Below are 57671 nucleotides of genomic sequence, written 5' to 3'. Positions count from 1 at the left end.
GTCTTTGCAGTCCCAACCCCTTCAGCAGATGTCCGGAGCCTGACATGAACGAGCCACTCGATATGCTATTCCCCCCATCCAACGCGCCCTCGCAAAGCCGCCGCAACATGCTCAAAGTCGGAGCAGCGCTGGCCACACTGCCTGTGATCACCTCGACACTGTCCTTTGCCCAGGCTGCGGAGCAACAAAAGATGACCGTCACCACAGAAGACCCATCCGACGCGTTCATTAACGGTCTCGCCGATTTGATGGCGCACTCGACACGTACGCCGATTCTGCGCTGGCCGAACGAATACGGCATGGAGTACGAGGAAATTTTCTTCCCGGCAATGGATGGGGTGACCATTGAAGGCTGGTTCATTCCTGGTAAGTCCAATCGTTTGGTGATCTGCAATCATCCGATGCCGTGCAACCGTTATGGTTACCCTGGGCACCTGGCGCCCTGGACCGACTTCGGTGGCTTCGAGGTGAACTTCCTCCCGGAGTACAAGGCTTTGCATGATGCGGGCTACAACATCATTGCCTACGACCTGCGCAATCATGGTCGGAGCGGCATGGGCAGTGGCGGCGTCAATGGTCACGGGGTGCTGGAGTACCGCGATGTGGTGGGTTCGCTGCGCTACGCCAAGTCCCGACCGGATACAAAAAACATGAAGACGGTGCTGTACAGCCGCTGTCTGGGAGCCAACGCCACCATCGTCGGGATCAAGAAGCACCCGAAAGAATTCAAACATGTCAAAGCGCTGGTGGCGCTGCAGCCGGTAACGCCAAGGGTGTTTGTGGAAACAGCGGTGGAGCGGCAAAAAATCACTAATGGCGTCGAACGCTTCGACGCCGCGCTGCATCGGCGCACCGGCTATCACCTGGCGGATGTCTGGCCCATGGAGTATGCCAAAGCCGTGACCTTGCCGACCTTTGTCGCTCAAGTGCGCGATGACTTCCTGACCAAGCCTTCCAATGTTCAGGAGATCTTCGACACCCTGTCTTCCAAAGACAAAGAGCTATTCTGGATCGAAGGAACAGACCTTAGATTTCAGGGTTACAACTACTTCGGGCAGCACCCTCAACTGATCCTGGACTGGTTCGACAAGCACATTGCCTGACGTTGTCTCATGGGGCTGTGCTCAACACTTCCAGTGTCTGGCGCCTTTGCCGGGCACTGGTCGCTCAGCAATCTCCTTGAACCAGGCAAGCAAGTACCCGGATCCGGTAACCCGATCCACACGGCGCTTCACATACTCCGTGTGAGCCATCGGGGCCTGGCACGCAGCTAGCGGCGTGCCAGGCACTCCATGGGCATTCGAAAACGGCTGTGAGTGCTTGATATGGAAAACAACGCTATCCGGTTTGCCTGTAATGGCTGCGGGATTTGCTGCAAAGGGCGTCTGATCCCTCTGACGTTGAACGAGACAAGGCAGTGGCTTCAGCGCGGGCATGAGGTGGCCGTGATCCTGGAGGCATTCGATGAATCGACCTGGCAGTCGGACCCTCGGCAGTATGCCCACAGTGCGCAACGGGCGGTGGAGGTCGCGAGCGGTGATGCCCGGATTCGGGTAGTTGCGGTGTTCGCAGGTAATGCGCTGCAGCAATGCCCGAGCCTGGGCGAAGACGATCGCTGCGGTATCTATGAGGAGCGGCCGCTGGTTTGCCGTATCTATCCAATGGAAATTAATCCGTTTATTGCCCTGAACCCGGAAAACAAGGCTTGCCCGCCCGAGGTCTGGGAGCAGGGCGAGGTCTTGTTCACCGACCGGATCGTCGACCCGGTACTGGCCGATCATGTCGAACGCTCCCGTCAGGCCGACAGGGACGATGCACAGGCCAAGATTGCCGTATGCGAAACCATGGGGCTGGGCGTTGCCGCCTGGAAGGGCAATGCGCTGGCGGTGTATTTGCCTGATCGAGCGTCTCTACTTAAGGCTATTGATCATTACGACGTCGGGATGTGGGCACTGGCAAGCCACGACTGGAAGATACGAATCGATGACCCCGGGTTAAAGCAGCAACTGCAGGCGGCGGGTGTTGCTCTGGATGATCGGCCGCACGTCGACTACATCTTTCATCGACTGTAGAGTGGCCTCATTGGATTAGGCATTAAGGCGGTCTGAAATACTTTGTAATATCTGGCTGTGGCAAGCTGGCGTTACAAAACTCCGTTGAATCGTGCAAACAACAGCGTCAATCAGGCAACCGGCTGATGCCGGAGCCGCCTCATACTGTGGTCATTCTGATCAGCGAAGCAGGACCGCACGATGGCCTCTCTTTTCACGTCCTATACCCTGAAAGACGTCACTCTGCGCAATCGCATCGTGGCTTCGCCGATGTGTCAGTACCAGGCACGTGACGGATTGCTGAATGAATGGCACCAGACCCACTATGAAACCCTGGCCAAGGGGGGAGTTGGTCTGGTGGTGGTCGAGGCCACAGCCGTCTCACCGAGGGGGCGGATAACCTTGGGTGATGCCGGGCTCTGGAGTGACACACAAATATCTGGTTTTGCATCTGTGGCAAATGCCATCAAGGCGGCTGGGGCAGTGGCAGGTATTCAGCTTGGACATGCTGGCCGTAAAGCCGGTTGCACAGCACCTTGGCAAGGCGGGGCACCACTACCGGAGTCCTATCCTCATGCCTGGCAGCCGATCGCACCTAGCGCATTGCCCTTTATGCCCGGTACCCCTCATATCCCCGGGGAGATGACATGCGAAGACATTCAGCGCACACAACACGATTTCGCCAGAGCTGCAGTCCGGGCGTTGGAGGCGGGGTTTGAATGGCTGGAGCTGCATTTCGCGCACGGCTTTCTCGGCCAGAGCTTTTTGTCTCGGCACGCTAACTTTCGTAGCGACCGCTACGGGGGAGACCTAGAGAACCGTGCACGGTTCCTGATTGAGACTGTGGCTGCGGTCAAGCGAGTCTGGCCGGCCCATTTACCTCTGGCCGTGCGCCTGGGCGTGGTGGAGTTTGGTCAGGAGGCGGAGCGGTCTTTGTCCGAGTCGATTCAGGTGCTGGATTGGCTTAAAGGGGCAGGGGTCGATTTTGTCGACGTCTCCTTGGCGCTCTCTACCGCAGGTGAACCCGTGCCTTGGGCACCGAACTTCATGGTGCCTTATGCCGAGAAGGTTCGCGCGGAAACTGGCCTGCCGGTGGGCACCAGTTGGATGGTCACCGATGCCAGGCAAGCGGATGATTTCGTGCGTAATGGGCAGCTCGACCTGGTGTGTTTCGCTCGCGGTTTACTGGCGAACCCGCACTGGCCGTTTCAGGCGGCACGAGCCCTGAACATTCAGAACCCTTCGGCGGTGCTGCCAACCCCTTATGCGTATTGGCTGCAGAATTGGGCGAGTTGAATCTGCCCCCGCTGGTAGGCGCCAGAGCCAACGGCGAGCACGCACTCGAATTTGGCGGTCATGGCAGACATTGTTCGTGTGAGCAACGGCATCGTTCGTGACCAGCTATAGATTTCATGTTTTCAAGGAGAGCACTGTGCAGCCTGCTGCCAAAAGTCACCAAACTGCCAGCGACACAAGTCGTCTCGCCGGCGTCGTCAGCCAGATTGTGCGCAGTGATTGCGACCTGATCACCGCCGTTCCCGGCCTGAGCCTGCATCGACGCAAGTCTTCCACTGCGCCTGTGCACTGTATTTATGGACTGGGCATTGGTGTGACCTTGCAAGGCTGCAAGCAGGTCATGGTGGGGGAGGAAGTGCTTAGTTACGCGCCCGGTCAGTCCATGGTTACCAGCGTTGATCTGCCGGTCATTTCACATGTGACTCAGGCCAGTGTCACACAACCTTTTCTGGGCATGATGCTGACGTTCGACAGCGCCACGGTGATACAGCTCGCCGAGCGCATGCGGTTGTCACAGCGCATGAAGGATGAAGGGTTCCGGCCCATCACCGTACAGGCGCTGGACGCCGCGGTGCTTGATGCAATGGAGCGTTTGGTCGGACTGCTCAGTGAGCCTGAACTGCTTGAAACACTCGCGCCGCTGATCAAGGAAGAGATCATTGCTCGACTGTTAAGCGGTGCTCATGGTTCGCAGTTGCTACATGTCGTCGCCGCGGGCTCACCGAGCCAACACATCGTCAAGACGCTTGCCTGGCTGAAACTTAACTTTCGCCATGCGCTACGCATGGACGACTTGGCGGCGAATGCACACATGAGTCCGTCTACCTTTCGCCAGCATTTCCGCACCGTAACAGGCATGAGTCCGCTGCAGTATCAGAAACAATTGCGGCTGCAAGCGGCTCGACAGTTGATGCTAAGTCAGAATGTCGACGCGAGCAGTGCGGGCGGGTTGGTGGGCTATGAAAGCTCGTCGCAGTTCAGTCGCGAATACAGCCGTCTGTTCGGAGAGCCGCCGCAGAGGGACATAAAACGAATGCGCTTGCAGTAAATAAGTTACAGCTGCCAATGGCGATCTTTCGCTGACCGTGAGATCGCCAAGCGGCCGGCTGCGCGGTCAGTTGCCCATACCAAACCGAAGCCTTCGCCTTGTAATGTCTCAAGGTGGGAAAGGTAGAGTAGAGCTGGTCTCAATCGGCAGTAGCGGGCGTTTGGATGGTAAAAATCCATCTAATGCGCCCTTGACGAGAGAAGTGCCGGCCTCTTTCAAAGGCTATCCGGATCCCCGAAGAACATCTGAATCCGCGAGCGCAACCAGCGTTCCCCCGGATCATTATCCTGCGACCCTCGCCAGGCCATGTGCAGTTCAAAGCTGCGCACCGGCAACGGCGGATCTTCTGCCCGCACACCGCCGGCGGCAGTCAGTGCATCAGCCGTGTAGTCCGGCACGGTTGCGACGATGTCAGTGCCGGCCAGCAAGGTACTCAAGCCATTGAACTGCGGCACCGCGAGTACCACATGACGTTTGCGCCCGAGTTTTTCCAGTTCTTCATCTATAAAGCCGCTGAGGTCACCGGCGAACGACACCAGTGCATGGGGGCGGGCGCAATAGTCATCCAGGCTCAACGGCCCCGGCACGGTGTCGGCGCGCAACAGCTTCGGCTGGCTGCGGCGCAGTACCTTGCGCTTGGCGTTGGCTGGCAGGTCGGTGGTGTAGCTGACGCCGATGGATATCTCGCCGGATGCCAACAACCCCGGCATCAGGATGTAGTTGACCCGGCGTATCACCAGCACAATCCCCGGTGATTCGGCACGCAGACGCTTGAGCAGCATTGGCAGCAAGGCGAATTCGACGTCGTCCGAAAGGCCGATGCGGAACACGGCGGTACTTGTGGCAGGATCGAACTCGGCCGCACGGCTGACCGCCGTGGAAATCGAATCCAGTGCCGGCGAGAGCAGGGCGAAAATCTCGATCGCCCGGGCGGACGGCTCCATGCTGCGGCCGGTGCGCACAAACAAAGGATCATCGAACAGCCCGCGCAGGCGCGAGAGCGCCGCACTGATGGCTGGCTGGCCGAGGAACAGTTTTTCTGCAGCACGGGTCACGCTGCGTTCATGCATCAATGTTTCGAAAACGATCAACAGGTTCAGGTCGACACGACGCAGGTCATTACGATTCATCTGGAGTCCTGGCAGAGTCAGCAAACTTGACGTGAGCGGCCATATGAGAACAATGGCCAGCAGGAATATTACGGGGAAAGACTGGTACTCTGCACCGAGTAATTCAGATTTCCTACAAAAGCGGCTTCGATTTCTTACGGCAATTGACAATGTTGCCGCCGCTGCGGAATCAATGACAGGCATGTCGACTATTAATAGCCACTGATAGTGTTGGGTTGAAAGCCCAGCTAGAGTTCATGGCATTAGAGGTTTATTTGGCGAGGTTTGCGATGTCCCGCACGATCCGTTTTCACAAGTTTGGTCCAGCCGAGGTGCTCAAATGCGAAGAGCATGCGGCCGCTCTGCCTGCACCGGGTGAAGTGCAGGTGCGCGTCGAAGCCATTGGCATCAGCTGGTACGACACTCTCTGGCGCCAGAACCTGGCGTCGTCCCGCGCCCATCTGCCTTCGGGCCTTGGCCAGGAAATGGCCGGTATCGTCACGGCTGTCGGTGAGGGTGTCGATGACCTGGCGATAGGTGACAAGGTCGCGAGTTTCCCGGCCCAAAGCCCGAACGACTATCCGGTCTATGGCGAACTGATTGTACTGCCGCGCTCGTCGCTGACCCGTTACCCGGACGTACTCAGCCCGATCGAAGCCAGCGTGCATTACACGCCGCTGTTGGTCGCCTATTTCGCTTATGCCGACCTGGCACGGGTCAAGCCCGGGCAATTCGCCCTGGTGACTGACGCGAGTCATTGCGCCGGACCTTCGTTCGTACAACTGGGCAAGGCTTTGGGTGTTCGAGTGATTGCCGCAACCAAGTCAGCAGAAGAGCGTGAGTATCTGCTGTCACTGGGCGCCGAAAAAGTCATCGTTACCGAGGAAGAAGATCTGCTCATGCGGATCAACAAAATCACAGACAACCGCGGCGTGGACGTGGTGTTCGATGGTTTGGGTGGCCCGCAGATGTCGCTGTTAGGTGATGTACTGGCGCCTCGCGGCAGCCTGGTGCTGTACGGCCTGCAAGGCGGCAACCAGACGCCATTCCCGGCTTGCGCAGCGTTCCAGAAGAACATTCAGTTCTTCGTGCACTGCATCGGCAACTTCACCGGCAAGCCGGAACTGGGCATCATCCAGGACCAGGTCGCACTGCAACGTGCCTTGCGCGACATCAACCAGTTGACCGCTGACCGCGTGCTGTTGCCGCTCAAGACTCGGGTCTTCCCGTTTGCCGAGGTTGTCGAGGCGCACCGCTACATGGACGAATGCCCGTGTCGTGAACGGGTCGCGCTGCAGGTCGAACCGGCGTAACACTTACCCAAGAGCGCTCCCAAGAGTCCGTGCCCACACGGACTCTTTCGTTTCAGCCCGCGAAACCCGTCGATCCGCAGGCCGGTCCAGCAACTGAACTGGTTTTTGCTCGTAATCTGTAGCTTCTAATCAGCCACTAAGCCCTGATAATTGAATGATTACTTTCATCTCAAGGAATGAGTCATGGCTGGGTGTCTGGTTGGAACTTTTCAATGTGCGCCACCGGTGCACCTCTCAAAATTAGTTCGTTGTTGTGTAGTTGCCAAAAACTCAGCGACAACTTTCTTCTTTATTTCTTGTATTAAACGTCTGTGGGACTTTGTCGGACGTTTCCTAAGACCCCGATTTCAATCGATCAAACCCTTGCCAGCCGGGCGTTACGGCCTCGCTTTCGTCGTTCGCACGAGGGGGCGCTGCGATCGTTTCAAATGATTGCCGAAAAATTCAAGTGTTAGCATTTGGCAATAAAGTCCATGACTCCATTCGTGCAGACAGTCCAACGGGATTTGCTGTCTGCGCGATATTGAACTTACGAGTATCAGGTAAATAAAGATGACCAGCATCCATGACCAAGCGATGAACTATGTCTATCAACAAGTGCTGCAGCGATTGCTCGGTTTTTTCTCGCGTGCCGAACGCACCGCACTGCAATTGTTGATTCAGCGTCTGGCGGTAGCGGCGGGGGGCATGGAGCACATTGGCGATTACAAGGTGTTGGCGATCCAGTCTGGCGGCCGTGACAACTGCTACGCCCTGGCACTGTTGCGTGCTGCGCAGTTGACCATCGCCACTCGGGCGCCGGCGACATTCCATTTGCGCATAGCCTCCTTGCGGCTGAACGGGGCAAGCTGCACGGCCGTGGAAAACATGCACCGGACCAACAGCGCCTTGTTTGTCTATGACGATCCCCGGGTCGAGGTGTTGATGGTCGATGATCGGGAAGTCTTGCCGTTCAATCACCTGACGCCGATCTCCGACGCCGGTCGCGAGTCCAGCCGCCTGAACCTGCTGATGATCGGCCATCGCCGGGAGTGGCGCGACGGGTTCGACCTGTGGGATGACGGTTATCTGGCGACGGGGGAGTTCTACGGACAAATTGCCCGCTGGGACGGTGGTGTCGACGCTTTGCTCATCAGCGATACGCCGCGTCAGCAGAAGCAGTTCATCGACGGTTTGAAACGTGCCGTCACCAAGGCAGGACTCAAACCTTCGCATGCGGGCGAAGCCGGTTTTTCGGGGTTGTTTGCGTTGCTTGATGAACTGGGCAGCGATTGTTATCACGCGTTCTACACGGATTACGGCCAGGCCCGATGGCGTCCGCAAGAACGCTTTGAGGCCTGTCGCCGCGCGACCTGCATCGACATTCACGACCTGCTGGTCAGCAACCTGGAAGAACGCTGGCCATTGCTGACTGAATTTCTCGGGTTCCAGCCTGACGAACTGTCCGCGCAGATCAGTGACAGCGAATTTGTCAGTCCATCGATCTCGGCGCACGTCAGGGGGCTGCATGCGTGCTTTGTGCAGGGCCGCAGCTACGAGGCCGGCGTTGCGCAATACCTGCAACGTGCCTTGGTGATGATGCGCCGCAAACGCTTGCCTGAGCGCCTGTGCGAGCAGGCCATCGAGGTATTCGGCAACCCGGCGACACTGACCGAACAGCGCGTCCGCGCGGCGGCCGAGGCGCAAAAGAACCTGGGCCTGAGCGAGGCACAACTGGTGTGCCTGCTTTTTGCGCCTTTTATCGAAAAAGGCGCGGGGCTTGAGCGTTTCCTGCGTCAGTGCCATCCGGGCATGCTGGTGGCCATGCCTGAGCTGCACCGGGCCATGCAGGGGCATCCGGTCGCCGAACAGATCATGCAATGGATGACGGATGTCAGCGGATTGCCCGCGAGTCTGGTTGGCCAGCTCTATCGCATGGAGTGGGTGCCCGGAAGCGATAGCGGGGCGCCTGAAGCAGTGATCCAAAGGACCGCGTTGCAAAACGGTGTGGGCGATCCCGACACCGGCATCGCGTGGGTGGATGAATGGTCAGCGGGTCACTGAACGTGGGCGGATTTGCAGCCAGTGTGGTCGGTCTTCACCCATGAAAGGTCCACGAGAAACGGACTTCGCGTACCAGGCGGTTTACCGATACCTGGCCAGCCTGATCAACGAGTCTGAAGGTGATTCGCGCATCCGCCTGCCGTCGTTGCGGCATCTGGCGGAGCGACTCAATGTGTCGATCTCGACCATTCAGTACGCCTATTCGCTGCTGGAGAAAGAAGGGCGGGTCTATTCGGTGGCCAAGTCCGGTTACTACGCGTTGCCCGTGTCCTCAATCAACCTGCTGGACAGCGGCAGCGACCTGCTGGAAGCAGTCTACGTCAATGCCAGGCGTCCGGGGATGCTGGTCTTGAGCGCCGATGAACCAGCCTTGTTGCAGCCGCTCGACAGTCCTTTGTTGCTGCTGGAGCGGGAGTTGCTGCGCCAGTATCCCCGTCAGCCGCAGTCGCCTTCGCAACCCTGCGGCGAACTCGAACTGCGCACCGCCCTGGCAGCACGCTATACCACTTCTCCGATGCGGTACTGGCACGCCGATGATGTCTACATCGGCGCCGACCTTCGCGGTGTACTGGAAATCCTGATTGCCGTGCTGGACCTGAAAGACGCCACCGTAGTGGTCGAATCACCGTGCGACTGGACGATCCTGCGTTTGTTTCAAACCTGCGGCGTGCAGGTGATCGAATGGCCCGTGCAAGCCGATGGCTGCCTGGATCCGGAACGGCTCAAAGTGCTGCTGGATACCGAACCGGTGCGGCTGGTGATGCTTTCATCGGCCCTGAACATGCCCCGTGGCAGCCTGGCGCCCGACGAAAACCGGCATGCGATTGCCCGGCTGTTGGCTACGCACGAAAGTTGGGTGCTGGAAAACGACTGTTATGGTGAACTCGGATTCGACCTGGGCAGCGTGCGGTTTCGAGACTTGCTGGACCCGGCACGGCTGATAGTGTTTTCCACATTCGAGAAAGCCATCGGTCCGGAAGCGCCCTACGGTTATCTGCTTTCACGGCATTTGAGCGCTGAGCTGCAACGGCACTTTCTGCTGCGCTCGTTCCGTCTCTCGCCGATTCGCCAGAAAGCCATTGCCCGTTTGTACAGCAGCGGTCGCATCGATCAACACCTGCTGGTGCTGCGACGGTTACTCAAGGAGCGCAAGAGTCAAATGACCCTGTTGTTGCAGGAGCGATTGGGCGATGCCTTGCATTTCGTCGAGCCTGAAGGCGGTGCAACGATCTGGGTGCGCTCCTTGCGTCGGGTCAATGTACGTCGTGTATTCCAGCGCCTGCTGGAGCATCAAGTGGTCATCGCGCCGGGAGAACTGTTCAGCCTCCACGGCCTGCACGGGCAGCATTTGCGCCTGAGCCATACGTTCGGCGGCGATCACAACCTGGCCGCCGCACTGGGCTTGTTGGGGGATGCGCTGCGCCTGGAATCCATTGAGTGAATGAGGCAAAAAATAACATCCTGCACTCTGTTGGATCGATCCCATCGCCTTGCGGTCAAACTGCCAGTAAACTGCGACCCAATTCCTGAACCACTCTATTCCAGAGGTTTTGCATGACACTCAGTCCTTTTGCGGGTAAACCGGCACCGGCAGAATTGTTGGTCGATATCCCGCGACTGGTAACGGCCTATTACACCGGCCAGCCTGATGCCGCGATTTCAACCCAGCGCGTTGCCTTTGGCACGTCCGGGCACCGGGGCAGCTCGTTCGACTTGAGTTTCAACGAATGGCACGTGCTGGCGATCAGCCAGGCCATCTGCCTGTATCGCGAAGCTCAAGGCATCGATGGCCCGCTGTTTGTCGGCATCGATACCCACGCGTTGTCCACGCCGGCTGGCGCCAGTGCCCTCGAAGTACTGGCGGCCAATGGCGTGACCGTGATGATCGCCGAAGGTGACGAATACACGCCGACGCCGGCCATTTCCCATGCGATTCTCTGCTACAACCGCGGGCGCACCACGGGCCTGGCGGATGGCATCGTCATCACGCCGTCCCACAACCCGCCGCAAAGCGGTGGCTACAAGTACAACCCAACCAACGGTGGTCCGGCCGACACCCACATCACCAAGTGGATCGAAGCCAAGGCCAACGAACTGCTGGCCAACAAGCTCGCTGGCGTCAAACGCATCAGCCATGAGCAGGCACTCAAGGCCAGCACCACCCATCGTCACGATTACCTCAATACTTATGTCGCCGACCTGATCAACGTGATCGACTTCGACGCCATCCGCGAAGCCAAGTTGCGCCTGGGTGTTGACCCACTGGGTGGAGCAGGGGTGCGCTACTGGTCGGCGATTGCCGAGCATTACCGTCTGGACCTGGATGTGGTGAACAAAGAGGTCGACCCGACCTTCCGCTTCATGACCGTCGACTGGGACGGCCAGATCCGCATGGACCCATCGTCCAGCCACGCCATGCAAGGCCTGATCGGCCTGAAAGAGCGTTTTGACGTGGCGTTCGCCTGCGACCCCGACCACGACCGCCATGGCATCGTCACACCGTCCGGCGGTTTGCTGGCGCCGAACAACTACCTCGCCGTTGCCATCGACTACCTGTTCCAGAATCGTCCGCAATGGCGCGCCGATGCCGCCGTGGGTAAAACCGTGGTCAGCAGCGGCTTGATCGATCGCGTGGCCAAGCGCCTGGGTCGTCGCCTGTACGAAGTGCCGGTTGGCTTCAAATGGTTTGCCGATGGTCTGTTCGATGGTTCGCTGGGTTTCGGCGGTGAAGAAAGCGCTGGTGCGTCGTTCCTGCGCAAGGACGGTGGTGTCTGGTGCACCGACAAGGACGGCTTGATTCCGGCCCTGCTGGCCGCTGAAATGACTGCCCGTACCGGTCGCGACCCGAGCCAGGCGTATCGTGCTTTGACCGATGAACTGGGTGAACCGTTCTCGGTACGGGTCGACGCCAAGGCCAACCCGGAACAGAAAGCGCTGTTGAGCAAGCTGTCGCCGCAACAGGTCACTTCGACCGAACTGGCCGGCGAGCCGATCCAGAGCATCCTCAGCCACGCACCGGGCAATGACCAGGCCATTGGCGGTCTTAAAGTCATGACTGAAAACGGCTGGTTCGCGGCGCGTCCGTCGGGCACGGAAGACATCTACAAGATCTACGCCGAAAGCTTTGTCAGCGACGACCACCTCAAACAACTGGTGGCCGAGGCGCAAACGCTGGTGGATGGCGCCATTTCCGCGAAGTAAACACACAACCCTGTGGGAGCGGGCTTGCTCGCGAAGGCGATGTTTCAGTCAACATTGATGTTGAAGCTGATACCGCTTTCGCGAGCAAGCCCTCTCCCACAATGGGTTCGGTGCAGCAATAAAGAAGGGGCGACCAAAACGGTCGCCCCTTTTTTTCGATTTCGCTCAGCGGATCACGCCAGGTCCACCAGAACGATCTCGCTGTCCTCGATGGCCGTTACGCGTAGCACCTGCTCATCGACAACCGCGACGCCGTCTCGAGCTTGTGCACGCAAACCATTGACTTCAATGGCCCCGGTGGCCGGAACCAGGTACGCGCGACGACCGTTGTCCAAATGGTATTCGGCAGACTCGCCGGCCTTCAGATTGGCCGCTACCAGCCGGGCATCGGCGCGGATGCGCAGGCTCTGATCGTCGCCTGCCTTGCCGCTGGCCAGGGTGACAAAACCTTCGCGCTCGCCTTTCGGGAACGGCTTGGCGCCCCAGGACGGGGCCAGACCGGATTCATTCGGGATGATCCAGATCTGGAAAATCTTGGTCGGTGCCGCTTCCAGGTTGTACTCGCTGTGGGCGATCCCGGTACCGGCGCTCATGACCTGGACGTCACCCGCTTCGGTCCGGCCCTTGTTGCCAAGGTTGTCCTGGTGGGTAATGGCGCCTTCGCGGACATAGGTGATGATTTCCATGTCCCGGTGTGGGTGTTGCGGGAAACCGGTGCCGGGAGCGATCACGTCGTCATTCCAGACCCGCAGGTTGCCCCAGTTCATACGCTTGGGATCGTAGTATTCGGCGAACGAAAAATGGTGATGGGCATCCAACCAGCCGTGGTGAGCGCCACCGAGCGAGTTGAAAGGTCTGAGTTCAAGCATGATCGTCTCCAGAAAAGGTTCGTCATGGGGCGAGGCGCCTGGGCCACGAAGCGAGACCGGTGAGTGATGACGGCCATCTTCCAACAGGTAACAATCGATAAAAAGCGTAAAAAATGCGCCATTCCAATCGAATGGATTGATATATAACAAGTTCGAAACTTTCTCATCCAACCTTCACTTCATCGCATAAGCCAATGAGTCATAAGCAATTCACTAGAACTCGGCGGCAAATGCAGACACCATAGCGTTCAACAGCCTCACACCCTGGAGTCAGTCCGCGTGCCGCAACACACCCCCGATCTTCCTCCTGAACTTCGCCCTCTGACCGAGATGCCGCTGATCAAGCGACTGCTCGCCCGATTCTTCGGTTACAGCCTGACCCGCCTGCATGCCCAGCATCGTGCGTCGTGGTTGCATGGCCAGGCCGACGGTTTTCGCAGCGGCCACAGCGCCGGGGTCGATTACGGCTACAAGGAAGGCAAGCTCGAAGGGCTGGAGGAAGGTCGACAGGTCCTGCTGATCCGTGACACGCGTGCCACTGAACACCGGCCACCCAATGTCGATGACCTGTTGTTCGACAATTGGCGCCTGCCGTTGAACGCCGAGTTGAAGAAGCGCATGAAGGCTGATGTCGCCCGGTTGCTGCCGGCCCATGCCCAACCCAGCGCCGCACAGTGGAAAATGATCTTCAGCGATACGCCGTCCACCTCGGTGATCGCGGGTGCCGGTGCAGGCAAATCGACCACGCTGGTGCTGCGTATCTTGCTGCTGACCCATTACCTGGGCTTCGAGCTGAGTTCGATGACGGTGGTGACCTTCACCCGTGAGTCGCGCAAGGACTTCATCAACAAGCTGATCGAACTGTTTGCGCTCTGGGGGCGCGCGATCAGCTTCAAGGAAGCGCGGGATCTGGTGCGCACCTTTCACTCGCGGATCCTGCCGATGGTGCGCAGCCTTCCGGGTTTCGAGCGTTTGCAGGCTTTCGAAAACCTCAGCCTACGGGCTGCACAGGGTGATGAGGAGGTCGACAGCAATCCGTTCGATCTGCGTATCAACGACGCTCAACGCCAACAGCTCAACGCCTGCTATCACCGTCTGCACCGTGACGATGAGCGTTTTCGCGAGCTGATCAAGCCATTGTCCCGCCATGCCTTGCAACTCAAGGAGCTGGAGCGGGATCACCCGGATGTGCAGAAACGCATCGGCGTTACCGAACTGGCCGCCAAGCGCGATGAAGAATTGTGCGACGCCATTGAAGATCTGTGGATTCGCGCCGGTGCCTGGCCCATCAAGGGTATCGAACCGAATCGCCAATCGTTTGATATCAACGGTTCGAAATTCCATTGTCACGGCTATATTCCGTCCCTGGATGCCTGGGTGGTGCTAGGGTTCGATCCTAGGGAAAACCCGCAGGTGGCCCGTCCAAACGCCAAACTGACAGTGCGCGCAGAGTGGGCAGTAAAGCGCACCCTGTTTCAAGCTTTCTGTCATAAACCATTGATATGGTTGGATAGTTACGAATCATCCAGGCGTGTTTTGGCCTCGCTCGCCGGCGATGCCAGCGCCGGGCCGGGCTTCGATTACAAGGTCAAGGGCGAGCTTGCTTCCGCGCCGTTGCTCGATTGTTTTGTCGCCGCTGCCGGGTTCATCGAAAACCTCGGGCTGGATGTGCCGAGCGCCGTGGGGCAGATGAGTTTCGCCAAGGACGACCCCGACCGGTTCTTCTTCGAGGCCTTGAGCCTTTACTGGCGGGCACTGGAAGACCATTTGCTCGATCAGAAGCCGCCGATCATGACTTACAACCGGATGTTTGCCCTGTTCAGCGAGCATTCGCCAGAGAACCTCAAGCTGCTCGGCGATGACCTGTTGCGACCGCTGTCGCACTTGATGATCGACGAATTCCAGGACGTCTCGCCGCAAATCGTCTCGTGGATCAGGGCCAGCCTGGCCGAGATCCGCAGTCGCGGACCGGCGATGCATGTCGGGCGCGGGGCCCAGCGTTCCTCGCTACTTTGCGTGGGGGATGACTGGCAGTCCATCTATGGTTGGCGCGGCAGTTCACCGACCTACTTCATGGAGTTCAACAAGGAGTTCCCGTCGCCGAGCACCACCAGGGTCATGCTCAGTGACAACTACCGCAGCCACCAGCACATCATTGATGCTGCCGAACACATCGTGCGGGCAGCACCGGCGATTGCCGGGAAGAAAGCCAAGGCCAGCGGTGAACCCAAGGCATTGCTGCCAGTGAACGTCCTCGATCGTGATGACCAAGGCATGGCCCAGCGCCTGATGGAGCATTACCGAAAGGGCGATTCGATCTTGATGCTGTATCGAAAAAGTAGCGATAAGTTATTGATAGAAGAGCATATTCAGTCTGTAGTTAATGTTGATTCTAGCTTGCCGTATGAAGCTCGCAGACTCAAGCAACTGACGTATCACAGTGCCAAGGGCCTGCAGGCCGATGCAGTGTTTCTGCTGGGCGACTGCCAGCACCTGACCAGTTCGCCTTACAAGAATCAGGTTTACCGGATGGCGGGCCTGGGCAAGGCCGGAGACAGCGAACCCTACGACAATGCCCAGAAGGACGAGATCCTGCGGCTGGCGTACGTGGGTATTACCCGTGCCGTCAGCCATTGCTACTGGTACGTCGACGCGCAAGACACCCAGGCCGCGAACATGCCCAAGGCCTCCGACCGGATCGGCAAGGGCAAGGCGTTTTTTGTCGATCATCGTAAAAGCCAAACCACGACCTGATTTTGTAGGAGCGAGCTTGCTCGCGATGGACTCAAGAGCGCCGCGTTTAGCCAGTAAATACGCGTTATCGTTAACGACCATCGCGAGCAAGCTCGCTCCTACAGGGGGGACAGCCTTCAGGCATAACTCTTGATGGCCTCCGGTGGAATGAAGGCTTCAAGTTCATCTTCCACCGCTTCGATTATTCGTTCTACATCCGCGGCATTCATGACGGTGGCGCACGGAATACCGGCAATGGCGATCATGGTCTCGCCAGTGGCACGATCAAACAGACGGGCAATCATACTGCCCGGTGCGTCCATGCTCGCCTCGAACCCCATGGGATGAAAATGCCAGCGCATCAGCTGGCAGGCGTTTGGAAACGTGACCTTACTGAACCCTATATTCATGTGTTGCCCGCCTTCATCTTCGAGCGCTTCCTTTAGCTCATGGTAGGAGGGAAGAACCTTCATTGGTTCAACCAGTGACAGTGTTTAAAAGTAGCAGCCGGATGTGAAAAGAATGTGGATTTTTCAGGCCGTTTGGCGATTGCCGGCATTGTTTTGATTCAGCTCACTCTTATCCGCAATTTGCGGGCAAAAGCCATCATCTGTTTAGTCGTTGAAGACAAAGCGGAAGTTGGGCAAGCTCGGTTTTTTCCCGTCGAGATTTTCAATGCACGCCGATGATGATGGCCCGCTGCAAACCCAGGCCACGGGCGAGACAGTCATGCGCTATCACTTGCGCTGGAAGCACAGGGATCTGGATGGCGTCATGGCGCTCTATCACCCTGAAGTACAGTACAACGACTTTTTCCAGAACCGGGTCATGGGCCTGGCCGAATTGCGCGAATACGTGCGCAGCAGCATGCCCCGGGATCCGGATGAAGCGCTGGAGCACTCCGACCGTATTCGACTGGACGGCGACACGGCGTTCATTCAATACCGCATCACACTGCGCGGCGGTGAAGGGTTGGTATCGTTCCGCGCCAGCGAAGCGATTACCGTCAAGGACGGGCTGATCTGGCGGGTCAACGAATACGCTTCATTGGTGCATGAGCAGCCCGCAAGCAAAGCGTCCGGCAACCAGCGCCCGGCGGTCAGCCGGCTCGGGTTGTCGCCACGCCAATTGAGCTTCATGGCCGATGACCTGCAACAGTATTTCCAGCGTCAGCAGCCTTATCTTGACCCTGAGCTCGACCTGCAACGGGTGGCGAAGGAGTGCGGCTACAGCCGTAATCAGATTTCCTATCTGTTGAACCAGGTGTTGGGGCAGAGCTTCTACCGCTACGTCAATCAGGCGCGCTTGCAGCATTTGCTCGCCGCGCTGGATGCCGCCACACCGCCACTGCGTATCGATGAACTGGCCTTCGCTGCCGGATTCAATTCGCTGTCGGCGTTCTACAGCTGTTTTCGCCAGCACACCGGCCAGTCACCCAAGGCCTACGTCAAACAAATTTCTTTGCGTGCACGCGCGCAAGACAGCCCCTGAGCCCACGCACTAGGATCGACGCCATCGAAGTTTGAGTGGCGGAGTCTTGCATGCCGGAGTGGCGCACTATCAGTTTGTGGATGGACCAGCTCGACGAGCCTTTGTTGGCGCGTCCGGCGCTGGAGCGGGATCTGGATGTCGACGTGGCGATCATCGGCGCGGGCTACACCGGTCTCTGGACCGCGTACTACCTCAAGCAGCAGAAACCTGACCTCAACATCGCGATTGTCGAAGCACAAACCGCCGGTTTCGGCGCGTCGGGTCGCAATGGCGGCTGGCTGATGGGCAACTTGCTGGGTGAAGATCGCCTGCTGGCCAATTTGCCGGTGGAAGAGCGCCGCGCCTCCTACGATTTGTTGCACAGCATTCCGGAAGAAGTGGAAGTTGTCCTCGAACGTGAGGGTATCGACTGCGATTACCGCAAAGGCGGGGTACTGTATTGCGCCGCACGCTACCCGGAGCAGGAGGCCAGCCTGCGTCACTATCTGGACGATCTCCATCGCCAGGGCCTCAACGACAGCCACTATCGCTGGCTGAGCCCGGAGCAACTGGCGCAACAGATCCGGGTCGCCAAACCCTATGGCGGTATCTACGCGCCGCACGTGGCGACCATCCACCCGGCCAAGCTGGTACGCGGGCTGGCCCGGGCGGTGGAGCGCCTTGGGGTGAAAATATACGAAAATAGCCCGGTCACCCATTGGCAGTCCGGCAGTCTGCGCACGGCGAAAGCTTCTGTGCGCAGTCGCTGGGTGGTGCCGGCGGTCGAAGGCTACTCCGTCACTTTGCCGCCATTGGGGCGGTATCAGATGCCGGTGCAGAGCCTGATCGTCGCGACCGAGCCATTGTCTGCCGCCACCTGGGACGAAATTGGCCTGAGTCGCGGCCAGGCGTTCAGCGAGGCCAGTCGCCAGGTCACCTACGGTCAGCGCACCGCTGACAACCGATTGATCTTTGGCGCCCGAGGCGGGTACCGGTTCGCGGGCAAGTTACGCCACAACTTCGACCTGACCTCTGACGAAAAACAGCTGCGTCGCTATCTGTTTGGCGAGTTGTTCCCGCAATTGAAAAACGTGCAGATCACTCATTCCTGGGGCGGCAACCTGGGTATGTCCCGGCATTTCAAGCCGCACATGCTCTGTGATCGGGCCAACGGTATTGCCTTGTCTGGCGGTTATGGCGGGGAGGGCGTTGGCGCCAGCAACCTGGGGGGGCGGACGCTGGCCGACCTGATTCTGGGCCGCGACACCGATCTGGTACGCCAGCCGTGGGTCATCCCCCAGCGTGGTCTCGACGCACTCAGGGCCTGGGAGCCGGAACCCATCCGCTGGCTCGGCTACAACGCGATCATCCGCAGCTTTGTCCATGAAGACCAGACCCTGGCCAACCCGACAACCGCGCCCTGGCGCCGCAAGCTTGCCAGCGGGGTCGCCGGTTTCATGGAAGGTTTCATGCACTGAACGGCGCGCTCTTCATCTACAGGCTACATCGACAGGTATTCCCATGAGCATCACGCAATTCAAGAACACCGCAACCCTGAAACTGGAAGAGTCCAATCCGGTCGCCGTGCCGTTGGGTACCCCCGTGGCCGTGGCTTCGACCACCAGCGTCGAACGCGACGACGGCGTCGAGACCGGCGTCTGGGAATGCACACCCGGGCGCTGGCGGCGACAGATCGTCGCCCAGGAATTCTGTCACTTCATCCAGGGCCGCTGCACCTTCACCCCGGACGGCGGTGAGCCCCTGCTCATAGAAGCCGGCGACGCACTGATGTTGCCGGCCAACAGCCTCGGCATCTGGGACATCCAGGAAACCGTGCGCAAGACCTACGTTTTGATTTTTTGAGTTTTGAGTTTTGATTTTTGATCCTTTGATTGCCTGCCAACAAAAACAACCTTTACAGGAATCGACTCATGATCCGAAAGACACTGACTCTGGCCCCGCTGATGCTGGTCGCATCAATCAGTCAGGCGGCCGACACCGTCAAAATCTACAACTGGTCGGACTACATTGCGCCGGACACCACGAAAAACTTCCAGAAAGAAACCGGCATCGCCTTCACCTATGACGTCTATGACAGCAACGAGACCCTCGATGGCAAGTTGATGACCGGCAAATCCGGGTACGACGTCGTGTTCCCGTCCAACCACTTCATGGCCCGGCAAATCGAAGGCGGCGCGCTGAAGAAACTCGACAAGAGTCAGTTGCCAAACTGGAAGAACCTCAACCCGGTACTGCTCAAGGCATTGCAGACCAACGACCCGGGCAACGAGCACGGCTTCCCGTACCTGTGGGGCAGCACCGGTATCGGCTACAACATTGCCAAGGTCAAAGCGGTACTGGGCGACAACGCCCCGGTGGATTCCTGGGATCTGATCTTCAAGCCCGAGAACATGCAGAAGTTGCAGAAGTGCGGCGTGGCCATCCTCGACAACGGCCCGGAATTGCTCCCCGCCGCGTTGAACTACCTCGGTTTGCCGCCTCACAGCAAGAACCCGGAAGACTACAAAAAGGCCGAAGCCCTGCTGTTGAAAGTGCGGCCGTATGTCAGCTATTTCCACTCGTCCAAGTACACCAGTGACCTGGCCAACGGCGATATCTGCGTCGCGGTAGGCTTCTCCGGTGACATCCTGCAAGCGGAAAACCGCGCCAGGGAGGCCAACAACGGCATCGACATCGGCTACTCGATTCCCAAGGAAGGTGCCGCGATCTGGTTCGATATGGTCGCGATGCCAGCCGATGCTCCGGATGAAAAGGCCGGTTACGCCTTCATGGACTACCTGCTGCGCCCGGACGTCATGGCCAGCGTCAGCAACTACGTGCATTACGCCAATGGCAACGAGAAGGCCGACAATCTGATCGACCCGGCGATCAAGAACGACACCAAGGTTTACCCAAGTCCGGAAATGATGGGCAAGCTGTTTGCCCTTGAAGCCATGCCATTGAACATCGACCGGGTGCGTACCCGGGTCTGGAACAAGATTCGTACCGGCAGCTGAAGCGTTGAGTGGCCATCGGGACAGGACGTCCCGATGTCATGGTCATCAACCGACCGGCTCGGTTGCGCAATTCATCTTTCCTGAGCCGGGTATCTGCAAAAACACGTCATCGCCGATTTGCCAGAAGCTGTAGTTGCCTTTGTAATCCTTGCCGGTGTACTGGGTTCCGTAATTATTCGGTACCTGGTTCAGGGTGATGGAGGTGTTCGCCCATTTCAGGAACACAACGCCCGGTTCGACCGTAAAGAAGGTGGCGGCAACCAGCGGGTTGAGTCCTGCGCAATGGAAGGCAACGGGGCCTTCGGTGCGTCTGCTTGGATCCTTGGTTCTGGCAATGGCCGAGCCCTGGCGCAATTGATGCGCGCGCTCGGCATAACTGCGAATGACGCAAGGCTTGGCTTGCGGGCCGCTGTCACACTGATTGCGGGCGTCGATCCAGAACTGTTGATCAACCTCGACTTTATCCGGGCGCGGCACCGAATGTTCATCCGTGAGCGCCAGCAGATAAAGGCGATTGAGTTCGAGGTCCATCTGCGCCAGTTGGGCGTCATGACAGATGAGCTTTTCGGCGGATGCCTGGGGCGAGGTGCAATCGAAACTGGTTTTGTAAGTTGGCAAGGGCTTTGGTTTTGCCTTTGCCTTTGTGGCGGCGTCACAAACGTTCGCAGTCATGCACGCGCTGACGGCGAGCAGAGAGACGAGAAGTGGCGTGACCATTTTCATTTCGGCGTCACCTGAATCTTTACGTGATGCCCGTATTGCAGCGCATCGTGTCGAAGCGTTGCACTGTCATTCGTCCGCACGGGGTCTATCGAGTGTAAAGCAGTGCTCGAAACCTGCCACATCGCGCCAGGAGAAACGTTAGTCTTCCTCACGAATCGTCGCCACGTCATCGGCCCTGACTTTGACCTTCGCACCCGAAATGTCCTCAAACTCAAAGAACCCGTCCCTGGTTTTGGTTTTCGGCATGTCTTTGGTCAGGTATTGAGTGCCGTTCTGCAGCGTCACCACCGTTGGTGTCGAGCAACCGGCCAGCGTCAGCAGGGCCGCTACCGCCATGGGCAAGCCCAAAGTCTTGATGTCCATAATCACCTCCCGTACGTTCTCAAGCAGCGCCATCAGTTCGATGGCTATCGCTGCACCACCATGGCGGTTGGTGCCGCCGGGGGGCAAAAAGTTCTACTGCCCGGGAAAAATTCCGTACAGCGCCATTTATCCTTTTCCCATTGCACCGGGCAGGGCGGAACTGGTATCTGTACGCATAACCAGTATTCGCTCGCCATGGCCCATTTCCCTGTGACTGCAAATCCCCTCGACGATCCGTTCTATTACCTGAACAACTTCATGCAAGTGCTTGATTGGCTTGAGCAGCGCTCTAACGATGTGTTGAGCGTCGAAGAGCAGCACTTCATTCAAGCGTTCAAGCGGCTACCCCGTGAATCGAAGGCACTGCTGGTCAGAATGGTCATGCGCAAAGGCCTTCATTTCAGGGCGAGCAAGCTGCATTACGAGGAAATCGGCGATATCGGCAGCGCCGCTGGCCCGCTGCTAAAGCTCGGCTGGGTCGATGAGCGAATGCCATTGGCGGTCGAAGCGCTGTTCGAGCTGCTGCTCAAGGACGAAGTTCTCCAGACCTTCGGCCCTGTCATCGATCACCCCAGAGGCAAGAAAGCCGATTGGCTACCGACGCTGAGCGAGCAATTTACTCAGGCGCGAAGCTTCAACGACTGGTGCCCGGCGCTGGACGAGCGCCTGTTCAGCCTGACCATCATGGAACTTTGCGATCGCCTGCGCCTGATGTTTTTCGGCAACCTGTACCAGGACTGGTCGGAGTTTGTGTTGGCCGACCTCGGCATTTATACCTACGAAAAAGTCGAGTTCTGCGCCGAATCCCGTGGCTTGCGCAGCCGCGAAGACGTGGATGCCTATGTCCTCTTGCATGCGTACCAGCAACAATTCGAGACCGGCGAAGCGCTGGAAGAAGTGGCCGAGCGAATCAAGGGGCTGGCGCTGGACAATCCGTGGTTGCAACGGCGGCGCGGCAAGCTGCTGTTCCAGATGGGCCAGTATTGCGAACGCATCGCGGATTTCTCCATGGCCCTGAACCTCTACCGCGAATGCGCCTATCCCGGCGCGCGTTCGCGGCTGATTCGTGTGCTGGAACGTAGTGGTGAGTTTGAGTTGGCGCTGGAACTGGCCGCATACGCCGAGCAGGCACCGGAAAGTGCCGCCGAACAACAGCAGTTGCTCCGTGTGCTGCCACGCCTGCGACGCAAGCTCGGCGGGCCGCCGATCAAGCGGGCAGCGCCTCGGGAAATGCAGCGTCTGGACCTGCAACTACCAAGAGTCGATCCGGCAGTGTCGGTCGAGTGTTACGTTCAGGCGCATCTGGCCGAGGATTCGGCACCGGTCCACTACGTCGAAAACAGCCTGATCAACTCGCTGTTCGGCCTGTTGTGCTGGCCGGCGATTTTCGCGCCTTTGCCGGGGGCATTCTTCCACCCGTTCCAGCGCGGACCGGTGGATTTGCTCAGCGAAGACTTCCATGAACGCCGGGCCGAACTGTTCCAGGCATGCCTGGCCGAACTCGACGACGGGCGCTACCGGCAGACCATCCGCGAACGTTATGCCGCCAAGTGGGGCGTGCAGTCACCGTTCGTGTTCTGGAGCGTGCTCAGCGAAGAACTGCTGGAGCAAGCCCTGGACTGCCTCCCGGCCGAACACCTCAAACACTGGTTCAACCGTCTATTGCTCGACATCAAGGCCAATCGCGCCGGCATGCCGGACCTGATCCAGTTCTGGCCGCAGCAAAAGACCTACCGCATGATCGAAGTCAAAGGCCCGGGGGATCGCCTGCAGGACAACCAGTTGCGCTGGCTGGAATTCTGCCATGAGCACCAGATGCCGATCGCCGTGTGCTACGTGCAATGGGCGGAGCAGGAGGTTTGAGCTACAGCATTGCGGTTCGGGCGCTGTGTGAGTTCACGGCCAAGGTCGGCGACCTCGATCTGCGTTTCACGCCGTCGCCGACTGCGCTGGAGGGCATTGTCGGGCACCGTACGGTGGCGTCGCGGCGCAGCGAAGGCTACCAAAGCGAAGTTGCCCTGGAAGGCCAGTATCAAACATTGACGGTCAAGGGCAGGGCGGATGGCTATGACCCCGGGCAAAACTGCCTGGAAGAGGTCAAGACCTACCGCGGCGACTTGAGCAAACAACCGGCCAATCACCGCCAGTTGCATTGGGCCCAGGCCAAAATCTACGGCTGGTTGATGTGTCGGAAGCTGGATCTGGCACAGATCAATCTGGCGCTGGTGTATTTCGACATCGTCAGCGAAAAGGAAACCTGCCTGGTCGAGCCTTTCGACGCTATCGAGCTGCAACAATTCTTCGAACGGCATTGCGCGCGGTTCCTGCAATGGGCCGAACAGGAAGTCGCCCATCGTGAAGGGCGCAATCTGGCGGCGCAACGCCTGGTCTTCCCCCACGCCGAATTTCGTCCGGGGCAGCGCCATCTGGCCGAGTCGGTGTTCAAGGCCGTGAGCACGGGGCGTTGCCTGATGGCCCAGGCGCCAACGGGAATCGGCAAGACCCTGGGCACCTTGTTCCCCATGCTCAAGGCCCTGGTGCCGCAGCAACTGGACAAAGTGTTCTTCCTGACGGCGAAAACCCCGGGACGCAAACTGGCACTGGACGCCGCGCAAGTGATTCTTGCCAGCGCCGATGCGCCGCCGTTGCGAGTGCTGGAGATGATCGCCCGGGACAAGGCCTGCGAACATCCGGATAAAGCCTGCCACGGCGAGTCCTGTCCGCTGGCCCGGGGGTTCTACGATCGCCTGCCCGCCGCACGACAGGCGGCCAGTCAACTGAGCCTGCTGAACCAGAGCGCCTTGCGCGAGGTTGCCCTGGCGCACGATGTCTGTCCTTATTACCTGAGCCAGGAAATGGCGCGTTGGGCCGACGTGGTGGTTGCCGACTACAACTATTACTTCGATTTCAGCGCGTTGCTGTTCGGCCTGGCCCAGGCCAACCACTGGAAAGTCGCGGTGCTGGTCGACGAAGCCCATAACCTGGTGGAACGGGGTCGGCAGATGTACAGCGCCAGCCTCGATCAAGCGACCTTCAACAGCGTGCGCAAAACCGCACCTGAGGCGCTGAAAAAGCCAATGCAGCGTGTGAATCGAGAGTGGAACGCCTTACACAGTCCGCAAACCGGCGCCTATCAGGCCTATGACAAGGCGCCGGAAAAGTTGCTTCAGGCGCTGTCATCGTGCAGCGCCAGCATCGGTGACTACCTGAACGATCACCCTCAAGGACTCGACAGTTCACTGCAGGGTTTTTACTTCGACATGCTGCATTTTTGCCGGGTGGCCGAGCTGTTCGATGAGCAATTCCTGTTCGACATCAGCAAGCGCGACCTTGAGCGCAAGCGCAACCTCTCGCAGCTGTGCCTGCGCAATGTGGTACCCGCCGGGTTCATTCGTCCACGCCTGACCGCTGCGCGCAGCACGGTGCTGTTTTCCGCGACCCTCAGCCCCCGGCACTATTACGCCGATTTGCTGGGAACACCGGCGGATACGGTGTGCATCGACGTCGAGTCACCGTTTCACGCCGATCAACTGCAAGTGCACATCGTCAACCAGATCTCCACCCGGTTCGTGCATCGCCAGTCCTCTCTCGAACCGATCGTGGACTTGATCGCCAGACAGTTCTGCGAACGTCCCGGCAATTACCTGGCATTTTTCAGCAGCTTCGATTATTTGCAGCAAGTGGCGCAGTTACTGGCCGAGAAACATCCGCACATCAAACGATGGTCACAGTCCCGGGGTATGGACGAAGCGCAACGCCAGCAGTTTCTCGATCAGTTCCACACCGACGGCCAGGGTGTCGGATTTGCGGTGCTGGGCGGGGCCTTCGGTGAAGGGATCGATTTGCCCGGTGCCCGGTTGATCGGCGCGTTTATCGCCACGTTGGGGCTGGCGCAGCTCAATCCGGTGAACGAACAACTGAAGCGGCGCATGGCCGCCATTTTCGGTGCCGGTTATGACTACACCTACCTGTTTCCCGGTGTGCAGAAAGTAGTGCAGGCCGCTGGACGGGTCATCCGTACGCAACAGGATCAGGGGGTGGTGATGTTGATCGACGACCGTTTTGGCGAGAGCAAGGTCAAGCAGTTGTTGCCGCGTTGGTGGGCTATTGCTCCGAGGTTTTTTCTTCCTCGCGAGTAGGCGTTTATATTTTAAAAAACATAGACTCTCCTGGCGTTCGAGTCGGCAGCGAAAACCGTCGCAGGCTCGCAAATCAGCTTGTATGAACGCGGATTCGGTTATCTGAAAGAGCGTACCTTGCGCGCAAAAAGTACCTTCAGCCAGGCGTTCGACGGGGCATTGGTGGCAACCAGTTCAACAACCCCGTACACATTCAGCGCCTATGGCGCCATCGTCAACAGGCTCATCTACACCCTGGCGGAGCGCGATGAGATGATCAAGGAGTGTCATCGGGCACTGGCCAGAACCGGCCCGTACACCGACCAGATCCCTGACTTTGTCTTCAATGAGTTGTACAGCCACATCATCAAGTATGTGTACCGATAACACCGGTCGACGAACAGGTTGGCCTGAGCCTGGGCACGCTGCTTTCCGGCTTTCCAAATTCCCGGCATGACGCATACTCCTGAGAAACAATAGGGTGGTGGGATCAATGAGCGAAGATCGAACCAAGGGCAGGGCCATCGAAGATGGTCGTTTTCGGCTATTGATCGATGCGGTGATTGACTACGCGATCTACATGATTGATCCCGACGGCATCATTACCAGTTGGAATGCCGGCGCCAGGCGCTTCAAGGGGTATGAGGAGGCCGAAATCCTCGGCCAGCATTTCTCGCGTTTCTACACCGATGAAGATCGCCGTGCCGGCTTGCCCCAGCGGGCACTGGACACGGCGATTCGTGATGGGCGTTTCGAGGGTGAAGGCTGGCGGGTGCGCAAGGACGGCACGCATTTCTGGTCCCATGTGGTCATCGATCCGATTCTCGACCTGTCGGGCACATTGCTTGGTTTCGCCAAGATCACCCGGGACCTGACCGATCGCAAAATGGCCGAGGAAGTCCTCAAGCAAAGCGAACAGCAGTTCCGGCTGCTGGTGCAGAGCGTTACCGACTACGCGATCTATATGCTCACCCCGGATGGACGCGTGAGCAACTGGAACCCTGGTGCCCAGCGCATCAAGGGTTACTTGCCGGAAGAGGTCATTGGCCAGCATTTTTCGATCTTCTATACCCCGGAGGATCGCGATGCCTGCGAGCCACAACGGACGCTGGACATCGCCGTTCGTGAAGGTCGCTTTGAAAACAAAGGCTGGAGAATGCGCAAGGACGGTACGCGGTTCCTCGCCCATGTCATTGTCGATCCGATCTGGGGCGAAACCGGCGCCTTGCTCGGTTTTGCCAAGATTACCCGCGATATCACTGAAGTCACGCAAGCGCAGCAGGTGCTGGAGCAAACCCGGGAGGCTTTGTTCCAGGCGCAGAAAATGCAGGCCATCGGCCAGCTCAGCGGCGGGATCGCTCACGACTTCAACAACCTGCTGACGGTCATCCTCGGCAATCTGGAAATCGTGCGCAAACGAGTGACGGACGATCCAAAGATAACCCGCTTGATCGACAACGCCACCCAGGGTGCCTTGCGCGGTGTTTCCCTGACCCAGCGCATGTTGGCATTTGCCCGACGCCAGGAGCTCAAGTCCGAACCGGTGCGGATACCGGCATTGGTGGAAGGCATTTCCGGGCTATTGCGTAGCTCCCTGGGGCCTTCGGTGAAAATCGAAACGCGCTTTCCCGAGGATCTTGAGCCGGTGATGGCGGACATCAATCAGCTGGAGCTGGCCATACTCAACCTGGCAACCAACGCCCGTGACGCCATGCCCCATGGCGGGACAATCATCTTCAGTGCCAGAGTCGATGAAGTCACCGACAGCAGCGCCTCATCCCTGGCCGCGGGGCGTTATGTTTGCCTGAACATTGTCGATACCGGCGAGGGCATGGATGGGACCACGCTGGCCTCGGCGATGGACCCGTTCTTTACCACCAAGGGCGTCGGCAAAGGCACGGGTCTGGGGTTGTCGATGGTTCACGGTTTTATTGAACAACTGGGCGGACGGTTCATTCTCAAAAGCCAGAAGGAGCAGGGCACGACCGCCGAACTCTGGTTGCCGGTCGCCTCCAGTGGTGCGCCCGTCCAGCTGGTCGCCGAAGCGCTGGCCGTGACGGTGCCTCGCCTGTGCGTACTGGTGGTGGACGACGACAGCCTGGTGTTGACCAGCACCAGCCTGCTGCTTGAGGACCTCGGACACCGGGTCATCAGTGCGACTTCCGGTGCCAGGGCGCTGGAATTGTTCAGCAATGAACCGGAGATCGATCTGGTCATCACCGACATGGCCATGCCACAGATGAGTGGCGCGCAACTGGCCAATGCCATCAGGACCATTCGACCTGGCGTGCCGATCATCCTCGCCACCGGTTATGCCGAACGGCTGGAGGGCTTTGCCACCCATCTGCCACGCTTGCCGAAACCTTTTACCCAGCTCAACCTGGTGGAAATCATTGCCTTGGCGATGAAGTGACACGACGACCGTACCGCTGCTGGCGGACCAGCATCGGCCGGGTGCCATCCCTGCGGAACCGGACTGAGTGAATACCCACCGGATGCAGGTTGAGGGTTTCCCCTCAACCATAGAGTCTCCCGCAAGGGGATTGCCTTTGGCTTGAGGAGGGTGTCAGGCCTTGAGATGACGCAAACTGCGCTCCATCCGCGCAATGCCTTCTTCCAGCAGCGACCGTGGGCAGCCGAAGTTCAGGCGTACGAACTGATTGCAGTCATCACCGAAGTCCAGGCCAGCGCTCAAACCGACCCTGGCCTGTTCAAGGAAGAACTGCTGCGGGTTGTCCAGCCCCAGCGCCGTGCAGTCGAGCCACGCCAGGTAGGTGCTTTGCGGCAGGTTCATGGTGATACCCGGCAGGCGGGTGCGCACGGCCTCGACCAGGAAATCACGGTTGCCTTGCAGGTAGACCTTCAGCTCGGCCAGCCAGGGCGCGGCTTCGCTGTAGGCAACGCGGGTAGCTTCCATGCCCAGCGGATTGACGCTGTCGACCATCCCGCAACGGGCGTGGTTGACCTTCTCGCGCAGATGCCGGTCCTGAATGATCATGAACGAGGTTTTCAGGCCGGCGATGTTGTAGGCCTTGCTCGCCGACATCAACGTGATGGTGCGCTGGGCGACTTGTGGGCTCAGGGTCGCCATCGGAATGTGCTGGCGGCCGTCGTAGCACAGTTCGGCGTGGATCTCGTCGGAAATGATCCAGGCATCCTGTTCCAGGCAAATATCGGCAATCGCTTGCAGTTCTGCGCGGGGGAAGGCCTTGCCCAGCGGGTTATGCGGGTTGCTCAGCAGCAAGGCGCCGCCACCTTGCAACGACTGGCTCAGGGTATCCAGCGGCGTGGTGTAGGTGCCGTCTGCCTGGAGGTCGAAATTCAGCTCGACCTTGTTCAGCCCCCAATGGCCCGGCGCATGGCGCAACGGCGGGTAGTTCGGGACCTGGACAACGACGTTCTGTTGCGGCTGTACCAGGGCCTTCAATGCCATATTGAAGCCCGACTCGACACCCGGCAGGAAGATCAGCTCCTGGGGTTCGACGCGCCAGGCGTATTTGTTCCAGAGGTCGGCGACGATCGCCTCGCGCAGGTCATCCTGGGCCACGCTGTAACCGACCATCGGGTGTTCCAGTCGTTTTTGCAGGGCCTGGATGATGACCGGCGGCGCGGCGAAATCCATGTCGGCGACCCACATCGGCAGCACGTCCGCCGGGTAGCGGCTCCACTTGGTACTGCCGGTGTTGTGGCGGTCGAACACCTGATCAAAATCGAAAGTCATGCGCTGTCTCGTAAAGGCCGGATTGGAATGGCAACCATGATAATCGCCAAGCCCTGTAGGAGCGAGCTTGCTCGCGATGACTGACACCACAATCCCTGTAGGAGCTGGCTTGCCAGCGATGGCGTCGTGTCAGTCAACCATTGTGGCGACTGGTCGGTCCCCATCGCTGGCAAGCCAGCTCCTACAGGGGTTGTGTCTATCTGCAAATTGCCCGACGGTCGGCTCTCATGGCGAATTCGACAGCCCTGTCTAAAATTCAACTGTCGGCAGCCAGACTGCCCCGACCGTGGTTGTTAAAAAAGCCCGGCCATGTACCGGGTTCCACCTGATCAGGAGTGCACGATGGATCTCAGCCGTCGTCAGTTCTTCAAGGTCGCCGGTATCGGCCTTGCAGGCTCTAGCCTGGGCGCGTTGGGCATGGCCCCGACGATTGCCTTTGCCGAACAGGTGCGTCACTTCAAGCTTGCCCACACCCATGAAACCCGCAACACCTGCCCGTATTGCTCGGTCGGTTGCGGCGTGATCATGTACAGCCAGGGCGATACGGCCAAGAATGTCGCACAAAACATCATCCACATCGAAGGTGATGCCGACCACCCGGTCAACCGCGGCACCCTTTGCCCCAAAGGCGCAGGCCTGCTGGACTTCATTCACAGCCCCGGACGCCTGCAATACCCGCAGGTGCGCAAAGCCGGCGGCACCGAGTGGACCCGCATCTCCTGGGATGAAGCACTCGATCGCGTCGCCGACCTGATGAAGGCCGACCGCGATGCCAACTTCATCGAGAAGAACGCCCAGGGCCAAACGGTAAACCGCTGGCTGACCACCGGTTTTCTCGCGGCCTCGGCGGCGTCCAACGAAGCCGGCTACATCACGCACAAGGTCGTCCGCAGTCTCGGCATGCTGGGGTTTGATAACCAGGCGCGTGTCTGACACGGCCCGACGGTGGCAAGTCTTGCCCCGACGTACGGCCGTGGTGCCATGACCAATACCTGGACCGATATCGCCAACGCGAATCTGGTTCTGGTGATGGGCGGCAACGCAGCAGAAGCGCATCCGTGCGGCTTCAAATGGGTGACCGAAGCCAAGGCGCACAATAAGGCGCGGCTGATCGTGGTCGACCCGCGTTTTACCCGGACTGCCTCGGTGGCCGACTATTACGCGCCGATCCGCACCGGCACCGACATCGCCTTCATGGGCGGGTTGATCAATTACCTGTTGACCGAGGACAAGATCCAGCACGAATACGTGCGCAACTACACCGACGTGTCGTTCATCGTCAAAGCCGGCTATGGCTTCGAGGACGGGATCTTCAGCGGCTACGACGTCGCCAAGCGTGCCTACACCGACAGATCCGGCTGGGGCTATGAGCTTGGCGAGGACGGGTTTGCCAAGGTCGATCCGACGTTGCAGGACCCGCGCTGCGTCTATCAATTGATGAAGCAGCATTACAGCCGCTACAACATCGAACTGGCGAGCCAGATCTGTGGCATGCCGGTCGATGCCATGAAAAAGATCTGGGAGGAAATCGCCACTTGCTCGCAACCGGGCAAGACCATGACCATCCTTTATGCGTTGGGCTGGACCCAGCATTCGACTGGCGCGCAGATGATTCGCAGCGCGGCGATGGTGCAACTGCTACTGGGCAACGTCGGCATGCCGGGCGGGGGCGTGAATGCCTTGCGCGGGCACTCCAACATCCAGGGGCTGACCGATCTGGGCCTGTTGTCCAACTCGCTGCCGGGTTACCTCACGTTACCCGGCGATGCCGAGCAGGATTACAACGCCTACATCGTCAAACGCACGCAAAAACCATTGCGTCCAGGGCAACTGTCTTACTGGCAGAACTACGGCAAATTCCACGTCAGCCTGATGAAAGCCTGGTACGGCGCCAACGCCACGGCCGAGAACAACTGGGCCTACGACTACCTGCCGAAACTGGACATTCCCCAATACGACATCCTCAAGGTGTTCGACCTGATGGGCCAGGGCAAGGTCAATGGCTACCTGTGCCAGGGCTTCAACCCAATCGCCGCGCTGCCGGACAAACACCGGGTGACTGCGGCGCTGGCCAAACTGAAGTGGCTGGTGGTGATGGACCCGCTGGCCACCGAAACCTCGGAGTTCTGGCGCAACGTCGGGCCGTACAACGATGTGAAGAGCGCCGACATCCAGACCGAAGTGATTCGCCTGCCCACCACCTGCTTTGCCGAGGAGGATGGCTCGCTGGTCAACAGCAGTCGCTGGCTGCAATGGCACTGGAAAGGCGCCGATGGCCCGGGTGAAGCGCAGACCGACATCCGCATCATGAGCGAGCTGTTCCTGCGTCTGCGTCAGCGCTATCAGGCTGAAGGCGGGAAGTACCCTGACCCGATCCTCAAGTTGTCCTGGCCGTACAAGATCCCGGACGAGCCTTCGCCGGAAGAGCTGGCCAAGGAAATCAACGGCTCCGCCACCACCGACTTCACCGATGCCACCGGCGCGGCGATCAAGGCCAATGCGCAACTGGCCGGATTCGCCCAGCTCAAGGATGACGGCAGCACGGCGTCCGGCTGCTGGATTTTCTGTGGCAGCTGGACGGAACTGGGCAACCAGATGGCCCGTCGCGACAACAACGATCCATTCGGCATGCATCAGCATCAAGGCTGGGCTTGGGCCTGGCCGGCCAACCGGCGGATCCTCTACAACCGCGCCTCGGCGGACCTGCAAGGCAAACCGTGGGATCCGAAAAAACGCCTGGTGTGGTGGAACGGCAAAACCTGGGGCGGCACCGATGTGCCGGACTACAAAGCCGATGTGGCGCCGGAAGCGGGGATGAATCCATTCATCATGAACCCCGAAGGCGTGGCGCGATTCTTTGCCGTCGACAAGATGAACGAAGGCCCGTTCCCCGAGCACTACGAGCCGTTCGAGACGCCGATCGGCATCAACCCGCTGCACCCGCAAAACAAGAAGGCCACCAGCAATCCGGCGGCGCGGATCTTCGATTCGGTGTGGGACTCCCTCGGCGTGGCCAAGGATTACCCCTACGCCGCCACCAGTTACCGGTTGACCGAGCATTTCCACTTCTGGAGCAAGCATTGCAAGCTCAATGCGATCGCCCAGCCTGAGCAGTTCGTCGAAATCGGCGAAGTGCTGGCCAAGGAAAAAGGCATCGTCGCCGGCGACCGGGTGCGGGTCAGCAGCAAGCGTGGCTTCATTGAAGCGGTGGCGGTGGTGACCAAGCGGATTCGTCCGCTGCAGGTCAACAATCAGGTGGTGCACCAGATCGGCATTCCGTTGCATTGGGGTTTCACCGGCCTCACACGGCACGGTTACCTGACCAACACCCTGGTGCCGTTCCTCGGCGATGGCAACACCCAGACCCCGGAATCCAAGTCATTCCTGGTCAACGTGGAGAAAGTCTAAATGGCCAGCCAAGACATCATTGCCCGCTCGGCCACCACCACACCCGCGCCCTCGGTGCGCGGCATGGAGGAAGTCGCCAAGCTGATCGACACCACCAAATGCATCGGCTGCAAGGCCTGTCAGGTCGCCTGCTCGGAATGGAACGAGTTGCGTGACGAAGTCGGCCATAACCATGGCACCTACGACAATCCTCAGGATCTCACCGCAGAAACCTGGACGCTGATGCGCTTCACCGAGCATGAAACCGACGCCGGCAACCTGGAGTGGCTGATCCGCAAGGACGGCTGCATGCACTGCGCCGAACCCGGCTGCCTGGCGGCTTGCCCCAGCCCGGGGGCGATCATCAAGCACGCCAATGGCATCGTCGATTTCGATCAGGATCATTGCATCGGTTGCGGCTATTGCATCACCGGTTGTCCGTTCAACATCCCGCGTATCTCGCAAAAGGATCACAAGGCCTACAAATGCACCTTGTGTTCAGACCGGGTGGCGGTAGGGCTGGAACCGGCCTGCGTGAAAACCTGCCCGACCGGTGCCATCGTGTTCGGCTCCAAGGATGACATGAAGGAACACGCGGCCGAGCGCATCGTCGACCTCAAGAGCCGGGGCTTTGAAAACGCCGGTCTGTACGACCCTGAAGGCGTCGGCGGTACCCACGTGATGTACGTGTTGCACCACGCCGACACGCCAAGACTGTACGCCGGTTTGCCCGATCACCCGGCAATCAGTCCGTTGGTAGGGCTGTGGAAAGGCATCAGCAAACCGCTGGCGCTGCTGGCCATGGGCGCAGCGGTACTGGCCGGGTTCTTCCACTACGTGCGCGTCGGACCGCAAATTGTCGAAGAAGATGAGCACCCGAGCCCGCCGGACAATGCCGTGCATGAAGTCGATCCGTCGGTGCACACCTTCGATCCCCGTGGGGAGGGCAGGCCATGAGCAACAAGACCATCCTGCGCTACACCAGTAGCCAGCGCACCAATCACTGGCTGGTGGCGATTCTGTTCTTCATGGCCGGGCTGTCCGGTCTGGCGTTGTTTCACCCGGCGCTGTTCTGGCTCAGCAACCTGTTCGGCGGCGGGCCATGGACGCGCATCCTGCATCCGTTCATGGGCGTGCTGATGTTCCTGCTGTTCCTCGGCCTGGTATTTCGCTTCTGGCGCGCCAACTACTTCATCGCCAATGACCGCCTGTGGCTCAAGCGCATCGACCGGGTGATGCTGAACAAGGAGGAGGGCGTCCCGCCCATCGGCAAGTACAACCCCGGGCAGAAGCTGCTGTTCTGGACTTTACTGCTGTGCATGCTTGGGCTGTTGTTCACCGGGCTGGTGATCTGGCGCGCGTATTTCAGCGATTACTTCGGCATCACGATTATCCGCTGGGCGATGTTGCTGCATGCGTTGGCCGCTTTCGTGCTGATCCTGAGCATCATCGTGCACATCTATGCCGGCATCTGGATCAAGGGCTCGGTCAGCGCCATGTTGCATGGCTGGGTCAGCCGTGGCTGGGCGAAGAAACACCACGAACTCTGGTATCGCCAAGTGACTCAAGATGAGACCCGCGACGAAGCTCCTACGCGACCGATCACCAAAAAGGGCTGACATTTGCCAACCATCCTCGAACCCGGAGAAATCGAAGCGGCGGCCAGTTCGCCGCCGTTTCTGTACCTGCCACCGCATAATCTTTTCAGCCTGCGCGCCCAGCGCCTGGAGGTTCTGGCCGAAGCGCACCCGCTGGCCGATTACCTGCGCCTGATTGCCGGGCTGTGCCGGGTGCAGCAACAGGTGCTGGACGACCCACCGCTGAGTGAGCCTATTGACCGGCAACGCATCGAGTTGTGCCAGCAACACGGCTTGCCACCGTTCGCGGCCGACAGCCTGGCGCGCGAAGATGATTGGCAGCTTTACCTCGATGCCTTGTTACAGCGCTACGAAGCACCGGTGCAATCCGCCGTGGCCGATGCCGTGGAAACCTTGCGTCTGGCCGGTGCCGGGCAACGCCGCGTCTGGGCGGTGGCGTTGGTTAGTGGCCAGTATTCACTGGTGCCGGCCGCGTTGGTGCCGTTTCTCGGTGCGGCGCTGCAAACGGCCTGGAGCCACTGGCTGTTGAGCACACCGAACCTGGCGCTGACGCCCGGCGACAGCCTCAGCCAATGCCCGGCCTGTGGCTCGCCGGCCATGGCCGGAGTGATCCGCCATCGCGGCAAGCACAACGGCTTGCGTTATCTGGTCTGTTCGCTGTGCGCCTGCGAGTGGCATGTGGTGCGGGTCAAGTGCGTGTATTGCGAGCAGAGCAAGGGCCTGGAATACCTCAGCCTTGAAGATGATCGCCATGTCGCCAACCAGGCGCCATTGCGCGCAGAAGTCTGCCCCGGTTGTAACAGCTATCTGAAGTTGCTCTATCTGGAGAACGATGCAGACGCCGAAGCGCTGTCGGCGGACCTGTCCAGCCTGATGCTCGACATGCGCCTGGCGCAGGACGGTTATCAGCGTTTGGCACCGAATCTGTTGCTGGCTCCGGGAGACGAATAACCGCAGCGTCTACACTCAGGCGCGACGGTCATTCGTTTTCAGGAGTGCCAGATGTCTGCTCGCGGTGCCAGCCAACCCCCGCGTCTACCTTCCATCGACAGTTTGTTGCGTCACCCGGCGTGCCGGCCGTTGGCTGAACGCTATGGGCGCGACGCCTTGCTTGCCGCGTTGCGGTTGTTACTTGATGAACTGCGCGAAGGGGTGCAGCAGGGTTTGCTCGCATCGGTAGAAGTCAGCCCTGAGGTACTGGCGGGCAGGGTGGGCGAGCGATTGTCGGCGCAACACCGCAGTCATGTGCGCCGGGTGTTCAACCTCACCGGCACGGTCCTGCACACCAATCTCGGGCGGGCGCTGTTGCCCGAGGAAGCCATCGAAGCGGTGCAAATGGCTGCCCGCTATCCGCTCAACCTCGAGTTCGACTTGCGCAGTGGCAAGCGCGGTGACCGCGACGACCTGATCGAAGGCTTGATCCGTGAACTGACCGGCGCCGAAGCGGTGACCGTGGTCAATAACAATGCCGCTGCGGTATTGCTGACCCTCAACAGCCTCGGAGCGCGCAAGGAAGGGATTATTTCCCGGGGCGAACTGATTGAAATCGGCGGTGCCTTCCGCATTCCTGACATCATGGCCCGCGCCGGGGTGAAGCTCCTTGAGGTCGGCACCACCAACCGCACCCATGCCCGCGACTACGAGGTCGCCATCGGCCCGCGCAGTGGTTTGATCATGCGGGTGCACGCGAGCAACTACAGCATTCAAGGCTTCACCACGAGCGTGCCAACGGCGGAGCTGGCGCAACTGGCGCACCGGCACGGCTTGCCACTGCTTGAAGACCTCGGCAGTGGCAGCCTGCTGGACTTGACTCGCTGGGGTTTGCCCGCCGAACCGACAGTGCGTCAGGCGCTGCTGGATGGCGCGGACATCGTCACCTTCAGTGGCGACAAACTGCTCGGCGGGCCACAGGCCGGGCTGATTGTCGGTCGCAAGGAACTGATCGCCAGGATCAAGAAGAACCCGCTCAAGCGTGCGCTGCGGGTCGATAAAATGACCCTGGCTGCCCTCGAAGCGGTGTTGGGCTTGTACCGCAACCCGGACCGACTGGCCGAGCGCTTGCCCAGCCTGCGCCTGCTGACCCGCCCACAAGCCGATATTCTCGCCCAGGCCGAGCGTTTGCGGCCGTCGCTGGCCCAGGTATTGGGTGACGGCTGGAGCGTCAGTGCCATGCCGGCACTGGGCATGATCGGCAGCGGCAGCCAACCGGTGGCGAGGCTGGCCAGCGCAGCGCTGTGCCTGCGCCCGTTGACCTCCAAGCGCTTGCGCGGACGCTCCCTGTTGAATCTTGAAGAAGCCTTTCGCGCCTTGCCAATTGCCGTACTCGGGCGTATTGACGATGACGCCCTGTGGCTGGACCTGCGGCAACTGGACGACGAGCCAGCATGGTTGGCGCAGCTCGATCAATTGCAGGTGGAGGGCCGGGCAGGGTGATTGTTGGCACCGCAGGGCACATCGACCATGGCAAAACCGCGCTGCTCCAGGCACTCACCGGTCAGGCGGGCGACCGACGCCGGGAAGAGCGCGAGCGCGGCATGACCATCGACCTCGGCTACCTGTATGCCGAGCTGGAGCCGGGAGCGGGCCTGACCGGTTTCATCGATGTTCCCGGCCATGAGCGCTTCACCCACAACATGCTCGCCGGGGCGCAGGGCATCGATCTGGTGTTGCTGGTAGTGGCCGCCGATGACGGGGTGATGCCGCAGACGCGTGAGCATCTGGCCATCGTCCAATTGCTGGGTATCCCTCGGGCACTGGTGGCGATCAGTAAGTGCGACCGGGTCGATGGCGCCAGGGTGCAGGCCATTCGCAAGCAGGTGGGCACACTGCTGGCGTCCGGGCCTTATGCCGATGCGCCGCTGATTGCGCTGTCGAGCGTGACCGGCGAGGGCATCGAAACCTTGCGTCAGGCTTTGCTCGAAGCACAGCGGGAGGTGTTGCAACGCAGCAGCGAAGATGGTTTCCGACTGGCGATCGACCGGGCCTTCAGCGTTGCCGGGGCCGGCATCGTGGTGACCGGCACGGCGCTGTCCGGTCAGGTCGCGGTGGGCGATACCTTGTTGCTGGGGCCACAAGGCAAACCGGTGCGCATTCGAGGCCTGCACGCGCAAAACCAGACTGCCGACAGCGCCGTTGCCGGCCAGCGTGTGGCGTTGAACCTGAATGCCGAACGGCTGGCCCTGGAGCACATCCATCGCGGCCACTGGTTGCTGGCCGAGGGCTTGTACGCGCCCACCCAACGCCTGGACATCGACATGCAGTTGCTTGCCAGCGAACCCAGGGCCTTCGAGCACTTTCAACCGGTGCATGTGCACCTCGGCACCCAGGACGTCACCGGGCGAGTCGCCCTGCTGGAAGGCGCAAGCCTGGCGTCCGGCGGGCGGATGTTTGCGCAACTGCTGCTCAATACACCCGTGCACGCGGTGAAGGGCGATCCGCTGATCCTGCGCGACCAGAGTGCCCAGCGCACCCTTGGCGGCGGCCGGGTGCTCGACCCGTTTGCACCCACTCGGCAACGCCGCAGCCCCGAACGTTTGGCGCAACTGGACGCGCTGGCCAACAGTGCAACGCTGGAAGATGTTTTGCCGGCATTGCTGGCCCATAGCGACACCGGGCTCGACCCGCAGCGCCTGGAGCGTCAGTTCAACCGTCCGCGCAATTCCTGGACGTTGCCTGACAACGTGCGCCTGATCGATACCCGTCAAGGCCCGTTGCTGTTCAGCACCAGTCGCTGGGAAGCCTTGAAAGCGCCTTTAGTGGAACAACTCGCGCATTTCCATCAACTCGAACCGGATCAAATGGGCCCGGACCGGGATCGCCTGCGTCGATTTGCCGGCAGCACTCTGGAGCGCCCGACGTTTATCTGCCTGCTCGATGAATTGCTGGCCAGCGGCGCTATTGTCAGCAGCGGACCGTGGTTGCATTTGCCCGAACATCAGGTGCGCTTGAGTGAAGAAGACGAAGCCTTGTGGCAACGCTTGCAGCCGTTGTTCGAACAAGCCGGATTCGACCCGCCCTGGGTGCGCAACCTGGGGTATGACGAGGCAACCGTTCGCGCCTTGCTGCGCAAAATGGCCCGGCTGGGCCTGCTCCATCAAGTGGTCCACGATCTGTTTTACACCGACGGCATGATCCTTCGATTGGCGGCTATGCTTGTGCAACTGGCGGATGCCGACCCGGTGATTCAGGTGGCGGCGTTCCGCGATGCTATCGGTTTGGGGCGCAAGCGCAGCATTCAGATACTGGAGTACTTCGACCGCATCGGCCTGACACGACGCTTTGGTGATCGTCGGCAGATTCGTGCGGACAGTGCGTTGGCCCAGCGCACAGAGCACTGATTCAGGTGCGTGACTCAGGGGCATGAGTTCAAGGAAGGCAATCGCGCCCGGTGGCGCGGCCGGGCTTCAAACCCGGTTGGGGACGGCATCCGTTCCCGGGCAGGTTCGACTCCGGCTGCCTTCCGCCACTTTTCGTTCAGAACGGCCCGAAGTTCAACGGGTACTGAATGACCACGTAAACTCGGTCGATGTCGTCGCCGGCCTGGGCGGCGTTGGCCCGGTGCGACACATGGGACAGTTGCAGCGACAGGCCCTTGGCCGCCCCGGCCTGCACGACATAGTGCAGGTCGATGTCGCGCTCCCAGTGTTTGCCCCCATCACCTTGTTGCGGCACGAAGGTGCCGGACGCCGCGTCGAACGGGTTGTAGGCCCCGCCTTGCGGTGCATGGGTGCCGTCGATCTGGTCTCCGGTGACGTAACGCGTCATGAATTTCAACCCGGGAATTCCGTAGGGTGCAAGGTCCAGGTCGTAGCGTGCCTGCCAGGAGCGTTCGTGGGCACCGTTGAAGTCGGCGTATTTGATTGAGTTGGCCAGGTAGATGGAATCGCCACCGACGAAGTCGAATGGCGTATCACCGTCGATCTTCTGATAGGCCAGGGTGAAACCATGGGCGCCCAGCGTGTATCGGCCCGACAGGCTGTACGCGGTGTTGTCGATGGCACCGGCCAGTGCCTGGCCGGTGTCCCGGGTGTGATAGAGGTTGGCGTCGAGGAACACCTCGGACTGCTTGAAGTGCAGGTTGCCGTAGTACTGGTGCCAGGTATCTGTCAACTCCGAAGCGTACAGGGCGCCACCGACCGGACTTTGGGTAAACAGGTCGGCACCGACAAACGAAATGCCACCGGCCTCGGTGTTGGCGCCATAGCCGAAAAAGTTGCCCTTGCCTGAAGCACTGTCCTGATTCTTGAATGCCGTGAAGTGCCCGGCTTGCAGGTTCATGCCGTCGATCTCACGGCTGTCGAGCAGAAAACCAGTGGCGTACTCCGGTTGCAGGCGTTTGTCCGCGGTGTCGAATACCGGGGTTTCGACCTCCATCTCGCCATACGCCAGGGTGGTCTTCGATGCCTTGAGCTTGATCGCGCCGCCACCGCTGGAGTAGTCGCTTTCGCTGCGGCCGTCACTGCCCACCGGCAGTAATCCGGTCCCGGAATGTCCCTTGCCGCTATCAAGTTTCAATCCCAGAAATGCATGGGCATCGAGGCCAAAACCGATGGCGCCAGGTGTGAAACCGGATTCAAAAGTGCCGATAAAGCCTTGAGCCCATTCGGCTTTGTAGCTTTTCCCGGTCGACGAGGGGGATCGATAGTCACTGTTCAGATAAAAGTTTCGGCTGAGTACGCCAAGCGTCGCGCCGTTCAGGAAGCCTTCCGCGTCTTGCGACGATTCATCGGCCAGTGCGTGGGTGGCCAACAGGCAGAAGCATAAATAAATTGCAGCCCTGAGGTTATGCGAGGAAAGGATCATCAATGGTTCACCACAAGGGCAGCGACTGCGGGTGATGATTCACTGTAGGAGCGAGCTTGCTCGCGATGGTCGTTAACGATAACGCTTGTTTACTGGCTAAACGCGGCGCTCTCGAGACCATCGCGAGCAAGCTCGCTCCTACAGGAGTTCGCCCGCAGTCGTTTGTTTTTCCGAGAGCCTTAGTGGCCTTCCGAGGCACCAAACATGGTCTTAGCGTAGATCAGGCCCAGACCGTAGGCGCCGCCGTTGGCAATCGAGGTTTTCACGGTTTCGTCGTAAGTCTCGCTGCGGGCCCAGTCACGTTGCAGTTCCAGCAGGTATTGCAGCGAGGTCATCGGCCGGGCGCCGATCTGGATCATGCGCTGCATGGCCATTTCATGGGCCTCGGTGCTGACGTCGCCGCAGGCGTCGGCAATCACATACACCACGAAACCCTGGTCAATCGCCGACAACGCCGGACCAACGATGCAAACGGAGGTCCACAGACCGGCGAGGACAATCTTCTGCTTGCCGATGGCATTGACCTCCACGGCAATGCGCTCGTCTTCCCAGGTGTTCATGCTGGTGCGATCGATCACGTTGTGTTCCGGGAACACGGCTTTGATTTCGTCGAAGATCGGCCCGGAAAAACTCTTCTCGGCGACGGTGGTGAGAATCGTCGAGACCTTGAAGCCACGCGCCGCCTTGGCCACCAGTGCGGCGTTGTTGCGCAGGGTGACGGCATCGATCGACTTGGTCGCGAAGGACATCTGCGACTGGTGGTCGATCATGATCAGGGTGTGGTCGGTCGGGGTCAGCAGGGTTTTGCCGGGAACTGCTTTTGCAATGGCCATCACATTGTCCTTATGGGGGGGAGAGAGGACGTCATGGTTGCGTAGATCGGGTCGGGAATATTGAATCGGTGTGCTGTCTTTGACTCATTGATATCCAACGGCGCAAAACTTGTAGGAGCGAGCCGGCTCCGGGCGGCGATCCGACGATGGCTGAGTGTCAGCCGACATAAATACTGGATGTGCCGGCCTCATCGCGAGCAAGCTCGCTCCTACAGGGTTTTTGTGTGCCACGTTCTCCATGTTCACGGCGCTGGTGTGCGGATGTCAGATCGACCTCAAAGATGATCCGCATCGATCACCGCCTTGGCGAACGCCTGCGGAGCTTCCTGCGGCAGGTTGTGGCCGATGCCGCCGTTGATCAGCCGGAACTCGTACTTGCCGGTGAAACGCTTGGCATAGTCCTCGGGGGCCGGGTGCGGTGCGCCGTTGGCATCGCCTTCCAGGGTAATGGTCGGCACGCTGATGGACGGCGCCGTGGCCAGTTTCTGCTCCAGCGCTTCGTATCGGCTCTCGCCCTGGACCAGGCCCAGGCGCCAGCGGTAATTGAACACGGTGATGTCGACATGGTCGGGGTTGTCCAGCGCCCTGGCGCTGCGGTCGAAGGTAGCGTCGTCGAAGGCCCATTTCGGCGAAGCCAGTTGCCAGATCAGCTTGGCGAAGTCGTGGGTGTTTCTCTCGTAACCGGCACGTCCGCGGTCAGTGGCGAAGTAGAACTGATACCACCACTGCAATTCCGCCTTGGGTGGCAGCGGGTTCTTGCCGGCTGCCTGGTTGCCGATCAGATAACCGCTGACCGAGACCAGTGCCTTGACCCGCTCCGGCCACAGCGCCGAGACAATATCGGCCGAACGCGCACCCCAGTCATAGCCACCGAGCACCGCTTGTTTGATATTCAGGGCATCCATGAAGTCGATGACATCGCTGGCCAGCGCAGCCGGCTGGCCGTTGCGCTCGGTTTCTACGGACAGGAAACGCGTATCGCCATAGCCGCGCGCATAGGGCATCAGCACCCGATAGCCCTTGGCGGCCAACAACGGCGCGACCTCGTCATAACTGTGAATGTCGTACGGCCAGCCGTGCAGCAGGATCACCACAGGCCCGTTGGCCGGGCCAGTTTCGGCGTACGCCACGTCCAGCAGTCCGGCGTTGACATGCTTGAGCGGGCCGAAGGGCAGGGGCGCCGCTTGCGTGGTAGCGGCAGGGGTCGCCGCTGGTTGCGCGGTAGCGGCCGTTTGCGCATGGGCCGCGCCGAGCACGCCGAACAGCGTAAGCGCGAGGATCGAAGGGCCGACCAGTTGGCGGCGAGTCTTGCCGGTTTTGCTGTTGTGCAGTGCCTTCTTCATGGGATGTCTCCATTACCAGCCATGGGTCAGGGATTCTGTCTGAGCCCCTTCAAACCTTGCTTGCATTGAAGCGTGGCAACGTATCTGGCCTGTGTCGAATCGCCGGCCGGATGAAAGTCTGTGTATCGGGCGTTGGCGTTGACACACTGTGATACATGGGGGATTTAGTCTGAGCCTCTTTTCAACTCGATTGACACACATAACCCGCGCCTGGTCGTCTCGTCCGAGTAACCCAGGCGCACCCGAGCTCCCGTACGCTCGGCAATGGTATTGACGATGGACAACCCCAGCCCGGAACCTGATTCTTCGGTGCCCACGCTGCGATAGAACGGGTCGAACACCCGGATTTGTTCAGCGGCGGTGATGCCCGGGCCGGAGTCTTTGACCTGAAGGATCACGGTGTCCTGCACCAGTTCCACCGACAGGTCGACGCGTCCGCCGCAAGGGGTGTAGCGGATCGCGTTGTCCACCAGGTTCTTGACCAGGATCAGCAGGTCCATTTCGTTAATGAAGACCTGCACGTCTTCGGTACTTTCAACACCGATATCGATGTTCTTGCGCTCCGCCAGTGGCAACAGGTCCTCCAGCACCCGTCGATAGATTTCATGCACCGAAACCGTGGTCGGCGGTCGCTCGCCGTTCGATTGCGCGGCGGCCAGGGCCAGCAACTGATCGATCAGCTTCCTGCTGCGCTCTATGGCTTGCGACAGCGGTAGCAAGCGCTCGACGGCTAACGTCGGCATTGGCGTGGCTTTCAGTCGCTCGGCTTGCAGGGACAAGGCTGTCATGGGCGAACGCAGTTCGTGGGCGGCGTCGGCGATGAAGCGCCGCTGGGTTTCCATGGACTGCGCAACCCGCGCCAGCAAGCGATTGATGGCCACGACGAAAGGGCGGATCTCGGTTGGCAAATGCTGTTCGTCGATCGGGTGCAGGGCCTGTTTATCGCGTCGATCTATTTCGTCGGAAAGGGTGGCGATGGGGCGAAACAGTTTGCGTACCAGATCGCCTACCACCAGCAACAGCACCGGAAACAGAATGAGAAACGGCAACAGGCTGCGCCAGGCGCTCTCCCGTGCCTCTTTGTCGCGGACACCGGTTTCCTGGGCGACGACGATGCGCTCGCCCCGGGCGGTCGTCCTGACCAGCGTACGAAAGTCTTCGCCGGCGATACTCAAGGTCGACAAACCATCGGCCAGCGTAGTGGGGAAGGGCAGCGGGATGACGCTGTCGTCGTTGCTGCCGGATGCTTTGCTGCTGTCGGCCAGGTATTGCACGATGACCCTGGATTCTTCGTCGTCCCCCGGGATTTTTTCGGCCGCGGGATAGTGCAATGTCATGTGCTGCCGATCGAACAGTACGGCCACGCGACGCAAGGTTTCGTCCTGCATTTCGTGGGCTTCGTCGAGGGCCGAGATGAACGCAAACACCCCGGCCAGCACCGCCACGATCAGGATGGCCAGCGACAACGCGACTGACAGCCGTAACTGGACCGAGTCACTCAAGCGCTTTTTGAAACCATCCATCCCATCCCCCTGACGTTCTTGATGACCTGGTTGCCTAACTTGCGGCGCAGCGAATGAATCAGAAATTCCACGGCATTGCTTTCCACTTCATTGCCCCAGCCGTAGAGACGGTCTTCGAGTTCGCTGCGCGAAAGGATCGCCCCCGGACGGATCAACAGGGCCTGGAGCAGGGCGAACTCGCGGCTGGACAGTTGCACGTCGGGATTTTCGGCAGTGCTCGCCTGTTTCGACACCAGGTCCAGCGCCACCACGCCGTTGTCCAGCAATGACTGGGCGTGCCCGCCTTTACGGCGTAGCACGGCGCGCATGCGGGCCAGCAATTCGGCCATGTCGAAGGGTTTGAGCAAGTAATCGTCGGCGCCACCGTCGAGGCCGCGCAGGCGGTCGTCGAGGCCGTCCCGTGCGGTGATGATCAGCAACGGCACCGGGTTGTTGCGGCCGCGAATGCTGTCGAGGACATCGAGCCCGTCCTTGCCGGGCAAGCCGAGATCCAGCAGCACCAGGTCGTAAGGCTGGGTCTCCAGCGCTGTGAGTGCGGTCAGACCGTTTTTTACCCAGTCGGTCGCGTAACTCGCATCATTGAGTGCGACCTGGATGGCGTCTCCGATCATCGGGTCATCTTCGACCAGCAATATCCGCATGTCCCGCTCCGAAAAAAAAAGGCGCGGCGGTCATGACCGTCGCGCCTGTATTGAAGCACCTGTACCGGCGTTTGTCCGCCCGGTTATTGCTTGCCTTTCATCGAGTCGAAGGCCAGCATCAGCTCGTCCATGCGGGTCTTGCAGTCGCTCAGTTGCGGATTGCCGGCACGCAAGGCGTCGAGCGCGCGGTCGATGGCTTTGTCCACTACATGCCAGTCGCTGGCGGCGCGCGGTTTGATCCCGGCTTCGGCCGAGTCCCAGGCGCTCTCCAGGTCTTTGATGCGGGTTTTCGCGCCGGGCAGGTCGTTTTTATCGACGAGCACGACAACGTCGGCGGCGATGCTGCGGAACTCGGATAGATCACCCAGTTTTGAACCGGACTGGGTTTGTGCACTCATCGCACCTGAAGTGTTGCCTGCGTTTGGCTTGTCGGCGGGTTTCGAGCAGCCGGCAGCGATGCTGAGCAGGAAAATCGACGAGACAATGGCGACGTGGCGAATGATGTTCTGAAAAGGGCGCATGAAGACTCCTTGATGGGCTTTTAAAGAGTTACTGAGTGACGGATTTGCGGTTGCCGACGCTGATCTGCGCGACTGCAACCAGCATGACGATGACGCACAGGAAGATCGCGCTGGTCCAGGTCGCGCCCATGCCGAGGCCGCCATAGGTCTTGGACTGGGTCAGCAAGTCACCGAGTGAGGCGCCGAACGGGCGGGTCAGGATGTAGGCGATCCAGAAGGCCAGCACCACGTTGGCACCCAGGCGCCAGGCCAACAGGGTGGCGGCGATCAGTGCGCCGAAAATCACCGCGCCGAGGGTGAAGCCCAGGCCCAGCGCTTCGGTGGCCAGGTCACCGGCCGCCGTGCCGAGGGCAAAGGTGCAGAGCACGGTCGTCCAGTAGAACCACTCCCTTCGTGGGGTGACGATCTCGCGGATCGACAGGTTGTGTTCCACCCGGTACCAGACGACGAAGTTGAGCGCCAGCAAGACCGAAAACACCGCGGTGCTGGTGTACAGGCTGACGTCGAGCACGTCGGTCAGGATGTCGGTGAGCTGTGTCCCGACGATGCTCACCAAGACCACGGTCAACCAGTAGATCCACGGCGAACAGGCGGTTTTGCGCATCTGCAAGAACAGCGCGATGGCGAGCAATGCCGCCATGCCCAGGCTGGTCCAGCCAAGGCCGAGGCCGGCATCGACAGCCAGAAAATCCGCACCGGTTTCACCCACCGTCGTGGACAAGATCTTGATCACCCAGAATGACAGCGTCACCTCGGGTACTTTGTTAAGCCATCCGGCTATCGCGGGTTTCATGAGCGGGTGCCTCTCCTGTGCAGCGCAGGACTTGCGCAAGGGAGACGATACGGATCGAAACTTAGCTGAGACTGAGTGGCGGCGAAGTTGCCCGGTTTTCCAAAGCAGTGTTAAAAAATGTTATGTGAAAAAAATACTTCACATAATCTGATCACTGGTAGATGATCTCTACCAGCCGGTATGACAACCTGATAACACGACAAAAAACAGGATGGCCTTGATGTTCAATGAGATCGCGACTCATGTCCTGAATGACAGTACCCCTCAGCGGGTTGATCCGCTCGGTGCTGTTCCTGTCTGCCGCGGCCCTGTCTACAACGCGGCCAGCGTCTGCGCCTTGCAGGCGTGGAAGCCGTCGCTGCTTTCCTCTGGAGTACCCCATGAATAACAAGAATGTCGGTGTAGTCGGTCTGGGCGCGATGGGGCTGGGCATTGCTCGCTCGTTGTTGCGCAGCGGTTTTAATGTGCATGCCTGTGATGTGCGTTCTGCCGTGACAGAACAGTTCGCCGGGGAGGGCGGTGTGGCTTGCCCGTCACCGTCGCATATGGCCGCCGAGTGTGATGTGATCATCACCGTGGTGGTCAATGCCGAACAGACCGAGACCGTATTGTTTGGTGAGGGCGGCGCCGTGGCCTCTCTGCGGCCGGGCGGTCTGGTGATCGGCTGCGCCACAGTCGCCCCGACTTACGCCGTGGACCTGGGCCAGCGCCTGGCCGCGCTGGGCCTGCTGTATCTGGACGCACCGATTTCCGGTGGCGCCGCCAAGGCTGCCGCAGGCGAGATGACTATGATGACCTCGGGCCCGGCCGACGCTTATGCCAAGGCCGAGTCGATCCTGGCTGGCATGGCCGGCAAGGTCTATCGCCTGGGTGACGTCCATGGCCTGGGTTCGAAGGTCAAGATCATCAACCAGCTCCTCGCCGGGGTACATATTGCCGCCTCCGCCGAAGCCATGGCGCTGGGCCTGCGTGAAGGCGTCGATGCCGATGCGTTGTATGAGGTGATCACCCATAGCGCCGGTAATTCCTGGATGTTCGAAAACCGCGTACCGCACATTCTCAAGGCGGATTACACGCCGTTGTCCGCAGTGGATATTTTCGTCAAGGACCTGGGCCTGGTGCTGGATACCGCCCGGGCCAGCAAATTCCCGCTGCCGCTGTCGGCCACCGCTCACCAGATGTTCATGCAGGCGTCCAGTGCCGGCTTCGGCCGCGAGGACGACTCGGCGGTGATCAAGATTTTCCCGGGCATCGAATTGCCGACTGCCAAGCCTGAGCCTGTTTGAGGAACACCCCATGACTACCTCCACCGCACGCCCGCTGCTGGGCTGCATTGCCGACGATTTCACCGGCGCCACGGACCTTGCCAACATGCTGGTGCGCGGCGGTATGCGCACCGTGCAAAGCATCGGCATCCCGAGCACGGAAGTGGCCGCCGGGCTTGATGCCGATGCGATCGTCATTGCCTTGAAGTCGCGTACCACGCCGGTCGCCGAAGCGGTCGAACAGTCCCTCGCCGCGCTGGCCTGGTTGCGTGAACAAGGTTGCGAGCAAATCTTCTTCAAGTATTGCTCGACGTTCGATTCCACCGCGGCCGGCAATATCGGCCAGGTCAGCGAAGCGCTGCTGGCGGCACTGGGCAGCGACTTTACCCTTGCGTGCCCGGCGTTCCCGGAAAATGGCCGAACGATCTTTCGCGGCCACTTGTTCGTGCAGGATCAACTGCTCAGCGAGTCGGGCATGCAGCATCACCCGTTGACGCCGATGACCGATGCCAATCTGGTTCGGGTCCTGCAATCGCAGACCCGCCTGAATGTCGGCCTGTTGCGCTACGACACGATTGCCCGTGGCGCTGAGCAGGTGCGGGCGCGAATCGCTGAATTGCGGGCGCAAGGTGTCGGCATGGCCATCGCGGATGCCCTGTCGGACAGCGACCTGTACACCCTTGGCACCGCCTGCGCCGATCTGCCGCTGTTGACCGGTGGTTCGGGGCTGGCCTTGGGCCTACCGGAAAATTTCCGTCGCGCCGGCAAGCTGCGCGACCTCGATGCATCGAAACTTCCGGCCGTGTCCGGCGGGGAAGTGGTGTTGGCCGGCAGTGCTTCGATCGCCACCAATGGACAAGTGGCCGCCTGGCTCGAAGCTGGCCGACCAGCCTTGCGGATCGATCCGTTGGCCTTGGCGGCGGGTGAACCGGTGGTGGCGCAAGCCTTGGCCTTTGCCCGCGACAACCAACAAACCGTATTGATCTACGCCACCAGCTCACCGGAAGAGGTCAAGTTGGTGCAACAGCAACTGGGCGTCGAGCAGGCCGGTAGCCTGGTGGAAAACGCCTTTGGCGAAATTGCCCAAGGTCTGCGCCAGAACGGTGTACGCCGCTTCGTGATCGCCGGTGGCGAAACTTCGGGCGCGGTGGTTCAGGCGCTGGGTGTACAGCTGTTGCAGATTGGCGCGCAGATCGATCCGGGTGTGCCGGCGACCGTCAGCAGCACTGACGAACCTTTGGCGCTGGCACTCAAATCGGGCAACTTCGGTGGCCGGGATTTCTTCAGCAAAGCCTTGAACCAACTCGCCCAGGCCGGAGATGTGCAATGAGTAACGAGAACGCCTTGCGCGAAGAAATCTGTGAGGTTGGCCACAGCCTTTACCAGCGCCGATACACCGTCGGCAGCGCCGGCAATATCAGCGCGCGCCTGGACGACGGCTGGTTGATCACGCCCACGGATGTCTGCCTCGGGCGCCTCGATCCGGCGACCATCGCCAAGGTCAATCTGGCTGGCGAATGGGTGTCCGGTGACAAACCGTCAAAGACCCTGGCGTTGCATCGTCAGGTCTACGACCGTAATCCGAATGTCGGCGGCGTGGTGCATACCCACTCCACCCATCTGGTGGCGTTGACGCTGGCCGGTGTCTGGCAGGCAGACGACATCCTGCCGCCGCTGACGCCGTATCAGGTCATGAAAGTCGGGCATATCCCGTTGATCGGCTACCAGCGACCCGGTTCGCCAAAGGTTGCCGAGCAAGTCGCCCGGCTGGCCAACAGTGTTCGCGGCGTGATGCTCGAACGGCTGGGCCCGGTGGTCTGGGAGAGTTCGGTATCCAGGGCCAGCTACGCCCTGGAGGAGCTCGAGGAAACCGCACAGCTCTGGCTGATGAGCAATCCCAAGCCTGAACCGCTCGATCAGGCGGCGCTGGACGAATTGCGAGACACCTTTGGTGCGCACTGGTAACGCGCTGCCTTAACACCACAGATCGATAACGCAGGCCCTGCCCGGGAGCCGCCCAGCGACTTTCGACGGTCCCGGCTTGCCTGAAAAAACAATAACAACAGGAAATCCAAGCATGACTCACCTTCACTGCGGCATATTCAGAACCAGTGGCAGTACCGTTTCAGTTATCCGGCGTGGAGGGGTTCTGCAATGAGCCCGTTAATCCTGATGATGACCGCCGGGGTGGGCATCGCGCTGTTGTTGTTCCTGGTGCTCAAGTACAAATTCCAGCCCTTCGTGGCCTTGATGCTGGTGAGCATTCTGGTGGCGCTGGTAGCCGGCGTGAAGCCGGCCGATCTGGTCGCTACCATCGAAGGCGGCATGGGCAAGACCTTGGGCCATATCGCGATCATCATTGCCTTGGGGGCGATGATCGGGCGGATCATCGAACTCTCCGGCGGTGCCGAGGCGCTGGCCAAGACCCTGATTACCCGTTTCGGCAATCGGCGTACGCCCCTGGCGTTGACGATTGCCGGCTTCATGGTCGGGGTGCCGGTGTTCTTCGAGGTCGGCGTGATCATCCTGATGCCGCTGGCCTATGGTGTTGCCCGCAGTGCGCGTAAGCCGCTGTTGGTGTTCGCGTTGCCGATGTGCGCGGCTTTGTTGACCGTACACGCCTTTCTGCCGCCGCACCCGGGCGCAGTGGCCGCTGCCAGCCAATTGGGCGCGGACCTGGGCCGCGTGCTGATGTTCGGTTTGCCGATCACCGCGCTGCTTTGCTATGTCGGCTACCGCGTGGCCGGGCGCATGACCCGTCGTACGTACCCGATGACCGACGATATTCGTGCCGAGGTCTATGGCCCGCATGTCACCAACGAGGATCTGGCCGCCTGGTCCAATGGCAACGACACGAGCACCGGGCGAGCGGCAGTGGCCGTGTCGCACATGGGCCTGGAAGAGTCCACCAGCAGCATCGTTTCGAAATTGCCGCCGGCACCCGCGCCGGGTTTTGGTCTGATCGTCAGCCTGATCGTGTTGCCCATCATTCTGATTCTGCTGGGGACTCTGTCTACCTCGTTGCTGCCAGCCGATTCGACCCTGCGCGGCGTCATGACCGTGCTCGGCGCGCCGCTGGTGGCGCTGCTGATCGACACCTTGCTGTGTGCCTGGCTGTTGGGTTCGCGTCGGGGCTGGAGCCGCACTCAGGTGTCTGACGTGATCGGTTCGGCCTTGCCCGGTGTGGCCATGGTGATCCTGATTGCCGGTGCCGGCGGTGTGTTCGGCAAGGTGCTGGTGGACACCGGAATCGGCGCCGTGGTCTCCGATATGCTGCGCACAACCGGTCTGCCGGTGCTGGCCCTGGGCTTTCTGCTGACCATGCTGTTGCGCGCGGTGCAGGGCTCGACCACTGTGGCACTGGTGACCACTGCCGGCATCATCAGCCCGCTGATTGCGACCCTCAGTCTCACCCCGAACCACATGGCCCTGCTGTGCCTGGCCATGGGCGGTGGCGGGTTGGCCATGTCCCATATCAATGATGCCGGTTACTGGATCTTCACCAAGCTGTCCGGACTGAACGTGGCTGACGGCTTGCGCACCTGGACGGTGCTGACCACTTTGCTCGGCACCCTGGGTTTCTGTATTACCCTGCTGATCTGGCCCTTTGTCTAACCCATTATCTCAGGAGCTACCATGCCTCGTTTTGCTGCCAACCTCAGCATGCTTTACCCGGAACATGAGTTTCTGGATCGCTTTGCGGCCGCGGCTGCCGACGGTTTCGAAGCGGTGGAGTATCTGTTCCCCTACGACTACCGCGCTGAAGAGCTCAAGCAACGCTTGAGCGACAACGGTCTGGTGCAGGCACTGTTCAACGCGCCGCCCGGTGATTGGGCGAAGGGCGAGCGGGGCACGGTGTCGTTACCCGGTCGGGAGAGTGAATTTCGCAGCGGTTTTGAGCGTGCCCTGGAATACGCCAGCGTGCTGGGCAACTCACGCATCCATGTGATGGCCGGGCTGTTGCCGTCGGAAAGCGACCGCCCACGGCATCACGGCGTGTACCTGGAGAACCTCGCCTACGCCACCGCCCAGGCGGCCAAAGTCGGTGTCACGGTGCTGCTGGAACCGATCAATACGCGGGACATGCCGGGCTTTTTCCTCAACCGGCAGGATCAGGCCCAGGCCATCTGCAAGGAAGTAGGCGCCAGTAACCTGAAGGTTCAGTTCGACTGTTATCACTGCCAAATCGTCGAGGGCGACCTGGCCACCAAACTGCGTCGGGACTTCGACGGAATTGGCCATATCCAGATCGCTGGTGTGCCAGACCGACATGAACCCGACCTGGGAGAAATCAACTATCCCTATCTGTTCGAGCTGATCGACCAGTTGGGATATGACGGCTGGGTAGGGTGTGAATACCGGCCACGAGGTAACACGTCTGCCGGCTTGCAGTGGCTGCGGGACTGGAAAGCGCGTTAAGAAACCTGTAGGAGCGAGCTTGCTCGCGATGGAGCTGAGGGCGACGTGTTTATTCAGCAAACACGCGGTATCGTTAACGTCCATCGCGAGCAAGCTCGCTCCTACAAATTATGTCAGGCGCCCGGGGTATTGTCAGACGGCAGTAACAATTCGACACCCTGCTTGCGGATGCCATCGGCTGCGGCAGGGGTCAACGCGTCGTCGCTGAGGATGATGTCGAATTGCTCGAGCCCGGCGATCCGGTACATGCTGAACGTGCCGTACTTCGAACTGCTGGCCACCAGCACCACTTGCGAAGCCGACTGCATGGCGGCTTGCTTGACCTCCACCTTCAGCGCCGAAGGCGTGGTGAGGCCGCGACGCAAATCCCATGAACTGGTCGATATGAATGCGACATCGGTGACGACCTGACGCAAGGTGGCCACCGCCAGGCCGCCCACACACGATTGATTGGAGTGATCCAGCTGCCCGCCGGTGTGAATCACCGTGACATGGGGGGCTTCAATCAGTGCCTGGACAATACCGAAATCGTTAGTCACCACGGTCATGCCGGACAGCGCCTTGATGTAGGGGACGATTTCCAGCGTGCTGGTTCCCGCATCCAGGTAAATCGTCATGTCGGCATGCAAAAGCCGGGCGGCGAGCCTGGCCATGGCCTGCTTCTGCGGCAACTCGACCACTGCCTTGAGCTGATGGCTGGGCTCACTGTGCAGCTGACTGGCGATCCGCACCCCACCCGTTACCGAGTACGCACGACCCTCCTGCTCCAGCAACGCGATGTCGCGGCGTATGGTCATGTGCGAACAGTCGAACATTTCCATCAATTGATGAACGCTCAGCACCTGATGTTTGCGCAACTGTCGCAGCATCAATTCACGGCGCTGTTCAGGAATCATCGGTGCGCCGCTGTCGGCGGCGATGTCCTTTTGACTAGGCATTCGGGCTCCAGAATGAAGAAATCCGCAGACAAGGAAGGCGGGCAACCATAGTAGCGAATCTGCAGCCGGATCAGTAGCGTGATAAGGCACCGCGCCCATGTCCCTGCGTAAATTGTAGTGGGCGCTTCAGATCAAGTGTTCAGGGTTCCGCCTGGTAGCCGAAGAGGCCGCCAGGTGAACGCTTTGAAGTGTCGAGTGAAATTAAGCCCGAAGCCTTGCCTCGTCGGTTGCTGAAGGCTGTAGCAGCGAGAACAGGTTCTTGGGATCTTGCAGCTCTGGCACCAGTTGGATATCGCTGCCAATGTTGAGTGTTCTTGCAACATCCAGCACATAGCGCAAGGCGGAGTAGTCCTCGATGGCGAAGCCGACCGAGTCGAACAAGGTGACTTCCTCGGCATGCTGGCGACCAGGGGTCTGACCAGTGATGACTTTCCAGAACTCGATAACCGGAGAGTCGACGGGCATTTGCTGTATTTCGCCTTCAATGCGACTTTGCGGTTCGTACTCAACCATGACCCGCGCACGTTCCACGATGTCCCGGTGCAGCTCGGTCTTGCCGGGACAGTCGCCGCCCACTGCGTTGAGGTGCATCCCAGGCTCGATCATCTCAGGCGTTAAAATCGTTGCGTAGGCCTTGTCGGCCGTGACTGTGGTCACGATATCGGCACCACGTACGGCTTCTGCGACGGTTTTGGCGACAGTCACCTGTATGGCGGGGTAGGCCCGCAGGTTGGCTACCAGCTTCGTCGTCGCGGCAGGATCAATGTCGTAGAGGCTGATTTCAGTAATGCCCAGCAATGTATGAAATGCCAGGGCCTGGAATTCGCTCTGTGAACCGTTGCCGATGAGTGCCATTCGGCGACTGTCCGGTCGGGCGAGGTAGCGGGCCGCGAGCGCAGAAGTGGCAGCCGTGCGAATGGCGGTAGTCAGCGTCATTTCACTCAGTAAAACCGGCTTGCCGGTATCGACGTCTCCCAGTGCACCAAACGCCATGACCGTCAGCATGCCATTTTGGGTGTTCTTCGGATGTCCGTTGACATACTTGAAGGCGTAGAGCGCTGCATCAGACACAGGCATCAGCTCGATGACGCCCTCGGGTGAGTGGTTTGCCAGGCGCGCGCATTTTTCGAAATCCGGCCAGCGTACGTAGTCTTGACGGATGTACTCGGCCATTTCGATCAGGCAACGAGGCAAGCCTTTTTCCAGGACGAGACGGCTCAGATCATTGACGTCAATGTAACGGGTCATATTGGGTTCCTTTGGGCATTTTTGGGTGTGCCGGCCTGGACTACCTTGCGCTTTGGCGGCTGAGACTCAGGAGGCGGTCCATGTATTTGCAACGGACCTATTGTCGAGGCTATGCAGAGAAGATTTCGGCCAATACTGACGCTGGATACAGCGAGAGAAGTCGAAAAACAGATCACGCACAGCCGAATCGGCCAGGTGACAGTTACCACTCGCAACTCACTTGCACGGCTAGAACTCGATGAGCTTCACGAAGCATCGTCATGCAGATGAAGAAGGCCACAAAGACAATCACATTTCCTGTACCGCTCCCTTTAAGTGCAGAAACAGTGACTTGGAACAGACGACAGAATCGGCTGTGAAAGCCCTACGTTCAGCACAGGCACGCTGTTTGAACGTAGGGATACGACACCAGCACCCTCCCGGCAATTGGCATTCTGGCGGTCCGTTTCAAGCACTTGCTGTTCGCCGCTTGAGATGGAGTGCAACTCCGACGATTGGCTGCTTCCAGTCGAAAACAACAACAAAAACGGCTGCGGTGAAGACCGCATCGACTCTCTGCCCCTGTCAAAAAGTGTGGTCCGACGCAGGCGCCGGATCGCGATAAATCCTAATAATCCGGGACTCAAGAAGATGAACATCAAATGGCTGACTTTGCCGGCACTCGCGTTGCTGTGCTGCACCACGGGCGCCAGTGCCAAGGAATGGAAGGAGCTGCGATTTGGCGTCAACCCAAGTTACCCACCCTTTGAATCCACCACGGCCGATGGCGGGGTTCAGGGCTTTGGCGTGGATCTGGGCAATGCGATATGTGCCGAGTTGAAGTTGACCTGTGTGTGGGTCAGCAATGACTTCGACGGGCTGATTCCGGGACTCAAGGCCGGTAAGTTCGATGCCATCGAATCTTCGATGACCGTTACCGATGCGCGCAAAAAACAGATCGACTTTACCGATCGCCTGTACGCCGGACCGACCGCCATCGTCACCCGCAAAGACTCCGGACTGCTGCCTACCGCCGAATCGCTGCGCGGAAAAACCATCGGTTACATGCAGGGCACGATTCAGGAAACCTACGCCAAGGCCAAACTGGGGCCGGGCGGAGTGAAACTGCGGGCCTATCAGAATCAGGATCAGGTCTATGCCGACCTGGTTTTTGGCCGTCTCGATGCGTCGATCCAGGACAAGCTGCAAGCACAGATGAGCTTCCTGACCTCGCCACAAGGGGCTGAGTTCCAAAACAGCGAAGGCATCAGTGACCCGTTGGTGCCGTCAGAAATCGCCATTGGTGTGCGCAAGGACAACGAAGAACTCAAAGGCATGCTCAATGCCGCCATCAAGGCCCTGCACGACAAGGGCATCTACGCGCAGATCCAGCAGAAACACTTCGGCGATCTGGACCTCTACAACAACTGATCCTCGCGCCCCGGTCGATGTATTGCCGCGACCGGGGCGCCTCAAGACAGGTGACTGGCGTGAACTCCTTCCTGAATCTGATCGGGGTCGATCTTTCGGCCCTGCAAGGCTATGGCCCATTGTTGCTGCATGGCACCTGGGTCACCCTCAAGCTGTCGGCGCTTGCGCTGCTGGTGAGCATGGCGCTGGGGCTGCTCGGCGCGGCGGCCAAACTGTCGCCGCTGAAATTGCTGAATCTACCGGCAACCTTTTACACGACGCTGATCCGTGGCGTGCCCGACCTGGTGCTGATGTTGCTGATTTTCTACAGCCTGCAAGGCTGGCTCAGCGCCCTGACCGAGGCCATGGGCTGGCCCTACATGGAAATCGACCCGTTTGTGGCCGGCATCGTCACCCTCGGTTTTATCTACGGGGCGTATTTCACCGAGACCTTTCGCGGGGCGATTCTGAGTGTGCCGCGTGGGCAACAGGAAGCCGCGGCGTGCTTTGGCCTGAACCGCTGGCAGCGCTTTCGTTTCGTGGTGTTCCCGCAAATGATGCGTTTCGCCTTGCCGAGCCTTGGCAACAACTGGCTGGTGCTGCTCAAGGCCACGGCGCTGGTATCGATCATCGGTTTGTCGGACCTGGTCAAGGTCGCGCAGGAGGCCGGCAAAAGTACGTTCAACATGCTTGATTTCCTGCTGTTGGCCGCCGCGCTTTACCTGCTGATCACCAGCGCTTCGAACTACGTATTGCGCGTGCTGGAACGGCGCTACAACCAGGGTGTACGGGGGATGGCGCGATGATCGAATTGATTGCCGAATACTGGAAACCCTTTCTGTTCAGCGACGGTGAAAGCCTCACCGGGTTGGCGATGACCCTGTGGTTGCTGGTGGCGAGTATTGCCATGGGGTTTTTCCTGTCGTTGCCCCTGGCGATCTTGCGCGTCTCGCGCTGGGGTGTTTTGCGTTGGCCGGTTCAGCTGTTTACCTACATCTTTCGCGGCACGCCGTTATATATCCAGTTGCTGATTTGTTACAGCGGGATCTACGGCATCGCCGTGGTCCGTTCGCAGCCATTGCTCGAAGCGTTTTTCCGCGACGCCATGAATTGCACCTTGCTGGCGTTCACCCTCAACACCTGCGCCTACACCGTGGAAATCTTCGCCGGAGCGATCCGCAGCATTCCCTACGGTGAAATCGAAGCGGCACATGCCTATGGCCTCAGTGGCTGGCGCCTGTATCTGCAACTGATCCTGCCATCGGCGCTGCGCCGCGCGCTGCCGTACTACAGCAACGAAGTGATTCTGATGTTGCACGCGACATCGGTGGCCTTTACCGCAACGATTCCGGACATCCTGAAAATTGCCCGAGACGCCAATGCGGCGACCTTCATGACGTTCCAGGCATTTGGCATTGCCGGTCTGCTGTACCTCGTGCTGTCGTTCGGGCTGGTCGGTGCGTTCCGTCTGGCTGAGAAACGCTGGCTGAGCTTTCTGGGCCCGGCCCACTGACTTCCATTCTTTATCCAGAGCGGTGGCGATAAGTGTGCCGCTCCAGGAGTATTCGCATGTACAAACTCACGGTTGAAAATCTGTATAAACGTTTTGGTGACAATGAAGTGCTCAAGGGCGTCTCGTTGAATGCGCGGGCAGGGGACGTGGTGAGCATGATCGGCGCCAGCGGTTCGGGTAAAAGCACCATGCTGCGCTGCATCAATTTTCTGGAGCGGGCGGACGAAGGCGCTATTGCATTGGACGGCGAGCGCGTCCTCACCCGTCAGGGCGTTGGCGGCATGCGGGTTGCCAACCCGAAGCAGTTGCAGCGTTTGCGCACGCGACTGGCGATGGTGTTCCAGCACTTCAACCTGTGGAGTCACCTGACCGTGCTGGAGAACATTGTGCTGGCGCCGTGTCGAGTCCTGGGCATGAGTCGCAAGGCCGCCGAAGAGAGCGCACGGGCGTATCTGGACAAGGTCGGTTTGCCGCAACGGGTGGCTGATCAATACCCGGCATTTCTGTCGGGCGGGCAGCAACAGCGGGTGGCGATTGCCCGTGCCCTGGCGGTGGAACCCGAAATCCTGTTGTTCGACGAGCCCACCTCGGCGCTCGACCCGGAACTGGTGGGGGAAGTCCTGAAAGTGATTCAGGCGCTGGCCGAAGAAGGCCGGACCATGTTGATGGTGACCCACGAAATGGGCTTTGCCCGGCAGGTCTCCAGTCAGGTGTTGTTCTTGCATCAGGGCCGGGTCGAGGAGCAGGGTGATGCTACGATACTCGACCGGCCGAACAGTGAACGTTTGCAGCAATTTCTATCGGGTCGTTTGAAGTGAGGCAAGGCGTACATGGCGGATATCCGCGATCTGTCGATCGTGCTTGATCGTATCGATCAGGCAATCATTGAAGTGTTGCGCCACGAAGGGCGTATCACTTATCAAAAGCTTTCCGAGCGCGTGCACCTGACCCCCAGGCCTTGTCTGGAACGGGTACGCAAGCTGGAACAGCTCGGGGTCATCCGCGGCTATGGCGCGATTCTCGATGAGAAGAAACTGACGCCGGGCTTGTCATTGCTAGTGCTGGTGGCGTTGTCGAACCAGAGCGGACGCGCAGCGCAAAAGGCCTTCGAGGCCAAGGTTCGCGCCTGCCCGCAGGTGCTGGAATGTCGTCTGATCAGCGGCGCGTTCGACTACAGCCTGCGCATGCGTTGCCGTGACATGGAGCATTACCGGGTGTTGACCGAAGTCTGGTTTGACGACCCGGATTTGCACATCGACAAACTGGTCAGCCACCCGGAGCTGGCGATGGTCAAGACCACGATGGAATAGGCACTGTGGGAGCGGGCTTGCTCGCGAAAGCGGTGTGTCAGTCGACATTGATGTGGATGACACACCGCTTTCG

At 59.8% G+C, this 57671-nt stretch carries 48 protein-coding genes and 1 tRNA gene; 34 read left to right on the top strand and 15 right to left on the bottom strand.

The genetic code is table 11. The annotated features are described in order from the left end of the window. Positions 1-44: 44 nt before the first annotated feature. From AC07XF_RS19120 to AC07XF_RS19105, 4 genes are all read left to right on the top strand, one after another. Positions 45-1103 carry an alpha/beta hydrolase family protein gene (locus AC07XF_RS19120; protein ID WP_495027673.1) on the top strand — a complete coding sequence of 353 codons (1059 nt, stop codon included), beginning with the start codon at positions 45-47 and terminating at the stop codon, positions 1101-1103. Positions 1104-1325: 222 nt separating this feature from the next. After that, positions 1326-2072 carry a YkgJ family cysteine cluster protein gene (locus AC07XF_RS19115; RefSeq protein WP_495027672.1) on the top strand — a complete coding sequence of 249 codons (747 nt, stop codon included), beginning with the start codon at positions 1326-1328 and terminating at the stop codon, positions 2070-2072. Positions 2073-2252: 180 nt separating this feature from the next. Beyond that, positions 2253-3347 carry an NADH:flavin oxidoreductase/NADH oxidase gene (locus AC07XF_RS19110; protein WP_495027671.1) on the top strand — a complete coding sequence of 365 codons (1095 nt, stop codon included), beginning with the start codon at positions 2253-2255 and terminating at the stop codon, positions 3345-3347. 136 nt (positions 3348-3483) lie between these two features. Then, on the top strand, positions 3484-4395 hold the full coding sequence (locus tag AC07XF_RS19105; protein ID WP_495027670.1) for an AraC family transcriptional regulator: 912 nt from the start codon (positions 3484-3486) through the stop codon (positions 4393-4395). Positions 4396-4610: 215 nt separating this feature from the next. Here the strand turns inward: AC07XF_RS19105 and AC07XF_RS19100 are convergent, their stop codons facing one another. Next, positions 4611-5525, bottom strand: coding sequence for a LysR family transcriptional regulator (locus AC07XF_RS19100; RefSeq protein WP_108228796.1), 915 nt, complete (start codon positions 5523-5525; stop codon positions 4611-4613). A 269-nt stretch (positions 5526-5794) separates the two neighbouring features. Between AC07XF_RS19100 and AC07XF_RS19095 the strand changes: the two genes are divergently transcribed. The 4 genes from AC07XF_RS19095 to pgm all read left to right on the top strand — a co-directional run bounded on the left by AC07XF_RS19095 (position 5795) and on the right by pgm (position 12061). Next, on the top strand, positions 5795-6817 hold the full coding sequence (locus AC07XF_RS19095) for a zinc-dependent alcohol dehydrogenase family protein (RefSeq protein ID WP_495027669.1): 1023 nt from the start codon (positions 5795-5797) through the stop codon (positions 6815-6817). A gap of 552 nt (positions 6818-7369) precedes the next feature. Then, positions 7370-8860, top strand: coding sequence for a hypothetical protein (locus AC07XF_RS19090; RefSeq protein WP_495027668.1), 1491 nt, complete (start codon positions 7370-7372; stop codon positions 8858-8860). 40 nt (positions 8861-8900) lie between these two features. Continuing rightward, positions 8901-10301: an aminotransferase-like domain-containing protein gene (locus tag AC07XF_RS19085; RefSeq protein WP_495027667.1), complete on the top strand. Its 1401-nt coding sequence runs from the start codon at positions 8901-8903 to the stop codon at positions 10299-10301. Between the two features lie 113 nt (positions 10302-10414). Then, positions 10415-12061, top strand: a complete 1647-nt coding sequence (gene pgm, locus AC07XF_RS19080; RefSeq protein ID WP_495027666.1) for a phosphoglucomutase (alpha-D-glucose-1,6-bisphosphate-dependent) — start codon at positions 10415-10417, stop codon at positions 12059-12061. A 173-nt stretch (positions 12062-12234) separates the two neighbouring features. Here the strand turns inward: pgm and AC07XF_RS19075 are convergent, their stop codons facing one another. Further along, the gene (locus tag AC07XF_RS19075; RefSeq protein ID WP_495027665.1) at positions 12235-12930 is read right to left on the bottom strand and encodes a pirin family protein; all 696 of its coding nucleotides are present in this window, start codon (positions 12928-12930) and stop codon (positions 12235-12237) included. Positions 12931-13209: 279 nt separating this feature from the next. On the opposite strand from AC07XF_RS19075, the gene AC07XF_RS19070 reads away from it, so the two are divergent. Next, positions 13210-15684, top strand: a complete 2475-nt coding sequence (locus tag AC07XF_RS19070) for a UvrD-helicase domain-containing protein (protein WP_495027664.1) — start codon at positions 13210-13212, stop codon at positions 15682-15684. Between the two features lie 116 nt (positions 15685-15800). Here the strand turns inward: AC07XF_RS19070 and AC07XF_RS19065 are convergent, their stop codons facing one another. Further along, on the bottom strand, positions 15801-16073 hold the full coding sequence (locus tag AC07XF_RS19065; protein ID WP_495027684.1) for a DUF1652 domain-containing protein: 273 nt from the start codon (positions 16071-16073) through the stop codon (positions 15801-15803). 265 nt (positions 16074-16338) lie between these two features. Between AC07XF_RS19065 and AC07XF_RS19060 the strand changes: the two genes are divergently transcribed. The 4 genes from AC07XF_RS19060 (at position 16339) to AC07XF_RS19045 (ending at position 20150) form a co-directional block, all read left to right on the top strand. Then, positions 16339-17154 carry a helix-turn-helix transcriptional regulator gene (locus AC07XF_RS19060; RefSeq protein WP_495027663.1) on the top strand — a complete coding sequence of 272 codons (816 nt, stop codon included), beginning with the start codon at positions 16339-16341 and terminating at the stop codon, positions 17152-17154. A 50-nt stretch (positions 17155-17204) separates the two neighbouring features. Beyond that, positions 17205-18611 (top strand): NAD(P)/FAD-dependent oxidoreductase, encoded by a 1407-nt coding sequence (locus AC07XF_RS19055; protein ID WP_495027662.1) that lies wholly within the window; start codon positions 17205-17207, stop codon positions 18609-18611. Positions 18612-18654: 43 nt separating this feature from the next. Continuing rightward, entirely contained in the window at positions 18655-18996 is a 342-nt protein-coding gene (locus AC07XF_RS19050; protein ID WP_008002074.1) for a cupin domain-containing protein, read from the top strand. A 68-nt stretch (positions 18997-19064) separates the two neighbouring features. Next, entirely contained in the window at positions 19065-20150 is a 1086-nt protein-coding gene (locus AC07XF_RS19045; RefSeq protein WP_495027661.1) for a polyamine ABC transporter substrate-binding protein, read from the top strand. 45 nt (positions 20151-20195) lie between these two features. On the opposite strand, the gene AC07XF_RS19040 is transcribed toward AC07XF_RS19045, so the two are convergent. After that, complete coding sequence (locus tag AC07XF_RS19040) at positions 20196-20873, bottom strand: lysozyme inhibitor LprI family protein (protein WP_495027660.1); 678 nt, start codon at positions 20871-20873, stop codon at positions 20196-20198. 138 nt (positions 20874-21011) lie between these two features. Further along, positions 21012-21236 (bottom strand): YgdI/YgdR family lipoprotein, encoded by a 225-nt coding sequence (locus AC07XF_RS19035; RefSeq protein WP_495027659.1) that lies wholly within the window; start codon positions 21234-21236, stop codon positions 21012-21014. 195 nt (positions 21237-21431) lie between these two features. Between AC07XF_RS19035 and AC07XF_RS19030 the strand changes: the two genes are divergently transcribed. The 4 genes from AC07XF_RS19030 (at position 21432) to AC07XF_RS19015 (ending at position 27767) form a co-directional block, all read left to right on the top strand. Continuing rightward, positions 21432-23099, top strand: coding sequence for a VRR-NUC domain-containing protein (locus tag AC07XF_RS19030; RefSeq protein ID WP_495027658.1), 1668 nt, complete (start codon positions 21432-21434; stop codon positions 23097-23099). Further along, a complete protein-coding gene (locus tag AC07XF_RS19025) occupies positions 23096-25375 on the top strand; it encodes an ATP-dependent DNA helicase (protein ID WP_495027657.1) in 2280 nt (759 codons plus the stop codon). The genes AC07XF_RS19030 and AC07XF_RS19025 overlap by 4 nt, the downstream gene beginning before the upstream one ends. Before the next feature lie 117 nt (positions 25376-25492). Continuing rightward, positions 25493-25741 (top strand): hypothetical protein, encoded by a 249-nt coding sequence (locus AC07XF_RS19020; protein WP_495027656.1) that lies wholly within the window; start codon positions 25493-25495, stop codon positions 25739-25741. 106 nt (positions 25742-25847) lie between these two features. Further along, the gene (locus AC07XF_RS19015; RefSeq protein WP_495027655.1) at positions 25848-27767 is read left to right on the top strand and encodes a hybrid sensor histidine kinase/response regulator; all 1920 of its coding nucleotides are present in this window, start codon (positions 25848-25850) and stop codon (positions 27765-27767) included. A gap of 153 nt (positions 27768-27920) precedes the next feature. Here the strand turns inward: AC07XF_RS19015 and AC07XF_RS19010 are convergent, their stop codons facing one another. Next, positions 27921-29075 carry a MalY/PatB family protein gene (locus AC07XF_RS19010; protein WP_495027654.1) on the bottom strand — a complete coding sequence of 385 codons (1155 nt, stop codon included), beginning with the start codon at positions 29073-29075 and terminating at the stop codon, positions 27921-27923. Between the two features lie 342 nt (positions 29076-29417). Between AC07XF_RS19010 and fdnG the strand changes: the two genes are divergently transcribed. From fdnG to AC07XF_RS18975, 7 genes are all read left to right on the top strand, one after another. Beyond that, complete coding sequence (gene fdnG, locus AC07XF_RS19005; RefSeq protein ID WP_495027653.1) at positions 29418-32483, top strand: formate dehydrogenase-N subunit alpha; 3066 nt, start codon at positions 29418-29420, stop codon at positions 32481-32483. Continuing rightward, positions 32484-33419, top strand: a complete 936-nt coding sequence (gene fdxH / locus AC07XF_RS19000; RefSeq protein WP_007983789.1) for a formate dehydrogenase subunit beta — start codon at positions 32484-32486, stop codon at positions 33417-33419. Continuing rightward, the gene (locus AC07XF_RS18995) at positions 33416-34081 is read left to right on the top strand and encodes a formate dehydrogenase subunit gamma (protein WP_495027652.1); all 666 of its coding nucleotides are present in this window, start codon (positions 33416-33418) and stop codon (positions 34079-34081) included. The genes fdxH and AC07XF_RS18995 overlap by 4 nt, the downstream gene beginning before the upstream one ends. 3 nt (positions 34082-34084) lie before the next feature. Continuing rightward, complete coding sequence (gene fdhE / locus AC07XF_RS18990; protein WP_495027651.1) at positions 34085-35011, top strand: formate dehydrogenase accessory protein FdhE; 927 nt, start codon at positions 34085-34087, stop codon at positions 35009-35011. Between the two features lie 51 nt (positions 35012-35062). Continuing rightward, complete coding sequence (gene selA / locus AC07XF_RS18985; protein WP_495027650.1) at positions 35063-36493, top strand: L-seryl-tRNA(Sec) selenium transferase; 1431 nt, start codon at positions 35063-35065, stop codon at positions 36491-36493. Next, complete coding sequence (gene selB / locus AC07XF_RS18980; protein ID WP_495027649.1) at positions 36490-38397, top strand: selenocysteine-specific translation elongation factor; 1908 nt, start codon at positions 36490-36492, stop codon at positions 38395-38397. The genes selA and selB overlap by 4 nt, the downstream gene beginning before the upstream one ends. 32 nt (positions 38398-38429) lie before the next feature. Further along, a tRNA-Sec gene (locus AC07XF_RS18975) sits at positions 38430-38525 on the top strand. Between the two features lie 8 nt (positions 38526-38533). Here AC07XF_RS18975 and AC07XF_RS18970 read toward each other — a convergent pair. The 7 genes from AC07XF_RS18970 to AC07XF_RS18940 all read right to left on the bottom strand — a co-directional run bounded on the left by AC07XF_RS18970 (position 38534) and on the right by AC07XF_RS18940 (position 45516). After that, positions 38534-39862 carry an OprD family porin gene (locus tag AC07XF_RS18970; RefSeq protein ID WP_495027648.1) on the bottom strand — a complete coding sequence of 443 codons (1329 nt, stop codon included), beginning with the start codon at positions 39860-39862 and terminating at the stop codon, positions 38534-38536. Between the two features lie 179 nt (positions 39863-40041). Further along, a complete protein-coding gene (locus AC07XF_RS18965) occupies positions 40042-40695 on the bottom strand; it encodes a hydrolase (RefSeq protein ID WP_495027647.1) in 654 nt (217 codons plus the stop codon). 275 nt (positions 40696-40970) lie between these two features. Further along, positions 40971-42038 (bottom strand): alpha/beta fold hydrolase, encoded by a 1068-nt coding sequence (locus tag AC07XF_RS18960; protein ID WP_495027646.1) that lies wholly within the window; start codon positions 42036-42038, stop codon positions 40971-40973. 164 nt (positions 42039-42202) lie between these two features. Further along, entirely contained in the window at positions 42203-43561 is a 1359-nt protein-coding gene (locus AC07XF_RS18955) for an ATP-binding protein (RefSeq protein WP_495027645.1), read from the bottom strand. Beyond that, positions 43537-44202: a response regulator gene (locus AC07XF_RS18950; RefSeq protein ID WP_495027644.1), complete on the bottom strand. Its 666-nt coding sequence runs from the start codon at positions 44200-44202 to the stop codon at positions 43537-43539. Before AC07XF_RS18950 ends, AC07XF_RS18955 begins: the two co-directional genes overlap by 25 nt. Before the next feature lie 83 nt (positions 44203-44285). Beyond that, entirely contained in the window at positions 44286-44723 is a 438-nt protein-coding gene (locus tag AC07XF_RS18945) for a hypothetical protein (protein ID WP_495027643.1), read from the bottom strand. A 28-nt stretch (positions 44724-44751) separates the two neighbouring features. Next, the gene (locus AC07XF_RS18940; RefSeq protein WP_495027642.1) at positions 44752-45516 is read right to left on the bottom strand and encodes a COG4705 family protein; all 765 of its coding nucleotides are present in this window, start codon (positions 45514-45516) and stop codon (positions 44752-44754) included. Positions 45517-45896: 380 nt separating this feature from the next. Between AC07XF_RS18940 and ltnD the strand changes: the two genes are divergently transcribed. The 5 genes from ltnD to otnI all read left to right on the top strand — a co-directional run bounded on the left by ltnD (position 45897) and on the right by otnI (position 51200). Continuing rightward, the gene (ltnD, locus tag AC07XF_RS18935; RefSeq protein ID WP_495027641.1) at positions 45897-46802 is read left to right on the top strand and encodes an L-threonate dehydrogenase; all 906 of its coding nucleotides are present in this window, start codon (positions 45897-45899) and stop codon (positions 46800-46802) included. A gap of 10 nt (positions 46803-46812) precedes the next feature. Continuing rightward, entirely contained in the window at positions 46813-48111 is a 1299-nt protein-coding gene (gene otnK, locus AC07XF_RS18930) for a 3-oxo-tetronate kinase (RefSeq protein ID WP_495027640.1), read from the top strand. Then, complete coding sequence (gene otnC, locus AC07XF_RS18925) at positions 48108-48746, top strand: 3-oxo-tetronate 4-phosphate decarboxylase (RefSeq protein ID WP_495027639.1); 639 nt, start codon at positions 48108-48110, stop codon at positions 48744-48746. Before otnK ends, otnC begins: the two co-directional genes overlap by 4 nt. Positions 48747-48935: 189 nt before the next feature. Next, positions 48936-50396: a GntT/GntP/DsdX family permease gene (locus AC07XF_RS18920; protein ID WP_495027638.1), complete on the top strand. Its 1461-nt coding sequence runs from the start codon at positions 48936-48938 to the stop codon at positions 50394-50396. A gap of 21 nt (positions 50397-50417) precedes the next feature. Continuing rightward, a complete protein-coding gene (gene otnI / locus AC07XF_RS18915) occupies positions 50418-51200 on the top strand; it encodes a 2-oxo-tetronate isomerase (protein ID WP_495027637.1) in 783 nt (260 codons plus the stop codon). A gap of 113 nt (positions 51201-51313) precedes the next feature. Here the strand turns inward: otnI and AC07XF_RS18910 are convergent, their stop codons facing one another. Continuing rightward, a complete protein-coding gene (locus AC07XF_RS18910) occupies positions 51314-52138 on the bottom strand; it encodes a DeoR/GlpR family DNA-binding transcription regulator (protein ID WP_495027636.1) in 825 nt (274 codons plus the stop codon). A 201-nt stretch (positions 52139-52339) separates the two neighbouring features. Then, the gene (gene ocd, locus AC07XF_RS18905; protein WP_495027635.1) at positions 52340-53386 is read right to left on the bottom strand and encodes an ornithine cyclodeaminase; all 1047 of its coding nucleotides are present in this window, start codon (positions 53384-53386) and stop codon (positions 52340-52342) included. 630 nt (positions 53387-54016) lie between these two features. Here ocd and AC07XF_RS18900 point away from each other — a divergent pair. Genes AC07XF_RS18900 through AC07XF_RS18880 form a run of 5 tightly spaced genes read left to right on the top strand, consistent with a single transcriptional unit; the run spans position 54017 to position 57598 of the window. Further along, positions 54017-54796, top strand: a complete 780-nt coding sequence (locus tag AC07XF_RS18900) for a transporter substrate-binding domain-containing protein (protein WP_154909056.1) — start codon at positions 54017-54019, stop codon at positions 54794-54796. A 17-nt stretch (positions 54797-54813) separates the two neighbouring features. Beyond that, the gene (locus AC07XF_RS18895; protein ID WP_495027634.1) at positions 54814-55581 is read left to right on the top strand and encodes an ABC transporter permease; all 768 of its coding nucleotides are present in this window, start codon (positions 54814-54816) and stop codon (positions 55579-55581) included. Continuing rightward, a complete protein-coding gene (locus AC07XF_RS18890) occupies positions 55578-56288 on the top strand; it encodes an ABC transporter permease (protein WP_495027633.1) in 711 nt (236 codons plus the stop codon). The genes AC07XF_RS18895 and AC07XF_RS18890 overlap by 4 nt, the downstream gene beginning before the upstream one ends. Before the next feature lie 56 nt (positions 56289-56344). After that, positions 56345-57106, top strand: a complete 762-nt coding sequence (locus AC07XF_RS18885) for an ABC transporter ATP-binding protein (protein ID WP_007986657.1) — start codon at positions 56345-56347, stop codon at positions 57104-57106. Between the two features lie 12 nt (positions 57107-57118). Further along, the gene (locus tag AC07XF_RS18880) at positions 57119-57598 is read left to right on the top strand and encodes an Lrp/AsnC family transcriptional regulator (protein ID WP_007974731.1); all 480 of its coding nucleotides are present in this window, start codon (positions 57119-57121) and stop codon (positions 57596-57598) included. Positions 57599-57671: the final 73 nt, after the last annotated feature.

Source organism: Pseudomonas sp. GW821-FHT01C01, from assembly GCF_059422645.1.
The sequence above is the reverse complement of the archived record's forward strand: the minus strand, read 5'-3'. Positions and strand labels throughout refer to the sequence as shown.

Bases quoted from the DNA above. Each gene is read 5' to 3' on its own strand.
- AC07XF_RS19120 (WP_495027673.1), top strand. From the start codon at position 45: ATGAACGAGCCACTCGATATGCTATTCCCCCCATCCAACGCGCCCTCG.
- AC07XF_RS19115 (WP_495027672.1), top strand. From the start codon at position 1,326: ATGGAAAACAACGCTATCCGGTTTGCCTGTAATGGCTGCGGGATTTGC.
- AC07XF_RS19110 (WP_495027671.1), top strand. From the start codon at position 2,253: ATGGCCTCTCTTTTCACGTCCTATACCCTGAAAGACGTCACTCTGCGC.
- AC07XF_RS19100 (WP_108228796.1), bottom strand. From the start codon at position 5,525: ATGAATCGTAATGACCTGCGTCGTGTCGACCTGAACCTGTTGATCGTT.
- AC07XF_RS19095 (WP_495027669.1), top strand. From the start codon at position 5,795: ATGTCCCGCACGATCCGTTTTCACAAGTTTGGTCCAGCCGAGGTGCTC.
- AC07XF_RS19090 (WP_495027668.1), top strand. From the start codon at position 7,370: ATGACCAGCATCCATGACCAAGCGATGAACTATGTCTATCAACAAGTG.
- AC07XF_RS19085 (WP_495027667.1), top strand. From the start codon at position 8,901: ATGAAAGGTCCACGAGAAACGGACTTCGCGTACCAGGCGGTTTACCGA.
- pgm (WP_495027666.1), top strand. From the start codon at position 10,415: ATGACACTCAGTCCTTTTGCGGGTAAACCGGCACCGGCAGAATTGTTG.
- AC07XF_RS19075 (WP_495027665.1), bottom strand. From the start codon at position 12,930: ATGCTTGAACTCAGACCTTTCAACTCGCTCGGTGGCGCTCACCACGGC.
- AC07XF_RS19065 (WP_495027684.1), bottom strand. From the start codon at position 16,073: ATGAATATAGGGTTCAGTAAGGTCACGTTTCCAAACGCCTGCCAGCTG.
- AC07XF_RS19060 (WP_495027663.1), top strand. From the start codon at position 16,339: ATGCACGCCGATGATGATGGCCCGCTGCAAACCCAGGCCACGGGCGAG.
- AC07XF_RS19055 (WP_495027662.1), top strand. From the start codon at position 17,205: ATGCCGGAGTGGCGCACTATCAGTTTGTGGATGGACCAGCTCGACGAG.
- AC07XF_RS19050 (WP_008002074.1), top strand. From the start codon at position 18,655: ATGAGCATCACGCAATTCAAGAACACCGCAACCCTGAAACTGGAAGAG.
- AC07XF_RS19045 (WP_495027661.1), top strand. From the start codon at position 19,065: ATGATCCGAAAGACACTGACTCTGGCCCCGCTGATGCTGGTCGCATCA.
- AC07XF_RS19040 (WP_495027660.1), bottom strand. From the start codon at position 20,873: ATGAAAATGGTCACGCCACTTCTCGTCTCTCTGCTCGCCGTCAGCGCG.
- AC07XF_RS19035 (WP_495027659.1), bottom strand. From the start codon at position 21,236: ATGGACATCAAGACTTTGGGCTTGCCCATGGCGGTAGCGGCCCTGCTG.
- AC07XF_RS19030 (WP_495027658.1), top strand. From the start codon at position 21,432: ATGGCCCATTTCCCTGTGACTGCAAATCCCCTCGACGATCCGTTCTAT.
- AC07XF_RS19015 (WP_495027655.1), top strand. From the start codon at position 25,848: ATGAGCGAAGATCGAACCAAGGGCAGGGCCATCGAAGATGGTCGTTTT.
- AC07XF_RS19010 (WP_495027654.1), bottom strand. From the start codon at position 29,075: ATGACTTTCGATTTTGATCAGGTGTTCGACCGCCACAACACCGGCAGT.
- fdxH (WP_007983789.1), top strand. From the start codon at position 32,484: ATGGCCAGCCAAGACATCATTGCCCGCTCGGCCACCACCACACCCGCG.
- AC07XF_RS18995 (WP_495027652.1), top strand. From the start codon at position 33,416: ATGAGCAACAAGACCATCCTGCGCTACACCAGTAGCCAGCGCACCAAT.
- selA (WP_495027650.1), top strand. From the start codon at position 35,063: ATGTCTGCTCGCGGTGCCAGCCAACCCCCGCGTCTACCTTCCATCGAC.
- AC07XF_RS18970 (WP_495027648.1), bottom strand. From the start codon at position 39,862: ATGATCCTTTCCTCGCATAACCTCAGGGCTGCAATTTATTTATGCTTC.
- AC07XF_RS18965 (WP_495027647.1), bottom strand. From the start codon at position 40,695: ATGGCCATTGCAAAAGCAGTTCCCGGCAAAACCCTGCTGACCCCGACC.
- AC07XF_RS18960 (WP_495027646.1), bottom strand. From the start codon at position 42,038: ATGAAGAAGGCACTGCACAACAGCAAAACCGGCAAGACTCGCCGCCAA.
- AC07XF_RS18955 (WP_495027645.1), bottom strand. From the start codon at position 43,561: ATGGATGGTTTCAAAAAGCGCTTGAGTGACTCGGTCCAGTTACGGCTG.
- AC07XF_RS18950 (WP_495027644.1), bottom strand. From the start codon at position 44,202: ATGCGGATATTGCTGGTCGAAGATGACCCGATGATCGGAGACGCCATC.
- AC07XF_RS18945 (WP_495027643.1), bottom strand. From the start codon at position 44,723: ATGCGCCCTTTTCAGAACATCATTCGCCACGTCGCCATTGTCTCGTCG.
- AC07XF_RS18940 (WP_495027642.1), bottom strand. From the start codon at position 45,516: ATGAAACCCGCGATAGCCGGATGGCTTAACAAAGTACCCGAGGTGACG.
- ltnD (WP_495027641.1), top strand. From the start codon at position 45,897: ATGAATAACAAGAATGTCGGTGTAGTCGGTCTGGGCGCGATGGGGCTG.
- otnK (WP_495027640.1), top strand. From the start codon at position 46,813: ATGACTACCTCCACCGCACGCCCGCTGCTGGGCTGCATTGCCGACGAT.
- otnC (WP_495027639.1), top strand. From the start codon at position 48,108: ATGAGTAACGAGAACGCCTTGCGCGAAGAAATCTGTGAGGTTGGCCAC.
- AC07XF_RS18920 (WP_495027638.1), top strand. From the start codon at position 48,936: ATGAGCCCGTTAATCCTGATGATGACCGCCGGGGTGGGCATCGCGCTG.
- otnI (WP_495027637.1), top strand. From the start codon at position 50,418: ATGCCTCGTTTTGCTGCCAACCTCAGCATGCTTTACCCGGAACATGAG.
- AC07XF_RS18910 (WP_495027636.1), bottom strand. From the start codon at position 52,138: ATGCCTAGTCAAAAGGACATCGCCGCCGACAGCGGCGCACCGATGATT.
- ocd (WP_495027635.1), bottom strand. From the start codon at position 53,386: ATGACCCGTTACATTGACGTCAATGATCTGAGCCGTCTCGTCCTGGAA.
- AC07XF_RS18900 (WP_154909056.1), top strand. From the start codon at position 54,017: ATGAACATCAAATGGCTGACTTTGCCGGCACTCGCGTTGCTGTGCTGC.
- AC07XF_RS18895 (WP_495027634.1), top strand. From the start codon at position 54,814: ATGTATTGCCGCGACCGGGGCGCCTCAAGACAGGTGACTGGCGTGAAC.
- AC07XF_RS18890 (WP_495027633.1), top strand. From the start codon at position 55,578: ATGATCGAATTGATTGCCGAATACTGGAAACCCTTTCTGTTCAGCGAC.
- AC07XF_RS18885 (WP_007986657.1), top strand. From the start codon at position 56,345: ATGTACAAACTCACGGTTGAAAATCTGTATAAACGTTTTGGTGACAAT.
- AC07XF_RS18880 (WP_007974731.1), top strand. From the start codon at position 57,119: ATGGCGGATATCCGCGATCTGTCGATCGTGCTTGATCGTATCGATCAG.